The organism is Nocardioides faecalis, assembly GCF_018388425.1.
GTDB classification, from domain to species: domain Bacteria; phylum Actinomycetota; class Actinomycetes; order Propionibacteriales; family Nocardioidaceae; genus Nocardioides; species Nocardioides faecalis.
In genome coordinates this window covers 739039-795345 of record NZ_CP074406.1, presented here as the reverse complement: position 1 = coordinate 795345, position 56307 = coordinate 739039, and the positions used below count along the sequence as shown (strand labels likewise).

50 protein-coding genes, 1 tRNA gene and 1 riboswitch (2 of these 52 cut by a window edge) are annotated in these 56307 nt (G+C 72.2%); of the genes, 22 read left to right on the top strand and 29 right to left on the bottom strand.

Annotation, left to right across the window (positions count from 1 at the left end):
• From KG111_RS03680 to KG111_RS03650, 7 genes are all read left to right on the top strand, one after another.
• On the top strand, window positions 1-618 hold the 3' portion of the coding sequence (locus KG111_RS03680) for an RDD family protein (protein ID WP_205290704.1). The gene continues 207 nt to the left of window position 1, outside the view; 618 of the gene's 825 nt are visible here — the last part of the coding sequence; the start codon falls outside the window, past its left edge; the stop codon is at window positions 616-618.
• Between the two features lie 127 nt (window positions 619-745).
• The gene (locus KG111_RS03675) at window positions 746-1783 is read left to right on the top strand and encodes an AAA family ATPase (protein WP_205290705.1); all 1038 of its coding nucleotides are present in this window, start codon (window positions 746-748) and stop codon (window positions 1781-1783) included.
• 16 nt (window positions 1784-1799) lie between these two features.
• Entirely contained in the window at window positions 1800-2705 is a 906-nt protein-coding gene (locus KG111_RS03670; protein ID WP_205290706.1) for a DUF58 domain-containing protein, read from the top strand.
• Complete coding sequence (locus KG111_RS03665) at window positions 2689-3171, top strand: hypothetical protein (RefSeq protein WP_205290707.1); 483 nt, start codon at window positions 2689-2691, stop codon at window positions 3169-3171. Before KG111_RS03670 ends, KG111_RS03665 begins: the two co-directional genes overlap by 17 nt.
• Complete coding sequence (locus KG111_RS03660) at window positions 3162-4283, top strand: vWA domain-containing protein (RefSeq protein ID WP_205290708.1); 1122 nt, start codon at window positions 3162-3164, stop codon at window positions 4281-4283. The genes KG111_RS03665 and KG111_RS03660 overlap by 10 nt, the downstream gene beginning before the upstream one ends.
• Window positions 4280-5221 (top strand): vWA domain-containing protein, encoded by a 942-nt coding sequence (locus tag KG111_RS03655; RefSeq protein WP_205290709.1) that lies wholly within the window; start codon window positions 4280-4282, stop codon window positions 5219-5221. The genes KG111_RS03660 and KG111_RS03655 overlap by 4 nt, the downstream gene beginning before the upstream one ends.
• The gene (locus KG111_RS03650) at window positions 5218-5919 is read left to right on the top strand and encodes a hypothetical protein (protein WP_205290710.1); all 702 of its coding nucleotides are present in this window, start codon (window positions 5218-5220) and stop codon (window positions 5917-5919) included. The genes KG111_RS03655 and KG111_RS03650 overlap by 4 nt, the downstream gene beginning before the upstream one ends.
• Before the next feature lie 34 nt (window positions 5920-5953).
• Here KG111_RS03650 and KG111_RS03645 read toward each other — a convergent pair whose 3' ends face one another.
• The 16 genes from KG111_RS03645 to KG111_RS03570 form a co-directional block, all read right to left on the bottom strand.
• Window positions 5954-6823, bottom strand: a complete 870-nt coding sequence (locus KG111_RS03645) for an SRPBCC family protein (RefSeq protein WP_205290711.1) — start codon at window positions 6821-6823, stop codon at window positions 5954-5956.
• Between the two features lie 9 nt (window positions 6824-6832).
• Window positions 6833-7684, bottom strand: coding sequence for an FAD binding domain-containing protein (locus tag KG111_RS03640; protein WP_205290712.1), 852 nt, complete (start codon window positions 7682-7684; stop codon window positions 6833-6835).
• The gene (locus KG111_RS03635; RefSeq protein ID WP_205290713.1) at window positions 7681-10182 is read right to left on the bottom strand and encodes a xanthine dehydrogenase family protein molybdopterin-binding subunit; all 2502 of its coding nucleotides are present in this window, start codon (window positions 10180-10182) and stop codon (window positions 7681-7683) included. Before KG111_RS03635 ends, KG111_RS03640 begins: the two co-directional genes overlap by 4 nt.
• Window positions 10179-10673, bottom strand: coding sequence for a (2Fe-2S)-binding protein (locus KG111_RS03630; RefSeq protein ID WP_205290714.1), 495 nt, complete (start codon window positions 10671-10673; stop codon window positions 10179-10181). The genes KG111_RS03635 and KG111_RS03630 overlap by 4 nt, the downstream gene beginning before the upstream one ends.
• Window positions 10674-10755: 82 nt before the next feature.
• Window positions 10756-10938, bottom strand: coding sequence for a hypothetical protein (locus KG111_RS03625; protein WP_205290715.1), 183 nt, complete (start codon window positions 10936-10938; stop codon window positions 10756-10758).
• Between the two features lie 39 nt (window positions 10939-10977).
• On the bottom strand, window positions 10978-12234 hold the full coding sequence (locus tag KG111_RS03620; RefSeq protein ID WP_205290716.1) for a transcriptional regulator: 1257 nt from the start codon (window positions 12232-12234) through the stop codon (window positions 10978-10980).
• Window positions 12235-12303: 69 nt separating this feature from the next.
• Window positions 12304-13470, bottom strand: a complete 1167-nt coding sequence (locus tag KG111_RS03615) for an XdhC family protein (RefSeq protein WP_205290717.1) — start codon at window positions 13468-13470, stop codon at window positions 12304-12306.
• Complete coding sequence (locus KG111_RS03610; protein WP_205290718.1) at window positions 13463-14617, bottom strand: vWA domain-containing protein; 1155 nt, start codon at window positions 14615-14617, stop codon at window positions 13463-13465. The genes KG111_RS03615 and KG111_RS03610 overlap by 8 nt, the downstream gene beginning before the upstream one ends.
• Window positions 14614-15507, bottom strand: a complete 894-nt coding sequence (locus KG111_RS03605; protein ID WP_205290719.1) for an AAA family ATPase — start codon at window positions 15505-15507, stop codon at window positions 14614-14616. Before KG111_RS03605 ends, KG111_RS03610 begins: the two co-directional genes overlap by 4 nt.
• Window positions 15508-15516: 9 nt before the next feature.
• Window positions 15517-16128 (bottom strand): nucleotidyltransferase family protein, encoded by a 612-nt coding sequence (locus KG111_RS03600; RefSeq protein ID WP_205290720.1) that lies wholly within the window; start codon window positions 16126-16128, stop codon window positions 15517-15519.
• Between the two features lie 77 nt (window positions 16129-16205).
• Window positions 16206-18245: a carboxypeptidase regulatory-like domain-containing protein gene (locus KG111_RS03595; protein WP_205290721.1), complete on the bottom strand. Its 2040-nt coding sequence runs from the start codon at window positions 18243-18245 to the stop codon at window positions 16206-16208.
• A gap of 164 nt (window positions 18246-18409) precedes the next feature.
• Complete coding sequence (locus tag KG111_RS03590; RefSeq protein ID WP_205290722.1) at window positions 18410-18736, bottom strand: cupin domain-containing protein; 327 nt, start codon at window positions 18734-18736, stop codon at window positions 18410-18412.
• Window positions 18737-18771: 35 nt separating this feature from the next.
• Entirely contained in the window at window positions 18772-19500 is a 729-nt protein-coding gene (gene narI, locus KG111_RS03585; RefSeq protein ID WP_205290723.1) for a respiratory nitrate reductase subunit gamma, read from the bottom strand.
• Between the two features lie 3 nt (window positions 19501-19503).
• The gene (gene narJ, locus KG111_RS03580; RefSeq protein WP_205290724.1) at window positions 19504-20229 is read right to left on the bottom strand and encodes a nitrate reductase molybdenum cofactor assembly chaperone; all 726 of its coding nucleotides are present in this window, start codon (window positions 20227-20229) and stop codon (window positions 19504-19506) included.
• On the bottom strand, window positions 20229-21884 hold the full coding sequence (narH, locus tag KG111_RS03575) for a nitrate reductase subunit beta (protein WP_205290725.1): 1656 nt from the start codon (window positions 21882-21884) through the stop codon (window positions 20229-20231). Before narH ends, narJ begins: the two co-directional genes overlap by 1 nt.
• A complete protein-coding gene (locus tag KG111_RS03570; protein WP_205290726.1) occupies window positions 21884-25603 on the bottom strand; it encodes a nitrate reductase subunit alpha in 3720 nt (1239 codons plus the stop codon). The genes narH and KG111_RS03570 overlap by 1 nt, the downstream gene beginning before the upstream one ends.
• A 215-nt stretch (window positions 25604-25818) precedes the next feature.
• Between KG111_RS03570 and KG111_RS03565 the strand changes: the two genes are divergently transcribed.
• Entirely contained in the window at window positions 25819-27165 is a 1347-nt protein-coding gene (locus tag KG111_RS03565) for an MFS transporter (protein ID WP_205290727.1), read from the top strand.
• Window positions 27162-28556, top strand: a complete 1395-nt coding sequence (locus tag KG111_RS03560) for an MFS transporter (RefSeq protein ID WP_205290728.1) — start codon at window positions 27162-27164, stop codon at window positions 28554-28556. Before KG111_RS03565 ends, KG111_RS03560 begins: the two co-directional genes overlap by 4 nt.
• A gap of 101 nt (window positions 28557-28657) precedes the next feature.
• Here KG111_RS03560 and groL read toward each other — a convergent pair whose 3' ends face one another.
• Complete coding sequence (gene groL / locus KG111_RS03555) at window positions 28658-30289, bottom strand: chaperonin GroEL (protein ID WP_205290729.1); 1632 nt, start codon at window positions 30287-30289, stop codon at window positions 28658-28660.
• A 294-nt stretch (window positions 30290-30583) separates the two neighbouring features.
• Here groL and KG111_RS03550 point away from each other — a divergent pair, with 294 nt between their 5' ends.
• Window positions 30584-31510: an SDR family NAD(P)-dependent oxidoreductase gene (locus tag KG111_RS03550; RefSeq protein ID WP_205290730.1), complete on the top strand. Its 927-nt coding sequence runs from the start codon at window positions 30584-30586 to the stop codon at window positions 31508-31510.
• Window positions 31511-31543: 33 nt separating this feature from the next.
• Here the strand turns inward: KG111_RS03550 and KG111_RS03545 are convergent, their stop codons facing one another.
• On the bottom strand, window positions 31544-32020 hold the full coding sequence (locus KG111_RS03545) for an OsmC family protein (protein WP_205290731.1): 477 nt from the start codon (window positions 32018-32020) through the stop codon (window positions 31544-31546).
• Between the two features lie 113 nt (window positions 32021-32133).
• Between KG111_RS03545 and KG111_RS03540 the strand changes: the two genes are divergently transcribed.
• Entirely contained in the window at window positions 32134-33726 is a 1593-nt protein-coding gene (locus KG111_RS03540; protein WP_205290732.1) for an AMP-binding protein, read from the top strand.
• Window positions 33727-33794: 68 nt separating this feature from the next.
• Here the strand turns inward: KG111_RS03540 and KG111_RS03535 are convergent, their stop codons facing one another.
• The 7 genes from KG111_RS03535 to KG111_RS03505 form a co-directional block, all read right to left on the bottom strand.
• A complete protein-coding gene (locus tag KG111_RS03535; RefSeq protein ID WP_205290733.1) occupies window positions 33795-34073 on the bottom strand; it encodes a ubiquitin-like small modifier protein 1 in 279 nt (92 codons plus the stop codon).
• A gap of 28 nt (window positions 34074-34101) precedes the next feature.
• Window positions 34102-35376, bottom strand: coding sequence for a threonine synthase (gene thrC / locus KG111_RS03530; protein WP_249666280.1), 1275 nt, complete (start codon window positions 35374-35376; stop codon window positions 34102-34104).
• 11 nt (window positions 35377-35387) lie between these two features.
• Window positions 35388-35531, bottom strand: a riboswitch (SAM riboswitch).
• A gap of 64 nt (window positions 35532-35595) precedes the next feature.
• Entirely contained in the window at window positions 35596-36447 is an 852-nt protein-coding gene (gene otsB, locus KG111_RS03525; protein WP_205290735.1) for a trehalose-phosphatase, read from the bottom strand.
• Window positions 36448-36524: 77 nt separating this feature from the next.
• Window positions 36525-37133 carry a LytR C-terminal domain-containing protein gene (locus tag KG111_RS03520; RefSeq protein WP_205290736.1) on the bottom strand — a complete coding sequence of 203 codons (609 nt, stop codon included), beginning with the start codon at window positions 37131-37133 and terminating at the stop codon, window positions 36525-36527.
• Between the two features lie 17 nt (window positions 37134-37150).
• On the bottom strand, window positions 37151-37447 hold the full coding sequence (locus tag KG111_RS03515; RefSeq protein WP_205290737.1) for a DUF3263 domain-containing protein: 297 nt from the start codon (window positions 37445-37447) through the stop codon (window positions 37151-37153).
• A gap of 131 nt (window positions 37448-37578) precedes the next feature.
• Window positions 37579-38250 (bottom strand): response regulator, encoded by a 672-nt coding sequence (locus KG111_RS03510; RefSeq protein ID WP_205290738.1) that lies wholly within the window; start codon window positions 38248-38250, stop codon window positions 37579-37581.
• Between the two features lie 10 nt (window positions 38251-38260).
• Window positions 38261-39574, bottom strand: a complete 1314-nt coding sequence (locus KG111_RS03505) for a sensor histidine kinase (protein ID WP_205290739.1) — start codon at window positions 39572-39574, stop codon at window positions 38261-38263.
• Window positions 39575-39733: 159 nt separating this feature from the next.
• Between KG111_RS03505 and KG111_RS03500 the strand changes: the two genes are divergently transcribed.
• From KG111_RS03500 to KG111_RS03475, 6 genes are all read left to right on the top strand, one after another.
• Complete coding sequence (locus KG111_RS03500; RefSeq protein ID WP_372440132.1) at window positions 39734-41164, top strand: alpha,alpha-trehalose-phosphate synthase (UDP-forming); 1431 nt, start codon at window positions 39734-39736, stop codon at window positions 41162-41164.
• Window positions 41165-41218: 54 nt separating this feature from the next.
• The gene (locus tag KG111_RS03495) at window positions 41219-42403 is read left to right on the top strand and encodes an alpha/beta fold hydrolase (protein WP_205290741.1); all 1185 of its coding nucleotides are present in this window, start codon (window positions 41219-41221) and stop codon (window positions 42401-42403) included.
• 5 nt (window positions 42404-42408) lie between these two features.
• Window positions 42409-43743: an MFS transporter gene (locus KG111_RS03490; protein ID WP_205290742.1), complete on the top strand. Its 1335-nt coding sequence runs from the start codon at window positions 42409-42411 to the stop codon at window positions 43741-43743.
• On the top strand, window positions 43740-45239 hold the full coding sequence (locus tag KG111_RS03485; protein WP_205290743.1) for a pyridoxal phosphate-dependent decarboxylase family protein: 1500 nt from the start codon (window positions 43740-43742) through the stop codon (window positions 45237-45239). Before KG111_RS03490 ends, KG111_RS03485 begins: the two co-directional genes overlap by 4 nt.
• A 287-nt stretch (window positions 45240-45526) precedes the next feature.
• Window positions 45527-46189 (top strand): uracil-DNA glycosylase, encoded by a 663-nt coding sequence (locus KG111_RS03480; protein ID WP_205290816.1) that lies wholly within the window; start codon window positions 45527-45529, stop codon window positions 46187-46189.
• A gap of 69 nt (window positions 46190-46258) precedes the next feature.
• A complete protein-coding gene (locus tag KG111_RS03475; protein ID WP_240195442.1) occupies window positions 46259-47044 on the top strand; it encodes a dioxygenase family protein in 786 nt (261 codons plus the stop codon).
• A 25-nt stretch (window positions 47045-47069) separates the two neighbouring features.
• Here the strand turns inward: KG111_RS03475 and KG111_RS03470 are convergent, their stop codons facing one another.
• The gene (locus KG111_RS03470) at window positions 47070-47390 is read right to left on the bottom strand and encodes a MerR family transcriptional regulator (protein ID WP_205290744.1); all 321 of its coding nucleotides are present in this window, start codon (window positions 47388-47390) and stop codon (window positions 47070-47072) included.
• Between the two features lie 146 nt (window positions 47391-47536).
• Here KG111_RS03470 and KG111_RS03465 point away from each other — a divergent pair, with 146 nt between their 5' ends.
• Window positions 47537-47980, top strand: a complete 444-nt coding sequence (locus KG111_RS03465) for an Hsp20/alpha crystallin family protein (RefSeq protein WP_205290745.1) — start codon at window positions 47537-47539, stop codon at window positions 47978-47980.
• A gap of 110 nt (window positions 47981-48090) precedes the next feature.
• On the opposite strand, the gene KG111_RS03460 is transcribed toward KG111_RS03465, so the two are convergent.
• On the bottom strand, window positions 48091-49680 hold the full coding sequence (locus tag KG111_RS03460) for a succinic semialdehyde dehydrogenase (protein WP_249666278.1): 1590 nt from the start codon (window positions 49678-49680) through the stop codon (window positions 48091-48093).
• Window positions 49677-51344: a GMC family oxidoreductase gene (locus KG111_RS03455; protein ID WP_205290746.1), complete on the bottom strand. Its 1668-nt coding sequence runs from the start codon at window positions 51342-51344 to the stop codon at window positions 49677-49679. The genes KG111_RS03460 and KG111_RS03455 overlap by 4 nt, the downstream gene beginning before the upstream one ends.
• Window positions 51345-51498: 154 nt before the next feature.
• Here KG111_RS03455 and pdxY point away from each other — a divergent pair, with 154 nt between their 5' ends.
• Together pdxY and KG111_RS03445 are read left to right on the top strand one after the other, a co-directional pair.
• Window positions 51499-52362: a pyridoxal kinase PdxY gene (pdxY, locus tag KG111_RS03450; RefSeq protein WP_205290747.1), complete on the top strand. Its 864-nt coding sequence runs from the start codon at window positions 51499-51501 to the stop codon at window positions 52360-52362.
• Between the two features lie 30 nt (window positions 52363-52392).
• Window positions 52393-52468, top strand: a tRNA-Thr gene (locus tag KG111_RS03445).
• A 116-nt stretch (window positions 52469-52584) separates the two neighbouring features.
• On the opposite strand, the gene KG111_RS03440 is transcribed toward KG111_RS03445, so the two are convergent.
• Entirely contained in the window at window positions 52585-54774 is a 2190-nt protein-coding gene (locus tag KG111_RS03440; protein WP_205290748.1) for an ABC transporter permease, read from the bottom strand.
• A 155-nt stretch (window positions 54775-54929) separates the two neighbouring features.
• Here KG111_RS03440 and KG111_RS03435 point away from each other — a divergent pair, with 155 nt between their 5' ends.
• Both KG111_RS03435 and KG111_RS03430 read left to right on the top strand, forming a co-directional pair.
• A complete protein-coding gene (locus KG111_RS03435) occupies window positions 54930-55589 on the top strand; it encodes a TetR/AcrR family transcriptional regulator (protein WP_205290749.1) in 660 nt (219 codons plus the stop codon).
• Between the two features lie 10 nt (window positions 55590-55599).
• Window positions 55600-56307 carry the 5' portion of an ATP-dependent DNA ligase gene (locus tag KG111_RS03430; RefSeq protein ID WP_205290750.1) on the top strand. 423 nt of this gene lie beyond the right edge of the window, so 708 of the gene's 1131 nt are visible here — the first part of the coding sequence; the start codon lies at window positions 55600-55602; the stop codon falls past the right edge of the window.

Sequence of the window (56307 nt, the reverse complement as noted above, 5' to 3'; positions counted from 1 at the left end):
CTGACCGCCGCGGCGCTGGTGGCCTCCCTGGTCCTCACCTTCCTGGTGTGGCCGGCCACCCTGGAGACGCTGACCCGCGGGCGCTCCCTGGGCAAGCTCGCCTTCGGCCTGCGCACGGTCCGCGACGACGGTGGCCCGATCAGCTTCCACCACGCTCTGGTCCGGGCGCTGATCGGGTTCGTGGAGATCTACGCCTTCACCGGCGCCCCGGCGTTCTTCTCGGTGATGCTCAGCACCCGGGGCAAGCGGCTGGGCGACTACGCCGCCGGCACGTACGTCGTCCGCTCCCGCGTCACGCTGCGCCTGCCCGCTCCCGCGCCGATGCCGCCGGCGCTGGCGGCGTGGGCGCGTCGTACCGACCTCGGCTCGCTGCCGGTGGGCACCGCGCTCGCCGTACGGCAGTTCCTGGCCCGGCTGCCCACCCTGGACCCCGCCTCCCGGCACCGGGTGGCGACCGCGCTGCTGGGCGACGTGCTGCCCCACGTCTCCCCCGCCCCGCCGCCCGGCGCGCCGCCGGAGCTGATCCTGCTCGCGGTGGTCGCCGAGCGCCGTGACCGCGACCTGGTCCGGCTGCGGCGCGACGAGGCGCTGCGGTCCCGGCTGCTGTCGGGCCCCTGAGCCGCGGCACACCGCTCATGACATTCATGACCGAGAAGTAGGTTGTCCTCAGCGGCCGCGAGGCATGCTGAGCGCGTCGGCCCGAGGGTTCCGACGACATCACCCCGACCGTAGGAGTGCCGCCCCCATGACCGAGGTCTTCGAGTCGCCCACCAACCCGTCGCTGGGCAGCGCGGGCCCGCTCACCCCGGGCGAGCTGGAGCAGGCGACGGCCGTCCTGGGACGGATCTCCGAGGCGTTCTCCAGCCGGGTGGTGGGTCAGCACCGGGTCCGCACCGCGCTGCTGGTCACGCTGCTCGCCGAGGGCCACGTGCTGCTGGAGAGCGTGCCCGGCCTGGCCAAGACGCTGGCCTCCTCGACCCTGGCCCAGGCGGTCGACGCGCGGTTCTCCCGGATCCAGTGCACGCCGGACCTGCTGCCCAGCGACATCATCGGCACGCAGGTCTACGACCCGCGCCGCCACGAGTTCGAGACCCAGCTCGGCCCGGTGCACGCCAACTTCGTGCTGCTCGACGAGATCAACCGCGCCAGCGCGAAGACGCAGTCGGCGCTGCTGGAGGCGATGCAGGAGCGGCAGACCTCGATCGCGGGCACCATCCACCCGCTGCCGGACCCGTTCATGGTGCTCGCCACGCAGAACCCGATCGAGGAGGAGGGCACCTACGTCCTCCCGCACGCCCAGATGGACCGGTTCCTGCTCAAGGAGATCGTCGACTACCCGGGCGAGGACGACGAGCTGATGGTGCTCGAGCGCATCGGCGACGGCACCCTCGGCGCGCACATGGCCGACATCTCCGCGGTCGCCACCACCGCCGACGTCGCCCGCCTGCAGGCCCAGGTCGGCCGCGTGTACGTCGACCCGGCGATCAAGCGCTACATCGTCGCCCTCATCCGCGCCACCCGCGACGTCGGCCGGCTGCTCGGCCCCGAGCTCGGCTCCTACGTCGAGATCGGCGCCAGCCCGCGCGGCTCGATCGCGTTCTTCCAGGCCGCCCGGGCGATGGCGGTCGTCCAGGGCCGGCACTACGTGATCCCCGAGGACATCCGCGAGCTGCGGCACTCGGTGCTGCGCCACCGCATCCACCTCAGCTTCGAGGCCCTCGCCGACCGGGTGCGACCCGAGACGGTGATCGACGCCGTCTTCCGGGCCGTCCCCACCCCGTGACGGTGGCGAGGCGGCCGTGACCGCGCATCTCACCCGGGTCCGGACGCGGCTCTCGATCCACGCCCACCGCCGCGTCCGGGGGCTGCTGGAGGGCGACTACGCGGCGATCCACACCGGGCGCGGCATCGACTTCAACGACCTGCGCGAGTACGTGCGCGGCGACGACGTGAAGGACATCGACTGGAAGGCCTCCGCGCGCACCCGGACTCCGCTGATCAAGCGGTACGTCGCCGAGCGCAAGCACACCGTGCTGCTGTGCGTCTCCACGGGCCGCAGCATGGCCGCGCTCAACCGGCTCCAGCCCGGCGCAGCCGAGACCTCCAAGCGGGACCTGGCCGTCTTCGTCGCCGGGGTCATGGGCTACCTGGCCGTCCAGCACGGCGACCTCGTCGGCCTGGTGCACGGCGACGCCGCCGGCCAGCACGGCCGGCGCGCGGAGGGCGGCGAGCTGCACCTGGAGCGGCTGCTGGGCGCGGTGCACGACGCCACCACCCCTGAGGGCGCGCACAGCGACCTGGCCGCGCTGCTGCGCTACGTGGTGCGCACCGTGCGGCGCCGCACCATCCTCGTGGTGATCTGCGACGACACCACGATCACCGAGCCGGCCGCGGAGATGCTGCGCCGGCTGACCGCCCAGCACGAGGTGCTGTTCTTGACCATCGGCGACCTGGACCCCACCGGCGCCGCCGTCGGTGGGCGCCGGCTCGTCGACGTCGACACCTCCGCGCAGGTGCCCGGCTGGTTGCGCCGCGACCGCCGCCTGCACGAGGAGTACGCCGCCCTGCTGGCCACCGAGGAGCAGCAGCTGCGGCGCCGGCTCGAGCACCTGGGTGTGGTGCACGAGCGGGTGCACGACACCGACTCGGCGATCGGTGCGGTGCACCGGCTGCTGGAGAGGCACCGGCATGCGCGCCGCCGATGACATGCCGGCCGAGTTCACCGGCCCGGTCGCGCACTCCTCGCTGTGGCTGTGGCTCGCCGTGGCGCTGGCGGTGCTGGTCGTCGCCTACTACGTGCTGTCCTGGTGGCTGACCCGGCCGCCACGCCCGCCGAAGGTCGTGCGCGTCGACGTCGACACCCCCGGCCTGCGCGCCGTGCACCTCTCCCGGCTCGACGCGCTGGTGGCCCAGGTGCAGGCCGGTGAGCTCTCCGCCCGCGACGGCCACCAGGGGCTCAGCGAGGTGGTGCGCTCCTACGTCGCGAGCGTGACCACGCTGCCGGCGCGGAGCATGGCGCTCGCCGACTTCCGCAGCAGCGCCCCGCCGGAGCTCACCGAGGCGATCGAGCTGATGTACCCGCCCGAGTTCGCCCCCGACGACGCGATCGCCGCCGAGCGGTTCGCCGACGCCGTCGCCCACGCCCGCAGGCTGGTGAGCACATGGGGCTGAGCACATTGAGCACATCGGGGCTGAGCACGCTGGGCGCCCTCGCCGCGGGTGTGCCGGGCGCCCCGCACCCGATGGTCGGCGACGACACCGGGCTGCGCTGGCCCTGGCTGGTGCTGGCGCTGGCGGTGGTCGTGCTCGTGCTGCTGGTGCTCAGCGCGCTGTGGCCGGGCCGCACCCCGTCCTCGGCGGCGTACGTCGCCCACGCCGCCCGGCTGCAGGCCCTGCCCCGCTACCGCGCGCTGCTGCGGCGCCGCGTCGTGATCGGGGCCTGCGCCAGCCTCGCAGCCCTCGTCGCCGTCTCCGGCGCGATCGTGCTCGCCGGGCGGGTGCAGGAGCGGCAGGCCACGAGCGTCGACGACCGCAGCCGCGACATCATGCTGTGCCTGGACGCCTCCGGCTCGATGGCGGAGGTGGACGCCGCCGTGCTCCGCGAGTTCCGCACCATCGTCGACGGCCTGCAGGGCGAGCGGGTGGGGCTGACCATCTGGAGCGGTGTGGCGATCAACATCTTCCCGCTCACCGACGACTACGACTTCGTCGTGGAGCGGCTCACCGAGGCCGAGGCCGCGTTCGGCGCCGGCGGCATCTACAGCGACGAGTATGCGCTCTACACCGCCGGCACCGTCGTCGACTGGGGCGTGCAGTCCCAGCTCGGCGACGGCCTGGCGTCCTGCGTGCAGCGCTTCGACCGCCGTGAGGAGGAGCGCAGCCGGGCGATCGTGCTGGCCTCCGACAACGAGCCGATCGGCGAGGGCATCTACGACGTCACGTCGGCCGCCGGCCTCGCGGTGGAGCGCGACGTGGTGGTGCACGGCATCGCGGCTCCCGCGACGGCGGAGCGGCCGAGTGCGCTGCGCCAGTTCGAGGAGGCGGTGCGCAGCACCAGCGGCACCTTCTCGCTGCTCGGCGAGGACGGCTCCGCGGCCGCGGTGGTCGAGGCCATCGGCCAGCTCGAGGCGACGCCGATCGACCGGCCGCCGCTGGTGCAGGTGCGCGACCGGCCCGAGCTCGGCATCACGCTGGCCGGGATCGGGATCGGCGGCCTGCTCCTGGTGTGGCTGGTCGAAGGCGTGCTCGCCCTCCGTGCGCGCCGTCCGGGAGGTCAGCGGTGAACGGCCTGGGGACCCGCGACGTGCTGGTGGCGCTGCGCCGGATCGGGATCGTGCTGGCGTTCGTGGCGGTGCTGCTGCGCCCCGGGTTCGGGCAGGCCGACGTGGCCACGCAGGCCGCCGACATCGACGTGCTGGTGGTGGTGGACCGGACCCGGTCCATGGCCGCCCTCGACGCCGCCGACCGCAGCCCGCGGATCACCGCCGCGAAGGCGGACCTGACCGCGCTCGCCGAGGAGGTGCCCGGCGCCCGCTTCGGCATGCTGGCCTTCGGCGCCGAGGCCCGCCTCGTGCTGCCCTTCTCCACCGACGTCAACGCCTTCCGCGCCGCGGTCGACACCCTCTACCTGGAGGGCCCCAAGGACGGGGTCGGCTCTCGCGCGGACCGTCCGGTGCCCGAGCTGACCGAGGTGCTGGAGCGGGTCGCCGAGCAGCGGCCCGACCGGCGCCGGGTGGTGGTCTACGTCGGCGACGGCGAGGACACGGGCGGTGCCGCCGGCGGCGAGGACCACTCCTTCGCCGACGTCGCCGACCTCGTCGCGGGCGGCGTGGTGCTGGGCTACGGCACCGAGCAGGGCGCCCCGATGCCCGCCGCCGCCGACCTGAGCGACGCCGACGGCCTCGTGGACGACCCGGAGACCAACCAGAGCGCCATCTCCCGGGCCGACCCCGACAACCTGCGCGAGATCGCCGAGGAGCTCGACGTCGACTACGTCGACCGCGGCGACGCCGAGAGCGCCGAGGACCTCGACCGCGTCGTGGCCGACCTCTCCCCGTCGTACGACGACAGCGAGCGTGGCGCCGCGCAGGGCGCGGAGCACGACCTGACCTGGGTGTTCGGCCTGGTGCTGGGCGCGCTGCTGGCAGGTGAGCTGGTGGCGGCGTGGCGCGCGGTGTGGCGTTCGCGGCGCGCCATGGAGCCGAGAGGAGGCCGCGGATGATCAGGCTCGACCCCCGTCGACGCCGGCTGCTGATGCTCGCCGGCGTGCTGCCGGCGCTGCTGGTCGCGGCCTTCGCGGTGCACGTGGCGCTGATGCGGCACCACGACTCCGCCGGCCGCGCGGCCTACGACGACGCCGACTACGCCGCGGCCACCGACCACTTCCTGGCCAACCAGTCCCGCAACTGGCTGCAGCCGTGGATCGCGCACTTCGACGAGGGCACCAGCCTGCACACCGACGGCGCCTGGCCGGACGCGATCGCCGCCTACGAGACCGCGTTGGAGTCGGTGCCGCGCCGCGACGAGTGCACGGTGCGGATCAACCTGGCGCTGGTGCACGAGGCGGTCGGCGACCTGGCGCTGGAGAAGGGCGCCACCGGCGACGCGCTGGACGCCTGGCAGGCGGGGATCACCGCCCTGGCCGGCGGCGACTGCCCCACCGACTCCGGCCGGGGCGAGAAGCAGACCGAGGACGCCGCCGAGGTCGACGAGCGGCTGCGCAAGAAGATGGAGGAGGCCAAGCCGGAGCCGCAACAGCCGCCGCCCAACAACCCGGGCGAGGACCCCGAGGGCGACCAGAGCGGCCCGGACCCGCGCGAGGAGCGGCTGGAGCGCAACAACAAGCAGGGCCTCGAGCAGCGTCGCGACGACGAGGAGCTCTACCGCGACCGCGACTACTCCCGCCCCAACTCCTGGTGAGCCGGGAGCGTCGCGCCGTCCAGCCTTCCCGGTCCTACCAGTGGCGCCGGTTGCGTCGGTTGCGCCGGCGGCGCAGCACCACGCCGAGGGCGAGCAGCACCGCCAGCCCGAGCGCGACCCGCTTGCCGTAGCTCTTCACGAGCACCGGCAGCACCGCGGAGCCGAGGTCGAGGGCGTCGTCGGCGGTCGGAGCCCGCCCCACCGACTGGCCCGCCGGCTGGCCCGCCGACGGGCCCACGCCCACCGGCCGGCCCATCGAGGTGGGGCCGCCGCCGTCGGGGTCGGGCGGCGGGGCGGACGCGGGCCCGGCGTCCTGGTCCTCACCGGGAGCGTCCACCGCAGCGGCGCCGGTGGGCACCGACGCCGGACCACCGTCCTGGTCGGTCTCCAGACCGGTCCCCTGGCCGGCACCGACCTCGGCCGGTTGGGCCGGGGCCACCATCCGCTCCTCGAGCCGCGCGACGAACTGGCTGAGCAGCTTGTCGGAGACGTCCTGCATCACGCCGCGCCCGAACTGCGCGGGCTTGCCGGTGATGGCCAGGTCGGTGACCACCTCCACCCGGGTCTGCTCCCCCGACTCGTCGGGCTCCACGGCCTTCATCGTGACGGTGACCTTCGCGCCGGCGGTGCCGTTGCCGCGCTTGTCGCGGCCCTTGGCGTGCACCACGAACCGGTACTCCTTCTCGTCGCGCTCCACGAAGCGCCCCGCGCCGGCGTAGACCAGCGCGATCGGGCCGAGCTTGACCTTGCACGTGCCCTCGAAGGTGGGCGCGCCGTCGTCGTCGGTGTCGACGGAGGTGACCTGGGCGCCCGGGAAGCACTCGGCGAGGCCGGCGATGTCGCCGAAGGTCGTCCAGGTCTCGTCGAGGTCGGCCGGCACCTGGAAGGCGTGGGTGAGGTCCATGACGCGACCTCAGCCGGCCGCGGCGAGGACGGCGCGACGGGTGAGCACCTGGGCCAGGTGGCGCCGGTAGTCGGCGTCCCCGTTGAGGTCGCTCGGAGGGCTGGTGCCCTCGGTCGCCATCGCGGAGGCCTCCGCGACGGCCTCCTCGGTCACCGGCCTGCCGACCAGCGCCTCCTCGACGGCGCGGGCGCGCAGCGGGGTGGAGCCCATGTTGGTCAGCCCGATCCTGGCCTCGGCGATGGTGCCGCCCTCGGTGCGCACGGTCGCGGCGGCCGCCACGATCGACCACTGGTGGGAGATCCGCACGAACTTCTCGTACGACGCCCCCCAGCCGGTGTGCTTCGGCACGTGCACCTCGACCAGGATCTCGTCCTCGGAGATCGCGGTCTCGAACAGGTCGACGAAGAAGTCGGTGGCCGGCACCTGGCGGGTGCCGCCCGGGCCCTGCACCACGAACGTGGCGTCCAGCGCCAGCGCCGGGGCGCCGAGGTCGCCGGCCGGGTCGGCGTGCGAGAGCGCGCCACCGAACGTGCCCCGGTGCCGGACCTGGGCGTCGGCCAGGTGCGTGATCGCCTTGGACACGACCAGCGCGTGCTCGTGCACCAGCGGGTCGTTGCCGACGTCGTGGTGGGTGGTCATGGCGCCGATGACGAGGTGGTCGCCGCCGTCGCGGACCCCGCGCAGGCTCTCGATGCGGCCCAGGTCGATCACCCACTCCGGGGCGTTGAGCCGCATCCGCAGCACCGGCAGCAGGCTCTGGCCCCCGGCGATGATCTTGGCTTCGTCGCCGTGCTCGGCGAGCGCGGCGAGGGCCTCCTCGACCGAGGTGGGGGCGAGGTACTCGAACGCTGCGGGGATCACGAGGCCGCTCCTTCCGTGCCGGTGCCGGGTTGCGCGGCGTTGCCCGCCGCCCCCGGGTCGAAGTGCGGGGCCGCGGCCCCCGTGGTCTCGCCGCCGGCGCCGGCGCCCTGCACCGCGCGCCACACCCGCTCGGGCGTGCACGGCATCTGGATGTCGTCGACCCCGAGGTGGCGCACCGCGTCGACGACGGCGTTGACCACGGCGGGGGTGGAGGCGATGGTGCCGGCCTCGCCGACGCCCTTGGTGCCGAGCGAGTTCGTCGTGGACGGCGAGGTGGTGTGGTCGATCTCGAAGCTGATCGTGTCGGCCGCGGTGGGCAGCAGGTAGTCCACGAAGGAGCCGCTGACCAGGGTGCCCTGGTCGTCGTACACCGCCTCCTCCCACAGCGCCTGGGCGATGCCCTGCACCAGTCCGCCGTGCACCTGCCCGGCGACGATGAGCGGGTTGATCACCACCCCGATGTCGTCGACGCAGACGTACTTGCGCAGCGTGACCTGGCCGGTCTCGGTGTCCACCTCGGTCGCGCACAGGTGGGTGCCGTGCGGGTAGTTGAAGTTCACCGGGTCGAAGGTGGCCTCGGCGTCGATGGTGGCCTCCACCCCGTCGGGCAGGTCGTGCGCGGCGAACGCGGCGGTGGCGAGCTCGGTGATCGCCATGCCGGAGTCCGTGCCGCGCACGGTGAACCTGCCCTGGGTGAACTCGAGGTCGTCCTCGGCCGCCTCGAGCAGGTGCGCGGCGATCGCGCGGGCCTTCTCGATCACCTTGTCCGCGGCGCGGACGATGGCCTCGCCGCCGACGACGAGGCTGCGCGAGCCGTAGGTGTCCAGGCCTTTGTGCGAGACCTGGGTGTCGCCGTGCAGCACCTCGATGTCCTCGAAGGGCACCCCGAGGCGGTCGGCGACGATCTGGCTGAACGCCGTCTCGTGACCCTGGCCGTGGGCGGAGGTGCCGGTGACCACCTCGACCTTGCCGGTGGGCAGCATCCGGACCTCGGCGTGCTCCCAGCCGCCGGCGCCGTAGTTCAGCGAGCCGAGCACCCGCGAGGGCGCCAGGCCGCACATCTCGGTGAAGGTGGACACGCCGATCCCGAGCTGCACCCGGTCCCCGCGGGCCCGACGCTCGGCCTGCTCGCGGCGCAGCTCGTCGTAGCCGAACATCTCCTTGGCCTTCGCGGTGGCGGCCTCGTAGTTGCCGCTGTCGTACTCCAGCCCCGCGACCGTGGTGAACGGGAACTCCTCGTGCTTGATCCAGTTCTTCTCCCGGATCTCCAGCGGGTCGACGCCGACCACGGCGGCCAGCTCGGTCATCAGCCGCTCGATCGCGAACGTCGCCTCCGGCCGGCCCGCGCCGCGGTAGGCGTCGGTCCAGGCCTTGTTGGTGAGCACGTTGGTGGTCTGGAACTGGTAGGCGGGGAACTTGTAGATGGCGTTGAACATGAACGCCCCCAGCACCGGCACCCCGCCGCCGACGATGGCGACGTAGGCACCGAGGTCGGTGAGCAGGTCGACCTTCAGCCCGGTGACCGTGCCGTCCTTGGTGGCGGCCAGGGTGAGCCGCTGCCACTGGTCGCGTCCGTGGTGGGCGGCCACCAGCGACTCGCTGCGGGTCTCGGTGTACTTCACCGGCTTGCCCAGGCGCCGGGCCACCGCGAAGGTGATCATCTCCTCCGGCGTCTGCTGCAGCTTGCCGCCGAAGCCGCCGCCCACGTCGGGTGCGATCACCCGGATCTTCGACTCCGGCACCCCGGTGCTCGCCGCCATCGCGAACCGCAGGATGTGCGGCACCTGGGTGGCCGACCACACGGTGATCTGCTCCCCGGTCGGGTCGACCACGGTGCTGCGCGGCTCCATGAAGGCCGGGATCAACCGTTGCTGGCGGTACTCGCGCTCGATGACGATGCCGTCGGTGCGCGCCTGCGCGATGGCCGCCTCGACGTCGCCGCCGGTGCCGGCCTCGGCGGAGTCGAAGCGCCACACCGCGCTCACGTTGGCGCCCAGGTCGGGATGGGTCAGCGCGCCGCCGGACTCGTGCGCCGCGGCGGCCTCCTTCAGGTCCAGCGCGGCGGGCAGCTCCTCGTAGTCGACCTCGACCAGCTCGGCGGCGTCGCGCGCCTCGGCGGCGCTGCGGGCCACCACGACCGCGACGGTCTCGCCGGCGAAGGCCACCCGGTCGCTGGGCATGGGCACGTGCGGTGGGGTGAGCTGGTCGGTGGTGACCGGCCAGGCGTTGATGCAGGCGCCCTGGGTCTCCCCGAGGTCGGCGCCGGTGAGCACCGCGACCACGTTGGTGGACTCCTTGGCGGCGCTGGTGTCGATGCCGAGGATCCGGGCGTGCGCGAACGGGCTGCGCACCATCGCCAGGTGCAGCATCCCGGGCAGGGTGATGTTGTCGGTCCACCGGGTGCGTCCGGTGATCAGCCGCTGGTCCTCCTTGCGGCGCCGCTCCCGGCCGATCTCGGCGTCGCCGCCCGCGGTGGTCGGCTCCTTGGTGGCGGTCATGCCGTCACCTCCTCGCCGGTCGCGGCCGCCGAGGCTCCTGCCGCGTGCTGCACCGCCCGCACGATGTTGTGGTAGCCGGTGCAGCGGCACAGGTTGCCCTCCAGGCCGAGCCGGATGGCCTCCTCCGACGGGCTGGGGTTCTCGGCGAGCAGGGCGACCGACTGCATGATCATCCCGGGCGTGCAGAACCCGCACTGCAGGCCGTGGCACTCCCGGAAGGCCTCCTGCACCGGGTGCAGCGTGCCGTCGTCGGCGGCGAGGCCCTCGATCGTGGTGACCTCGCTGCCGTCGGCCTGCACGGCGAGCACGTTGCACGACTTCACGCTGGTGCCGTCGAGGTGCACGGTGCAGGCGCCGCAGCTGGAGGTGTCGCACCCGACGACCGTGCCGGTCTTGCCGAGCTGCTCGCGCAGGTAGTGCACGAGCAGGGTGCGGGGCTCGACGTCGTCGCTCACCTTGTGGCCGTCGACGGTGAGGCGGATCCGGGTCATGACTCTCCCATGGGTCGTCGTGATGTGACCCACCTCACGCTAAGCGGAGAAGGTTGGCTGCCGGTTGCAGCCGCCCGGCGCCTCAGGGACCGGGCGTCTGGGTGCTCTCCGCGCGCGTCCCCTCGGGATCCTCGATCCGCTCGTCGGACTCCTCCAGGATGGCCTCCGCCTGCGCCTCGGGGTCGGCGCTTCCGGCACGCTCCTCCTCGGGCAGCAGCTCGGCGCGGCTGTCGATGCGGTCGTCGTCGGGCGTCGCGTTGCTCATGGCCGAGCAGTACCCAGACCGGGCCCGTGCCAGACCGTCTCAGCCGCCGGCGACCGCCAGCCGGGCCTTGAGCAGCGGGGCCGCCGGGTGCCGGTCGCGCCCCTGGCGGGCGAGCTGGGCCAGGCAGGCCTCCAGCACCGCGGTGTCGTACGGCGCCCGCTCGACGTAGCCCAGCACCGCATCGGGCTGCGGGTCGGCCAGCAGCGCCTCGCGCAGCGCCACGGCGACGTACTCCCCCATCTCGACCAGCGCCGGGCTCTCGGTGCCGGGCAGCAGGTCGCCGCCGTACGCCTCGACGGCGGCGCCGACCCGGCCGCGGCGCACCAGCCCGAGCACGTCCTCCACGTCGGTGGCGACCGGCATCAGCAGCCGGTAGGGCCGGGAGGCGAGCTGACCGGACAGCGCCTGGCGCAGGTGGGAGACCTCGGCCTTGAGCGTGGAGAAGGTGACCGCGTGGTCGCCGTAGAGCATGGCGTGGAGCTGATCGAGGGAGAGCCCGTCGGGGTGCAGCGCGAGCAGCGCGAGGATCTCGGTCTGGCGCCGGTTGAGCAGCAGCCGGCGACCGTCCACGCAGGCTTCGGCGGTGCCGAGCAGGCCGAGCACCAGGCCGGGCCGGTCGGCCTCCTCGGTGTCGCTCGCGCCGCGTCGGGCCGCGTCGCGGTACAGGTCGGTGCGCGGCAGCGCCTGCTCGACGAGGCGGGCCAGGACGCGGGCGGTGGCCAGGCCGATGGGGTGGGTGCGGTCCCAGGTGGTCGACAGGTCGATGACGCCGAGCTGGGCGCCGCTGACCGGGTCGTGCAGCGGTGCGGCCCAGCAGACCCAGTTGTGCACGATCGGCGCGTAGTGCTCGGCACTGAAGACCATCGCGGGCCGGTCCAGGCGGTTGGCGAGGTCGAGCGCGTTAGTGCCCACCGAGGTGTCGTCCCAGCGGCCCCCGGCGACGAAGTTGACGCTCTCCGCACGCCGGCGCATCACCCGGCCGCCGTAGGTCCACAGCACCCGGGTCTCGGGGTCGGTGACGGCGAGCACCAGGTCGCCGTCCTCGGCGGTGCGGCGCAGCTCGTCCTCGACCCGGGCGACAGCGACCTGCAGCGGGGAGCCGCGCCACAGGCTGTCGGTCTCCGACTCATCGGCCAGGGGCGCGTGACCGACACCGGGATCGACGCTGGCACCCGCACGCGTCCAGCTGTCCAGGATCTCCGGTCGCACCGGAGCGGTGAGCGGGTCACCGGCCACGAACGTGGTCCAGGCCGCCAGCGTGGCCAGCCGGCGCTGGTCGAGCTCGAGCGCGGTCATGTCCGCACCCTAGCCTCGGAAGTGACGTCCGTCACACCTCATTCTCGGCGTTCTCGGCGTTCTCGCGGGTCAGCGGTGGATGCGTCCGTCCAGCTCGGCGAGCGGCTCACCGGAGCCGCCCCACCGGCTCGCCACGATCTCGGCGGCGATGCTGATCGCGGTCTCCTCCGGGGTGCGGGCGCCGAGGTCGAGCCCGATCGGGCTGGACAGCCGGGCCAGCTCGGCGTCACCCAGCCCCGCCTCCCGCAACCGCTCGGTGCGGTCCTCGTGCGTACGGCGCGAGCCCATCGCGCCGACGTACCCGACCTCGGGCAGCCGCAGGGCCACCTCCAGCAGCGGCACGTCGAACTTCGGGTCGTGGGTGAGCACGGTGATCACGGTGCGCGAGTCGATCCGCCCCGCCTGCGCCTCGGCGGCCAGGTAGCGGTGCGGCCACTCCACGACGACCTCGTCGGCGCCCGGGAAGCGGCTCGCGGTGGCGAAGACGGGTCGGGCGTCGCACACGCTGACCCGGTAGCCCAGGAACCCGCCGATCCGGGCGACAGCGGCGGCGAAGTCGATGGCACCGAAGACCAGCATCCGCGGCTTGGGCGCGAACGCCCACACGAACACCCGCATCCCCTCGCCGCGCCGCTCCCCGTCGGGGCCGTACGACAGCGTGCCGCTGTGCCCGGAGGCGAGCAGCCCTAACGCGTCGTCGCGCACCGCGTCGTCGATCCGGGCGCTGCCGAGCGATAGTCCCTGACGAGAAGCACCGGTTTCCGCCGTCTCCGGGTGCTTTTCGTCAGGGACTACCGCCTCGGGACGGATCACCGTGCGGCGGCCGACGTACGACGGGTCGGGGTGCTCGACGACGGTGGCCACCGCGACCGGCCGGCCCGCCGTGACGTCCGCGGCGACCTCGCCGAGCTCGGGGAAGGTGGTGCGGTCCACCTTCTCGACGTACACGTCGAGGATGCCGCCGCAGGTCAGCCCCACCGCGAAGGCGTCGTCGTCGGAGACGCCGTAGCGCTGCAGCACCGGCGCGCCCGAGGCCACCACCTCCTGGGCGAGGTCGTACACGGCGCCCTCGACGCAGCCGCCGGAGACCGAGCCGACGGCGGAGGCGTCCGGGCCGACGAGCATCGAGGCTCCGGGCGGACGGGGCGCGGAGCGGAACGTGGCCACCACCGTGCCCATCCCGACCGTCTCCCCGGCCTCCCACCACCGCAGCAGCGACTCCAGCACCTCACGCATCGGCGATCACCTCCACCAGCTCGGCGAACGTGGCCAGCGAGTGCCCGGCCACGAAGGAGTCCAGGTGCGGCAGCACCGCGACGATGCCGCCCTGGAGCGGCGCATAACCCATCTTGCCGCGGTGCGGGTTGACCCACACGACGCGGTGCGCCAGCCGGCGCAGCCGGGCGACCTGCTCCCCGAGCAGCGCGGTGCCGCCGCGCTCCCAGCCGTCGCTGAGCACCACCACGACCGCGCCGCGCGCCAGGCCGCGGCGGCCCCACCTCTCGACGAACGCCTGCAGGGTCTCCCCCAGCCGGGTGCCGCCGGACCAGTCGGGAACCGCCTCACCGGCCGCGACCAGCGCCCGCTCGGGGTCGCGGATGCGCAGGGCGTCGGTGATCCGGGTGAGCCGGGTGCCGACGGTGAAGACCTCGATCCCGCCCGCGGCGCCGCGGCCCCGCACGCCGGTGACCATCCGGTGCGCCAGGCGCAGCAGGGCGTCCGCGTACGGCGCCATCGACCCCGAGACGTCCACCAGCAGCACCACCCGGCGGGTGCGTACCCCGGGGCGGCGACGGTGCAGCGCCGCGGGCTCCCCCATCCGGCGCAGGCTGGCCCGCAACGTGCGGGAGGCGTCCAGGCTCCCGCGCCGGTGTGGCGTACGACGCCGGGTGGGCCGCACCGGCAGCCGGACGTCCAGGCGACCCAGCAGCGCGGCGAGCCGGAGTCGCTCGGCGGCGTCGAGCGTGGCGACGTCGCGGTGGCGCAGCACCTCGGTGGCGCTGGCCGCGGCCCGGACCGGGTCGTCGTCGCCCTCGCCGTCGCCGGCACCGCCGGTTTCGGTGTCGGGCAGCACCGAGAGTCCCGGCGGGTGCTGCGCGCCGCGGCGCGACGGCGTGGGTGCGCGCAGGCCGGGGTCGAACCAGGCCTCGAAGACCCGGTCGTGGACGGCCAGGTCGTCCGGGGAGGCGCACAGCGTGGCCCGGCCCGCGGCGCGGGTGCCGGCGCGGTCGCCCAGCCCGACCAGCGCGACGGCCTCGAGGTAGGCGCGGGAGCGGTCGGCGGTGACGGCGACGCCGGCGGCCCGCAGCGCGGTGGTGAAGCCGAGCAGCACCTCGTCCGGGGCGCGGGTGCTCGTCGGGCCGGCATCCGGTCCGGTGCTCATCGGGCCAGCATCCGGTCCAGGGCGGCGCCGACCCGGTCGGCGTCCTCGCGGTGCTTGACCAGGGCGCCGAGGGTGACCGCGGCGCTGGCCACGTCGAGCTCGACGGTGCCGAGGTGGTGCAGGGCGCGAGCCCAGTCCAGGGTCTCGGCGACCCCGGGCGGCTTGAGCAGCGCCACCCCGTCCACGCCGCCGCGCAGCTGTTGCACGACCTCGGCGACCTGCCGGGCGAGCGTGGCGCCGACCTCGGGTGCCCGCGAGCGCAGGATGGCGACCTCCCGCTCCAGCCCGGGGTGGTCGATCCAGTGGTAGAGGCAGCGGCGCTTGAGCGCGTCATGCAGCTCGCGGGTGCGGTTGGAGGTGAGCACGACCGTCGGCGGGATCGCCGCACGGACGGTGCCGAGCTCGGGGATGGTGACGGCGAACGTGGAGAGCACCTCGAGCAGGAACGCCTCGAACTCGTCGTCGGCGCGGTCGATCTCGTCGATGAGCAGCACCGCCGGGGCCCGGCGCAGCGCGTCCAGCACCGGCCGGGCCAGCAGGAACCGCTCGTCGTAGAGGTTGCGTTCGGCCTCCAGCACGTCGTGGGGTCGCTCGGCGTCCGTGGCGAGCGCCTCCAGGGCACGCAGGTGCAGGATCTGGCGCGGGAAGTCCCAGTCGTAGAGCGCCTGGGTGGCGTCGATCCCCTCGTAGCACTGCAGCCGCACCAGCGGCTGGCCCAGGCTGGCCGCGAGCGACTCCGCGAGCGCGGTCTTGCCGGTGCCGGGCTCGCCCTCCAGCAGCAGCGGGCGCCCCATCCGCAGCGACAGGTACGCGACGGTGGCCAGCTCCTCGTCGCACAGGTAGCCGGTGCGCTCCAGGCTCTCGGCCAGCTCGGCGACCAACGGGTGCATGGGGCGAGGCTACGGAGTGGTGCGTTGGTCGCCGGTTGGCGCCGCGCCACCCTCGGGCCGGTCGACATCGGCCCCGCCGGCCAGGTCGCCGCACTCCACCAGCGCGCAGCCGTGGGCGGCCAGGTAGTCGCGCGCCCCGCGGTCGCCGAGGGCCGTCGCCGCGACACCCGGCCAGTGGTCGCGGCCCAGCAGCACGGGGTGGCCCGGTGAGCCGTCGTACGACGCCCGCGCGAGCGCGGCGGCACCGCCGGTCCCGCCCTCGGCGAGGACCCGGGCGACGACCTCGGCGCCGACGTCGGGCAGGTCGACCAGGTGCACCAGCGCCATCTCGGCGCCGGTGCCGGCCAGCCGCGCGAGGCCGGTGCGCAGCGAGGCGCCCATGCCGCGCTCCCAGTCGTGGGCGACGACGACGTCGACGGCGCCGAGGTCACCGGGGACCAGGGAGCGTGCCTGATCGGCGGCGGCACCGAGCACGACGACCACGTCGTCGCAGCCGCCCGCCCGCAGCACCCGTGCCGCGTTCTCCAGCCAGGGCACTCCGGCGGCGTCGCGCACCAGCGCCTTGGGCCTCCCCATCCGGGTGCCGGCCCCGGCCGCCAGCAGCACACCGGTCGCCGTCATGTCCCCAGCCTGCCGCAGAAGAGGTCCAGCCGCAGCGGCACCCGCTGCGGCTGCACCCGTCCTGATCGGCGAAGGACCTACTTCTTCTTCGCCTTCTTGGCCTTCTTCTTCGTCTTCTTCTTGGCCTTCTTCTTGACCTTCTTCTTCGGCGGCTTGGCCACCTTGACGGCCTTGCTCACCGCGGCGCCGGTGACGTAGCTGCCCCGACGGTCGGTGGCCGTGACCGTGACGGTCAGGCTGGCGCCCTGGTCGGCCTTGGCCACCTTGTAGGCGGCGCCGGTGCCGACGACCTTGCCGCCGCGCTTCCACTGGTAGGTGAACACCACGTCCTTGGCCCGGGTCCACGTGCCGGCCCTCGCGGTGAGCACCTTGCCCAGCGTCGGGCTGCCCGTGATGCTCGGCGCCGTGACCGCGCTGAGCCGGTTGCTCAGCGTGAAGTTGATCCGCGCCGTGGTGGCACCGGGGCGCACCACGACCGGGGTCGCGGAGGACAGGGTGTACCGACCTGCCCAGTACTGCGGGATGTAGGGCAGCTCGACGTCGTGGTCGAACAGCGAGGAGCGCGAGCCCTCGGCACGCACGTAGTAGGTGCCCGGCGCCAGCTCGTCAGCGGTGTAGCTGCCGTTGCTGTCGGTGCTCCACGAGGAGTACTCCTCCCCGTCGGCGTCGTAGACGACGACCCTGGACGAGGCCAGGTCACCGGCGGCGTTGGCCGTCAGGGCCACCGTGCCGCCGATCGCGCCGTAGCGCTGCAGCCTGAGCGCGCCGATGTTCGCCACACCGACCACCGGGACCGTCACCAGCGGAGCCTTCGCCTGGACGGGGGCACCGCCGTTCCAGGAACCGACCACGCCGTCGCCCTCGGCCCACAGCCGGTACCCGCCCGGCGCCAGCTGGTCGGCGGGCACGCTGAAGGTGCCGTCGCGTCGCGTGCTCACGGAGAAGGTGTGGCTGCCGCGCGCGTCGTAGATCTCGACATAGCCGGCGACCCCGGAGCCCGCGTCGTTGACGAGCCGGCCGGACAGGCCGGAGGTCGCGGGCGGGACGGGCGCCTTGGCGAGGCTGGCGTTGGCCGTGACCGCACCCGTCGCCGGAACCGTGACGGTGCCGGCCCCGGCCGGGATCAGGTACGAATCGTCTTCCCAGGTGGCCGGGTCGTCGACGGACAGGGGTACGTCGTTGTGGAACTCGCCGACATACTCGCCGCGGGAGTCGTCGAAGCGCAGGCGGTAGCTGCCGGCCGGCACATCGTCGTCGCGGAAGGAGTAGACGCCCAGGCTGTCGGTGGAGGTGGACGAGACGTAGTCCCAGATGTCCGTGGCGTCGGGACCGTAGAGGTAGACACGGACGCCGACGATGCCGGCACCGCCGGCACCGATGACCTTTCCGGTCACGCGGCTGCTCGCCGCGGGTGCACCGGTGACGATGTCCAGGTCCGGGACGACCTTGGTCTGGTTGGCCGCCACCGTGATCACCGTGGCGGAGTCCGCGGTGGCGCCACCCACCCACGCGCAGCCGGAGCGGTTGTAGTCGGCGTCCTCGCTGCAGGCGCGGACCTTGTAGCTGCCCGCCGCCAGCACCCGGCCCCAGAGCCCGTTGCGCTGTCCGCTGGCGTAGACGTAGTCGACCTCCCAGTTGTCGACCTGCTGCTGGGTGGCCGTGCCGGGGTAGAGGTAGATCGTGGGGTAGCGGCCCTCGGTGCCGTCGACGGTGACCTTGCCGCGGAGCTTGGCGGTCTGCACCGGCGTGATCGGGTCGAGATAGACGTACTCGTAGGTGTACTCGGAGCCGTCGCCGATGGTCGCGACGCGGGTGTACTCCTCGAAGTAGCCCGTGCCGGACACCTTCGCGGTGTACCGGCCGTCGGAGAGACCGGCGATGGTGGCCTGTCCGTCACCGTCGGTGGTCGCGGCGGCCTGGACCGCCGCACCGGTGCTGGCGCTGTAGAGCTGGACCTTGGCGCCGCTCAACGCGTCGCCCGACTCGGTGCTGCGGACGAGGACGTTGAAGCTGCCCTCGGTCGTCGCGTGTGCCACCGGTGTCATCACCGGGGCCGCGGAGAGGCCGACGGCCATCGCCGTCACCGCCCCCGCCAGCAGGAACTTCCGTGCGCGCATGTGTTTCCCTTCGTGCGCGGCCCGAGTGCCGCCGGTGTCCCGAGAGCTGAGCGCACGCTACTGGCTGGCGCAACGGCACATGGCGGGTTCGGCGAAACTGCCCCGGCGGCGGGGAACGACGCTGAAGAAGGGCGCTGAAGAGCGGCGCTGGCTACCGGGAAGCGTCAGGTGGCCACGGTGAGCAGCACCGCCGCGTCACTGAGCGCCTCGAGGTCGTGGCGTTGGGGCGGGATCACCAGGTGGTCCCCCGCACCTCCGCGCCAGGTGTCGGTGCCGGCGTGGAGCGCCACCTCTCCCTGCAGGACCTGGAGCGTCGCCTCCTCCGGGGCGTCGTGCTCGCCGAGCCGCTCGCCCTCGCGCAACGCGATCAGGGTCTGGCGCAGCCGGTGCTCCTGCCCGCCGTACACCGTGACCGAGGCACGGCCGCTGGACGCCTCACGTGCCTTCTCGAGCTGCGCGGCCGCGAGCGTGGTCAACGACGTGCTGTCCATCTGCGTCTCCTGTCCGTTCGCCGCCGGTCGGCGGCTCATCGCCCGACCCGCTCCCAACCGCGGCGCGGGGGCCGGGTGCCCATGCCGTCTTCGCGGCTGCGGTAGACGATATAGGGCCGTGTCACGTAGCCGAGCGGTGCGCTGAAGACGTGCACCAGACGGGTGAAGGGCCACAGCGCGAAGAGCGCGAAGGCGACCAGGGCGTGCAGCTGGAACCCGATCGGGGCGCGGCCCATCAGGCTCGCGTCGGGCTGGAAGGCGAGGAAGGAGCGGTACCAGACCGACACCCCCTCGCGGTAGTTGTAGTCCCCGCCGAGGGTGAAGATCGATCCCGCGATGGTGTTCCACATCCCCAGCAGGATCGCGGCGGCGAGGAAGGCGTACATCACCTTGTCCATCGTGGTGGTGGCGGAGAAGACCGGTCCGACCGTGCGCCGGCGGTAGATCAGGATGACCATCCCCACGACCGTCGCGATGCCGGCCAGCAGGCCGCCCACCACGGCGATGTAGTGGTAGGCGTGGTCGTTGATGCCGATGGCCTCGGTCCACGACCGCGGGACGAGCAGCCCGATGATGTGGCCCCCGACCACGCCCAGCATCCCGAAGTGGAACAGCGGGGAGCCCAGCCGCAGCAGCCGGTCCTCGTAGAGCTGGGAGGAGCGGGTGGTCCAGCCGAACTTGTCGTAGCGGTAGCGCCAGACGTGGCCGAGCACGAAGACGGCGAGACAGATGTACGGGACGATGATCCACAAGAACGTGTCCACGTCTCAGCTCCTCACAGGGATGGTGGCGGGAGCGATCAACGCCGGCCCGGTCGATGGGCCCGCGGCGGTGCCGCCGGTGCCGGTGAGTGCGGGGTCGGCGCCGTAGCCGGCCAGGCCGACCTCCTCGGCCGGCGGCCCCTGCTCGACGAGGCGTCGTACGGCGTCCGCCTCATCGCCGTGCAGGTCGGGCAGGGTGTCGCACAGCGCGACCAGGGCGCCGGACCACGGGGAGCCGGTGCTGCCGTCGTCGTTGCGCCAGCCGGCGAGCGCGAGCCGCAGCATCTCCACGCCGGCGCGGTGCTCGGCGAGCAGCCCGGCAGCGAGCGCGGTGTCCACGGTGGCGCCGAACTGCAGCACCGCGCACAGGTGGTCCGGCAGCTCGCCGGTGGCCTCGTCCCACTCCACCCCGCCGGCCCGGTAGGTCTCCTTGAACCGCACCAGCGCCGCGCCGCGCCGGCGCGTGTCGCCGTAGGCGAAGTAGGTGAGGTAGAGCGCGCACTTGCGGGTGTGGTCGAAGGTGGCGACGTACTCCTCCTGCACGGCGCGCAGCGGGTGGGCACGCAGGTGCGCGGCCAGCGCGGCGAGGTCGCTGTTGCCGGGCACGAGCCGCTCGAGGTCGTCGAGGCCGGCGAGCAGCTCGGGGGTCGGGTAGTCCAGCAGGGCGGAGCAGACCGCCCAGACCGCGCGCACGTCCCGTTCCCGGGATGCCTTGCGGTTGCGGCCGAGCATCACTGGTCCCCGTCGTCGCGCCGGGCCGGGAAGAGCCCGTCAGGCAGCCCCTTGCCGTCCCAGCTGAGCAGGTTGACCCGGCTGCTCTTGTCCGCCGGGCTGGCCAGCGTGTCGCTGGTCTGGCGTTCCTGGAGCATCCGGAAGTTCTCCACGGAGACCGGGGTCGGGTAGCCCGACCCCTCACCGAAGAGGTCGTTCTGCCCGCCGCCGTAGTCGGAGACCGGGCAGTCGGTGGCCAGCTCCTCCAACGCGTGCGCCTGCTCGACGTGCGCCGTCGGGATGACGTAGCGCTCGTCGTACTTGGCGATGGCCAGCAGGCGGAACATCTCGTACATCTCCTCCCCGCTCATGCCGACCGCAGCGGGAATGGACTCGTCGGCGTCGCGGCCGAGGTTGAGGTCGCGCATGTAGGAGCGCATCGCCGCAAGCTTGCGCAGCACCGCATCGACCGGCGCGGTGTCCCCGGCCGTGAACAGGTTGGCGAGGTACTCCACGGGGATGCGCAGGGTGTCGATGGCCGCGAAGAGGTTGCCCCGGTCCTCGGCGTCCTCGCCGGTGTCGCGCACCGCGTCGACCACCGGCGACAGCGGCGGGATGTACCAGACCATCGGCATGGTGCGGTACTCCGGGTGCAGGGGCAGCGCGACCTCGTAGTCGTGGATCAGCCGCCACACCGGGGACGACTTGGCCGCCTCCACCCAGTCCGTCGGGATGCCCGCCTCGGCGGCGGCGCGCTGCACCGCCGGGTCGTGCGGGTCGAGGAAGCAGGAGCGCTGGGCCTGGTAGAGCTCGTGCTCGTCCTCGACGCTGGCGGCCTCGAGGACCCGGTCGGCGTCGTAGAGCACCAGGCCGATGTAGCGCAGCCGGCCCACGCAGGTCTCCGAACAGACGGTCGGGATCCCGACCTCGACCCGGGGGTAGCAGAAGGTGCACTTCTCGGCCTTGCCGGTCTTGTGGTTGAAGTAGACCTTCTTGTAGGGACAGCCCGAGACGCACATCCGCCAGCCGCGGCAGCGGTCCTGGTCGACCAGCACGATGCCGTCCTCGGACCGCTTGTAGATCGCGCCGGAGGGGCACGAGGCCGCGCAGGACGGGTTGAGACAGTGCTCGCAGATGCGGGGCAGGTAGAACATGAAGGTCTGCTCGAACTCCAGCCTCACCTTCTCCTCGATGCCCGCCAGCATCGGGTCGCGGGCCGCATTCTCGTGGGAGCCGCCGAGGTCGTCGTCCCAGTTCGCCGACCACTCGACGTTCATGTTCTCGCCCGTGAGCAGGCTCTTCGGCCGCGCCACCGGGAAGGTGTCGGACTGCGGCGAGCCGACCAGGGTGTCGTAGTCGTAGGTCCAGGGCTCGTAGTAGTCCTCGATGGAGGGCAGCTTGGGGTTGGAGAAGATCGTCAGCAGCTTCTTGAACCGCCCGCCGGCCCGCAGCGCGATCCTGCCGTCGCGCCGGCGCACCCAGCCGCCCCGCCACTCCTCCTGGTCCTCGTACGTGCGGGGGTAGCCCAGCCCGGGCCGGGTCTCGACGTTGTTGAACCACACGTACTCCATGCCGGTGCGGTTGGTCCACGCCTGCTTGCAGGTCACCGAGCAGGTGTGGCACCCGATGCACTTGTCGAGGTTCATCACCATCGCCATCTGGCCCATGACGCGCATCAGTACGTCACCTCCGTCCGGCGCTTGCGGATCATCGTGACCTCGTCGCGGTTGTCGCCGATGGGGCCGATGTAGTTGAACGCGTAGGCCAGCTGGGCGTACCCGCCGACGATGTGGTTGGGCTTCATCAGGATCCTCGTGAGGCTGTTGTGGATGCCGCCGCGCTTGCCGTCGCGCTCGGTCCGCGGCACGTCGATGAGCCGGTCCTGCGCGTGGTGCATGTAGACCGTGCCCTCCGGCATCCGGTGGCTGACGATCGCGCGGGCCGCGACGACGCCGTTGCGGTTGACCATCTCGATCCAGTCGTTGTCGCGGATGCCGACCTTGGCCGCGTCGCGGTCGGACATCCACACCGCCTGCCCGCCGCGCGAGAGCGAGAGCATGAAGAGGTTGTCCTGGTACTCGCTGTGGATCGACCACTTGTTGTGCGGCGTCAGGTAGCGCACCGAGACGCCGAGCTCGTTCTGCTCCCCGACCGGCGCCTCCCCGAAGAGGGCGGTCATGTCGAGCGGGGGCCGGTAGACGGGCAGCGACTCCCCCATGCCGATGAACCAGTCGTGGTCGACGTAGAACTGCTGACGCCCGGTGAGGGTGTGGAAGGGCTTGCGGCGCTCGATGTTGATCGTGAACGGGCTGTAGCGGCGCCCACCGGACTCCGAGCCCGACCACTCCGGCGAGGTGATCACGGGCACGGGTGCCACCTGGGTGTCGGCGAAGGTGATCTGCTTGCCCTCGTGCTCGGCCGAGAGGTCGTGCAGCTGCACGCCGGTGCGCTTCTCGAGGAACCGGAAGCCCTGGGTGGCGAGGTGGCCGTTGCTCACCCCGGCCAGGTGCAGCATGGCGTCGGCCATCTGCACGTCGGTCTCGACCTTCGGCTGGCCGTCGCCCGCCCCGCCGCGGGTCACGCCGTTGCGGTGGCGGAGGATCTCGACCTCCCGGCGCGCCTGGAAGGCGACGCCCTTGGTGGCCATGCCGGCCGACTCCAGCAGCGGCCCGATCGAGGTCATCTTCTCGTGGACCTGGGTGTAGTCGCGCTCGGCGACGGCGATGACCGGCATCGTGCGGCCCGGCACCGGGTCGCAGCCCTGCGGGTGGTCGCGCCCCAGGCGCCAGTCCTTCACGACGCCGTGCTCGCTGGACATGGCCTCGGGGGTGTCGTGCCACAACGGCTTGGCGACGACGTCGCGGCGCACCCCGAGGTGGTCGACGGCGAGCTCGCTGAACCTCTTCGCGATCGCCTTCCACGCGTCCCAGTCGGACTTGGTCTCCCACGGCGGTGCGATGGCGGGGTTGAAGGAGTGCACGAACGGGTGCATGTCGGTGGTCGAGAGGTCGTGCTTCTCGTACCAGGTGGCAGCGGGCAGGACGACGTCGCTGAACATCGTGCTGCTGGTCATCCGGAAGTCGATCGTCATCAGCAGGTCGAGCTTGCCCTGGGGGGCCTCCTCGGCCCAGCGGACCGACGTGGGGCGCTTGTCCGGCGGAGCCTCCTTCGCCCGCGCCGCGCTGTCGGTGCCGAGCAGGTGACGCAGGAAGTACTCGTTGCCCTTCGCCGAGCTGCCCAACAGGTTGGAGCGCCACAGGTTGAGGATCCGAGGGTGGTTGTCCTCGTGCTCGGGGTCCTCCACGGCGAACTTGAGGGCGCCCTCCTTGAGCTGCTGCGCAACGTAGGCGGGGGCCTCCATCCCCGCCGCGGCGGCGTCGTCGGCGAGGTTGAGGCTGCTGCGGTCGAACGTCGGGTACGACGGCGTCCAGCCCAGGCGCACGGACTGGGCGAGCAGGTCCATCACGCTGCGCCCGGCGAAGATGCCGGTGCCGGCGTCGAGGTCGTCGGCGGAGAAGGTGTCGTAGCGGTACTGGCTGGTGTTGACGTACCAGTACGCCGTCTGGTTCATGTGCCGCGGCGGCCGGTGCCAGTCGAGCGCGAACGCCATGTGCTGGAAGCCCGTGAGCGGGCGGACCTTCTCCTGACCGACGTAGTGCGCCCAGCCGCCGCCGTTGCGTCCCTGCGTGCCGGTGATCGTGGTGAGCAGCAGGATCGCGCGGTAGATCTGGTCGGAGTGGAACCAGTGGTTCACCCCGGCACCGAGCAGGATCATGCCCCGGCCCTCGGTGTCGATCGCGTTCTGCGCCCACTCCCGCCCCAGGCGGGTCACCTGGGCGGCGGGCACGCCGGTGTGCTGCTCCTGCCACGCGGGGGTGGCGGGCACGCTCGGGTCGTCGTACCCCTGCGGCCACTGGCCGGGCAGCCCGGGCCGGGACACGCCGTACTGCGCCAGCAGCAGGTCGAGCACGGTGGTGACGAGCCGGTCGCCGACCCTGGCCACCGGGACGCCGCGGCGATCGAAGCGGACCTTGCCGCCGGCGTCGTCGAAGCGGGGCAGCGCGACCTCGACCGCCTCGAGGAGACTGTCCGCGCCCGCAGCGGGATAGAGCGTCAGCAACGGGTCGATGTCGCCGCGCTCGAGGTTCCACTGGCCGAGGCCCTCCTCGCCGTAGCGGTGTCCCACCGAGCCCTTCGGGATGCGGACCCGGCCGGTGGCGGCGTCCATCACCGCCGGCTTCCACATGGTGTTCTCGGTGCCGCCCTCGGGGTGCTCCAGGTCGCCGGCGACGAGGAACTTGCCCGGCCGGTAGGCGCCGTCCGTGCCCGCGTCGAGGGTGATCAGGTAGGGCAGGTCGGTGTAGCTCTTGTTGTAGTCGGTGAAGAAGGGCACCTGGCGCTCGACGAAGTACTCGCGCAGCACCACGTGGCCCATGCCCATCGCGAGCGCGCCGTCGGTGCCGGGCGCAGGGCTCACCCACTCGTCGGCGAACTTGACGTTGTCGGCGTAGTCCGGCGCGACCGCCAGGACCTTCTGGCCCCGGTAGCGGGCCTCGGTCATCCAGTGGGCGTCCGGCGTGCGGGTCAGCGGGACGTTCGACCCCCACATGACCAGGTAGGCCGCATCCCACCAGTCCCCCGACTCGGGGACGTCTGTCTGGTCACCGAACATCTGGGGCGAGGCGTTGGGCAGGTCGGCGTACCAGTCGTAGAAGGAGAGCATCGGTGCGCCGATCAGCTCCAGGAACCGTGAGCCGGAGGCGAAGGACACCGGTGACATCGCCGGGATGGGCGAGAAGCCGGCGATGCGGTCCGGGCCCCAGCGCTTGACGGTGTAGACGTGGGCGGCGGCGACCATCTCCGCGGCCTCCGCCCAGGTGGCACGGACGAGCCCGCCCTTGCCCCGGGCCGCCTTGTAGGCGCGGGTCTTCTCGGGGTCCTGCACGATCGAGGCCCACGCCACGACCGGGTCGCCGTGCTCGGCCACCGCGGCGCGGAACATCTCCAGCAGCACGCCCCGCACATAGGGGTAGCGAACGCGGGTGGGGCTGTAGGTGTACCAGGAGAAGGCCGCGCCCCGCGGACAGCCGCGGGGCTCGTACTCGGGTCGGTCGGCGCCGGTGCTGGGATAGTCGGTCTGCTGCGCCTCCCAGGTGATGATCCCGTCCTTGACGTAGACCTTCCACGAGCACGACCCGGTGCAGTTGACCCCGTGCGTGCTGCGCACGACCTTGTCGTGGCTCCACCGGTCCCGGTAGAAGACGTCGCCCTCGCGGCCTCCCTCGGCCGTCAGGGTGCGGAGATCACCGCTGACCTGGTTGCGGGTGAAGAACCTTCGGCTCGCGACCAGCGCGTCGCTCAGCCCTCCGTCGAAACCCAGCTTGGTGTCGCTCACAGGTCTTCCCCCTAGCCACCACGTGCAGTCGGTTGAGCTGTGTCCCGCATCACTATTCTCCCGGATCACCTAGCCCGCAAGGGCCACGGATCGTGGCTCGGAGTCGCCAGACCCCCCTCCTCAGACCGAGGACCTTTGGCCTCTGGACGGGGACCTACGTCCTACGTAACGTGCATCGCACGACCGTCCGATTCCGCGCCTGCCCAGGAGGGCCCATGGCGTCACAGACCGCGGCAGAAGCGTCGTCCGCACCGCCCCGACCGGGCCGCAACCGAGTGCTCTGGCTCTCGACCATCGCCTTCACCCTGATGTTCGCGGTGTGGCTGATGTTCGGCATCCTGGGCGACCCGATCCGCGAGGAGTTCGGCCTCAGCGACGTGCAGCTGTCGTGGATCGTGGCGGCCGCCACCCTCAACGGCTCGCTGTGGCGCCTGCCCGCCGGCATGCTCGCCGACCGCTTCGGCGGACGCATCGTGTTCACGGTGCTGCTGCTCGTCTCCGCGGTGCCCACCTACCTGGTCTCGCAGGTGAACTCCTACACCGCCCTGCTGGGGCTCTCCTTCCTGATCGGCCTGGCGGGGAACTCGTTCTCCGTCGGCATCGCCTGGAACTCCGCGTGGCAGCCGCGCAACCGTCAGGGCTACGCCCTCGGGCTCTTCGGCGCGGGCAACGTCGGCGCCTCGGTGACCAAGTTCATCGGGCCTCCGATCATCACCGGCACCGCCGGCGCGACCTACTTCGGCTTCATCGACGGCGGCTGGCGCCTGGTCCCCGTCGTCTACGCGGTGCTCCTGGTCGTGATGGCCGCGGTGCTCTGGTTCGGAACCCCCCGCCACGACCTGAAGCCCGGGACCGAGGTGCCGTTGACGGAGCAGCTCGCCCCGCTCAAGCAGATGCGGGTGTGGCGCTTCAGCCTCTACTACGTCGCGGTCTTCGGGGCCTACGTCGCCCTCTCGGCCTGGCTGCCGATCTACTACATGGACAACTTCGACGTCTCCCTGCAGACCGCGGCCCTGCTGACCGCCACCTACATCTTCCCGGCGTCACTGCTGCGCCCGGTGGGTGGCGCGCTGTCGGACCGGTACGGCGCTCGTCGCGCGATGTACTGGACCTTCGGCGCGATGCTGGTGACCAGCGGCATCCTGATGATGCCCAACGGCTTCGTGGTGGTGCAGCTGCCCGACGGCAGCGAGGACGAGCACCTCGCCTACCACCTGGACCTGGTGCCCTTCGTGCTGCTGGTCTTCGTGCTCGGGTGCGCGATGGGCGTGGGCAAGGCGGCGGTCTACAAGCACATCCCGGAGTACTTCCCCGAGAGCGTCGGCGCCGTCGGCGGACTCGTCGGGATGCTCGGCGGCCTCGGCGGCTTCGCCCTGCCGCCGCTCTTCGCCTACACGAAGGAGTGGTCCGGCTTCCCGACCAGCACCTTCGGCGTGCTGTTCGTCCTGACGGTCATCTGCAGCGTGTGGATGCACTGGACGGTGGTGCACATGCTCCATCACGAGTCGCCCCACCTGGCACACAAGCTGGACAACCCCACCGATGAGGAGACACCGGCATGAGCAAGTCGACCACCTCCCGGTCCGGCGAATGGCTGGAGTCCTGGGACCCGGAGAACGAGCAGACCTGGAACAAGCCCCTGGCGTGGCGCACCCTGTGGATCACCACGTTCGCACTCTTCCTCGCGTTCGCGGCCTGGTTCCTGCCGAGCGCGCTGATTCCGAAGCTCAACTCGCTCGGCTACGACTTCTCCAGCAACGAGCTCTACTGGATGGCAGCCATGCCGGGCCTGTCCGCAGGCATCTTCCGGCTGGTGTGGATGGTGCTCCCGCCCATCATGGGCACCCGCAAGATGGTGGCGCTCACCTCGCTGCTGCTGGTCTTCTCGACCGCCGGGTGGGGGGTGCGGGTCCAGGAGCCGAGCGCTCCCTACTGGGAGCTGATGCTGCTGGCGTTCCTGGCCGGCATCGGCGGTGGCGCGTTCTCGGGCTTCATGCCCAGCACCTCGTACTTCTTCCCTCGCTCCAAGCAGGGCACCGCGCTGGGGATCCAGGCCGGCATCGGCAACTTCGGCGTCTCGGCCGTGCAGCTGCTGACGCCCTATCTGATCGCCCTCTCGTGGCTGGCCTTCATCGGGGGCTCGCAGACCATCTCGCAGCCGGGCAAGGAGCCCGAGGAGGTCTGGTACCAGAACGCCGCCTTCGTCTGGATCCCCCTGATGGTCCTCGCGGCGATCCTGGCCTGGACGATGCTCAAGTCGGTGCCGATCAAGGCCAGCATCCGCCAGCAGTTCGACATCTTCGGCAACGTCGACACCTGGCTGATGACCCTGCTCTACATCATGACCTTCGGCACCTTCGCCGGCCTCTCGGCGCAGTTCGGGCTGCTGATGGGCGAGCTCTACGGCAGCGCGAACCCCGACATCGTCCAGGGATCCGGCGCCGACGCCACCGTGCTGGTCGAGGGATACGCCGTGCCCGACGCCGCGAAGTACGTCTTCCTCGGCCCCCTGGTCGGCGCCGGCGCCCGGGTGCTGTTCTCACCGCTCACCGACCGCATGGGCGGCGCCATCTGGACACTGGTCTCCGGCGTGGGACTGGTGGCCTCGATCGCCTTCACCATCACGACCTTGAGCCCCGACACCACCTCTGCCGCCACCTTGGAGAGCGGGTTCGACCAGTTCCTCTGGGGGATGCTCGCGATCTTCCTCTTCGCCGGGATCGGCAACGCCTCGACGTTCAAACAGATGCCGATGATCTTCGAGAAACGTCAGGCCGGTGGCGTGATCGGCTGGACCGCCGCGATCGCGGCGTTCGGTCCCTTCTTCTTCGGCGTCGGCGTGACGTCGATGGGCCCGGTGGCCTTCTTCGCCATCGGCATCGCCTGGGCGGTGATGTGCGTGGTCGTCACCTGGGTGCGCTATGCCCGCAAGGGCGCTCCGAAGCCCGGCTGAGGCTGCTGCTCGGGCTGGGAAAACGACGGGACCCCGCCGTACCTTCAGGTACGACGGGGTCCTGTCGATCTTCGCTGGACGCCGGAGCGTCCGTGCTCGGATCAGAAGTCCATGCCACCCATGCCACCGGTCGGGTCGCCGCCCATGGGCGCCGCCTTCTCCGGCTTGTCGGCCACGACGGCCTCGGTGGTGAGGAACAGTGCGGCGATCGACGCGGCGTTCTGCAGCGCCGAGCGGGTCACCTTGGCCGGGTCGATGATGCCCGCGGCCAGCAGGTCGACGTACTCGCCGGTGGCGGCGTTGAGGCCCTCGCCGGCGGGGAGGTTCGCGACCTTCTCCGCCACGACGCCGCCCTCGAGGCCGGCGTTGATGGCGATCTGCTTCAGCGGCGCCGACAGCGCGACCTTGACGATGTTGGCACCAGTGGCCTCGTCGCCGGTCAGCTCGAGCGTGTCGAACGCAGTGGCACCGGCCTGGACCAGGGCGACACCACCACCGGGCAGGATGCCCTCCTCGACGGCCGCCTTCGCGTTGCGCACGGCGTCCTCGATGCGGTGCTTGCGCTCCTTGAGCTCGACCTCGGTGGCCGCGCCGACCTTGATGACGGCCACGCCGCCGGCCAGCTTGGCGAGGCGCTCCTGGAGCTTCTCGCGGTCGTAGTCGGAGTCCGACTTCTCGATCTCGGCGCGGATCTGGTTGACCCGACCCTCGATCTGGGCGGCGTCGCCGGCGCCCTCGACGATGGTGGTCTCGTCCTTGGTGATGACGACCTTGCGGGCCTGGCCGAGCAGCTCGAGACCGGCGGTCTCCAGCTTGAGGCCGACCTCCTCGGAGATGACCTGGCCGCCGGTGAGGATCGCGATGTCCTGCAGCATGGCCTTGCGGCGGTCGCCGAAGCCGGGGGCCTTGACCGCGACCGACTTGAAGGTGCCGCGGATCTTGTTGACGACCAGGGTCGACAGCGCCTCGCCGTCGACGTCCTCGGCGAGGATGACGAGCGGCTTGCCCGACTGCATGACCTTCTCCAGCAGCGGCAGCAGGTCCTTGACGTTGCTGATCTTGGAGTTGGCGATCAGCACGTAGGCGTCCTCGAGGACGGTCTCCATGCGCTCGGGGTCGGTGACGAAGTAGGCCGAGATGTAGCCCTTGTCGAACCGCATGCCCTCGGTGAGCTCCAGGTCGATGCCGAAGGTGTTCGACTCCTCGACCGTGATCACGCCCTCCTTGCCGACCTTGTCCATCGCCTCGGCGATGGCGTCGCCGACGGTGGTGTCGCCACCGGCGGAGATGGTCGCGGTCGCGGCGATCTGCTCGCGAGTCTCGACCTCCTTGGCCTGGCTGAGGAGCTGCTCGGTGACAGCGCTCACGGCAGCCTCGATGCCCCGCTTGAGGCCCATCGGGTTGGCCCCGGCGGCCACGTTGCGCAGACCCTCCTTGACGAGGGCCTGGGCGAGGACGGTCGCGGTCGTCGTGCCGTCACCGGCGACGTCGTCGGTCTTCTTCGCGACCTCCTTGACCAGCTCGGCGCCGATCTTCTCGTAGGGGTCCTCGAGCTCGATCTCCTTGGCGATGGAGACACCGTCGTTGGTGATGGTGGGGGCGCCCCACTTCTTCTCCAGGACGACGTTGCGGCCCTTGGGGCCCAGGGTGACCTTGACGGCGTCGGCGAGCGTGTTCATGCCACGCTCGAGGCCGCGCCGGGCCTCCTCGTTGAAAGCAATCAGCTTCGACATATCTCCTGCGATCCTCTGTGTGTATCGGGTGGATCTTGTGGGTGCGATCAGTACGCGGTGCGGCCGGGGAGGCGGGTCGGGGTCCGTGCTCGGACGACCTCTCCCCACCGGGGCTTTTTGTCACTCTCAATGCGAGAGTGCCAGTGCCCATGTTTAGCACTCGCCCATGGCGAGTGCAAGCGAGGGGCGGGTGTGGCAGGTGGGTCCATTGCGCTGCGCGCGACCCCCGGCGCGCTCTAGCCTTTGCCCACCGGCACCCCGTGCCGACCCGACCCAGGGAGGACCCCCTTGCTCATGCTCCACCCGACCCCTGAGAACGAGTCGAGGCGCTCCCCGGAGCACGCGCCGGAGGAGACGGGCGCGCAGGTGGGTGCCGAGCGGCCGCTGGCTGGCCGCGTCGCCGTCGTCACCGGCGCCAGCAGCGGGCTCGGTCTCGCGTTCGCACGGCTGCTGGGCCGCGCCGGCGCACAGGTCATGGTGGCGGCACTGCCCGGCAGCGGCGTGGACGACGCGGTGGGCTCCCTTCGCGCCGACGGCCTGCAGGCCCACGGTCACGAGCTCGACGTCGCCGACCTCCCGGCGGTCGAGGCGCTCGCCGCACGCGCCCGCGACCTGGGCCCGCTGGGCGTGTGGGTCAACAACGCCGGCGCCCCCGGGGTCTACGGCCCCGCCCACCTCGTGCCCTCGGCGGTGTTCGAGCGGGTGCTGGACGCCAACGTGCGTGGCGTCTTCCACGGCACCCGTACGGCGGTCGCCGCCATGCTCGCCGAGGCCAGCACCGACCCCACGCGCGCTGTCGGCCACGTGGTCAACGTGTGGGGCAAGGGCGCCACGAAGCCGGTGCCGATGCAGAGCGCCTACGCCAGCTCCAAGGCCTGGAACCGCGCCTTCACCCGCACCGTGCGCGCCGAGCTCGCCGGCACCGGCGTGCGCGTGCACGGCTTCGACCCCGGCCTCGTCCGCACCGAGATGCTCTCCCGGGTCACGGTCGCGCCGGGCATGGAGCGCCGGGTGCGGGCCCTGCCGTACGTCGCCGCCCTGTGGGGCCAGAGCCCCGAGGACGCCGCCGCCCCGCTGCTGCCGCTGCTGCTCGAGGGCCGCGACGACCACCGCGACCTCACGCTGGGCACCGTGCTCGGCCGCGGGGTGCGCTCCGTGGCCCGCGGCGAGCTGCGCTCGAGTCGCCGGATGAAGCTCGACGTGCGGGTGCTCGAGGACTGAGGGCCGGGCTCCCCCGCCACCGCGCTGCGGCCCTCAGGCTCCGGGCGCCGCCGTGATGATCGTCGGCTCGTGGCGCACGGGGAACGCCACGGAGGCGGCGATGAAACAGTTCGCACTCGCCTCGGCGTGGATCTCGCGCGCCAGCACCACCTGCGCCGGGTCGGTGATGCACACCCGCGGACGGAGGGTGACCGAGGTGAACCGCCCGCCCTGGCCGACCTGCGCCAAGGCGCCGACCGGCGCGTCGTCGTACGCCGTCACCACGATGCCGTGCCGCACCGCCGAGTGCAGGTAGGACAGCAGGTGGCACTGCGAGAGCGCCGCGAGCAGCAGCTCCTCGGGGTTCCAGCGCCCCGGGTCGCCGCGGAAGGCTGCGTCGGCGGAGGCGAGCAGGTCGGGCTTGCCCTCGGCGCGCACCAGCACGTCGCGCCCGTAGTCGCGGTAGCCGCTGGTGCCGGTGCCGCGATCGCCCTGCCAGGCGAGGAAGAGGCGGTAGTGGTGGTCGGCCATGTCCCCATCCTGCCGCCCCCCGCCGCGCTCCGCGGAGGGACGATGGTCCCAACAGGGGAACGAAAGTCCCGGACCCCTTGGCGAGAACACGTTCTACTTGGCATGGTTTGCCTGTGACCCAGACCACAACCGCCCCGTCCCGCCCCTTCACCCTCGCCGACGTGCTCGAGGTGATGGCCGACACCATCCCGGACCGGACCGCGATCTTCACGATGGAGCGGACCTACACCTTCGCCGAGCTGGACGAGCGGGCCAACCGGGTGGCCAACCACCTGCTCGAGGCGGGCATCCAGCCCGGGGACCACGTGGCGGTGCACTCGGCGAACCGCATCGAGTGGATCGATGCGTTCTACGGCTGCTTCAAGGCACGCGCCGTGCCGATCAACATCAACTACAAGTACAAGCACGACGAGCTCGCCTACCTCTACGACAACGCCGACTGCGTCGCGGCGTTCGTGGCCCCCGAGCACGTCGAGGCGCTCGGCGAGCTCGACACCCCGCAGCTGCGGCACTGCCTCGTGCTGGGCGAGGAGTACGACGCCGCGATGGCCGCCGCCTCCCCCGAGCGGCCGGCGGTCCAGCGCTCCAGCGACGACCACTACGTCATCTACACCGGCGGCACCACCGGGCTGCCCAAGGGCGTGACCTGGCGTCAGGAGGACCTGATGCGCGCCGCCCTCAACGCCAGCCGCTTCGGCGCACCGATGGAGTCGATCGAGCAGCTGGCGGGTGAGGCGGCGGCCAACGAGAACCCGATGGTGCTGCTGGCCTGCGGCCCGATGATGCACGGCGGCAGCCAGTGGATCCTCGGCAACGGCCACGTCGCGGGCTTCACGGTGGCACTGTTCACCGAGCCCCACTTCGACCCCGAGAAGATCCTCGACCTGGTCGACGCCGCGGGCGTGGTGTCGCTGACCTTCCTCGGCGACGCGATGGGCCGCCCGGTGGCGGAGACCATCCTGGCCCACCCCGACCGCTGGGACCTGTCCAGCCTGATGGCGGTCTCCAACGGCGCCGCCCCGTTGTCCGAGGGGGTGCGCGAGGAGATCCGTCGCGCGCTGCCCGGCCGCTTCATCCTCGACACCTACGGCTCCTCGGAGTCCGGCGCCGGCGGCTCCCGGATGGACGACGGCACCGGCGATGCCGCGGGCGCGCCGAAGTTCACCTTCGACGCCAACGCGGAGGTCTTCGGGCCCGACGACAAGCCGGTCCCGGTCGGCGAGGTGGGCATCCTCGCGCGCCGCGGGGCGATCCCGCTGGGCTACCACAAGGACCCGGTGAAGACCGCAGCCACCTTCAAGGAGATCGACGGCGTGCGCTGGTCGATCACCGGCGACATGGCGCGGCGCGAGGAGGACGGCGCGATCACCGTGCTCGGGCGCGGCTCGGTGTGCATCAACACCGGCGGGGAGAAGGTGAACCCCGAGGAGGTGGAGTCGGTGCTGCTGCGCCACGACGACGTCTTCGACGCCGCCGTCGTGGGCACCCCGCACGAGCGCTGGGGCCAGCAGGTCACCGCTCTGGTGCAGCGTCGCGAGGGCGCCACCCTGAGCGAGGACGCGCTCCGCGAGCACTGCCGGGCCCTGATCTCGAACTACAAGGTGCCCAAGTCCGTGCTCTTCGTGGACCAGGTGCCGCGCACGCCGGTGAGCAAGGTCGACTATCGGGCGACCGCGGAGCTGGCTTCCCAGCTGCTCGACGCCTGAACGCGACCGAGCGCGGGCCCGGGGTGTCGTCCCCGGGCCCGCGCTCGTCGTACGGGCTCGCGGAAGGCTCAGCAGCCGCCGGCGACGGCGGGGATCACGGAGACCTCGGCGCCGTCCGGGGTCGGGGTGGCCAGGTCCTGCTCGAAGCGCACGTCGTCGTTGTTGACGTAGACGTTGACGAAGCGGCGCAGCTTGCCGTCCTCGTCGACGATGCGGCCCTTCACGCCGGGGAACCGGCTGTCCAGGTCGTCCAGGATCTCGGCGACGGTGGCGCCGGTGGCGCTGACCTCGGAGTCGCCACCGGTGTAGGTGCGCAGGATGGTCGGGATCCGGACGCTGACTGCCATGGTTGTTCCTTCGCTTCGGTGGTGGTGCTCAGACGAGGCCGATGGCCTTGAAGGCGGCGTACGTCGGCGCGATGGTCGCCGCGGCGCCGACGGCGCCGGAGACGGCGTCGAGGGTCTTGAGGCCGTGCCCGGTGTTGATCACGACGGTCTCGAGCTCGGGGTCGAGCTGGCCGGTCTCCACGAGCTTGCGGGTCACCGCGACGGTGGTGCCGCCGGCGGTCTCGGTGAAGATGCCCTCGGTGCGGGCCAGCTGCACGATGCCGGCGCGGATCTGCTCGTCGGTGACCTCCTCGACGGCGCCACCGGTGCGGCGTGCGATGTCGAGGACGTAGATGCCGTCGGCGGGGTTGCCGATCGCCAGGGACTTGGCGATCGTGTCGGGCTTGACCGGACGGATCGCGTCCACGCCGGCCTTGAAGGCGGTGGCCACGGGGCCGCAGCCCTCGGCCTGGGCGCCGAAGATCCGGTACGGCTTGTCCTCGACGAGGCCGAGCTTGATCAGCTCGGCGAACGCCTTGTCGACCTTGGTCAGCTGCGAGCCGGAGGCGACCGGGATGACGACCTGGTCGGGCAGGCGCCAGCCGAGCTGCTCGGCGATCTCGTAGCCCAGGGTCTTGGAGCCCTCGGCGTAGTAGGGCCGCACGTTGACGTTGACGAACGCCCAGCCCTCCTCCTCGCCGGCGATCTCGGAGGCGAGCTTGTTGACGTCGTCGTAGTTGCCGTCGACGGCGACCAGGTTCTCGGTGAAGATCGCGGAGTTGACCTGCTTGGGCTGCTCGAGGTTGCTCGGGATGAAGACGACCGTCTTGATGCCCGCGCGGGCACCGGCGGCGGCGACCGCGTTGGCCAGGTTGCCGGTGGAGGGGCAGGCGAAGACCTTGGCGTCGAGCTCGCGGGCGGCGCTCAGCGCGCAGGCGACGACGCGGTCCTTGAACGAGTTGGTGGGGTTGGTCGAGTCGTCCTTGACCCACAGGTTCGTGATGCCCAGCTCGCGGCCGAGGTTCTCGGCGCGCAGCAGCCGCGTGAAGCCGGGCTCGGTGTTGGGGCTGGACTCGATGTCGGCGGGGACCGGGAGCAGCGCCTTGTAGCGCCAGATGTTGCGCGGGCCGGCCTCGATCTCCTCGCGGGTCACGGCCGGGAAGTCGTAGGTGATCTCGAGGGGACCGAAACACTCCGGACAGGCGTAGAACGGACCCAGTGCCACCTGGTGGCCGCACTCGCGGCACGAGAGCGCGGTGGCGTGGCCGAACGCCCCTTCGCGCAGCCCAGGGGTGGTGGGGGCCTCAGTCACGACAGCGCTCACAGCAGTCCTCCTTCTCATCTGCCCAGCGCGACTCTCGCGCCGGTCGGATTTGGCACCACTTCCACGACTCCGGACGCACCGTGGTGCGCCTGCGGGGGTTCGCGGCGGTTGCCGGGACTTCTCAGGGCCGTTCCCTCAGTCCCTCTGGATGAGCAAGCAACACCTTAGGCGTGCCCTGCCGGGACACCGAATCGGGGGCCCGAATAGCAAGACGCGCGTTCAGGATGTGAGACGGTCGGCGCGCGCGTCGGCCGTCAGCCGCGCCAGCAGCGCCAGCACTCCCTCGGGCCCGCGGACCACGACGTCCGACATCTCGGCGAGCGCGCTCTGCTCGTCGGAGGCCGAGCAGACCTTGAGCACGTCCACCCCGGCGGTGGCGAGCTCGTCGAGCGCCTCGAAGGCCTCGACGTCGCCCAGGTCGTCACCGGCGAAGAGGAAGCCGTCGGCGTCCAGCACCGTGGCCAGCCGCTGTACGACCAGGCCCTTGTGCGAGCCGGCGGAGCGCACCTCGATCACTGCGCGCCCGGGCTCCAGCACCAGGCCGTTGCGCTCGGCGAGCTCCCGCATCGGGGGCAGCAGGCGCTCGAACGCGCCGTCGGGGTCCGGCAGCCGGCGGGTGTGCACCGCGACCGCCAGTCCCTTGTCCTCGATGAACGCCTCGGCGGCGTCCGCGCGGCGCAGCAACCGGGGCAGGTCACGCTCGAACGTGGCCAGGCCACGGGGCGGCCGGGCGCCGACGATGCGCCGCCGGGTGGAGGTCCACCGCTCGTTGCCGTACTGGCCGAAGACGTAGAGCTCCTTGCCGGCCGCCTGCAGCGCGTCCCCGACCTCCTCCAGACCGCCGAGGTCGAGCGCCTGGCGGGCCGGACGGCCGGTGATCACCGCGATCGCGGCGACCTCCTCGGCGAGCTCGACCAGGACGTCGCGGGCGTCGGGATGGATGTGCGCGGCAGTGGGGTCGGCGACGATCGGCGAGAGCGTGCCGTCGAAGTCGAGCCCGACGACGGTGCGCGCCGCCGCCTGCACCAGGGCGTCGTACCGCTTCTCGCCGTCGCTTGAGGAGAACCTCACCACGTCATCTCACCATGCGCCCGGTGACGAGGACGGTCCAGTGGGTGAAATCGCGCGCCGCGGGCGTGACCGGCGCCTCAGAGGTCGCCGGTGAGGATCAGCGTGAGGCTGGTCGAGCTCATGTCGCTGCTCGGGTCGGAAGGCTTGATCCGGGCCACGCCGAGGTCGAGCGCGAGCTGGCGCGCGGCGGCCTTCTTGCCCTTGGGGTAGTAGACCGTCGTCGCGGGCACCGTGCCGTACCAGTTGTCGGCGGCGACGACCTTCCAGCCGGCCTCGGTCACCTTGGTCGAGACGCGCTTGGCCAGGCCCGTGATCCGGGTGTTGTTGAAGACCACGACGGACTGCTTGCTGCGCACGACCGGCTTCGGCTTGGGCTTGGCGCTCTGCGTCGGCTCCGCGGTGGCGGTCTCGGTCTGCGTCGGGGTCGGCGTGGCGGCCGCGGTCGTCGCCGAGATGTCGCGCTCGGTGGGCTCGGGGTCGCGGGTCAGCACGAACGCGACCGCGGCCAGGGCGACGGCCACGACGGTCAGGATCACCACTGGCGAGGGCAGCACCGCGCCGCGCTGCGAGCGCGATCGGGCGTGGCCCGCCGCGCCGGTCGAGCCGGTCGAGCCGGTCGAGCCGGTCGAGCCGGCCGAGCCGGCAGGGTCGACGGAGGATTCTGCGGGCGGGATGGGGAAGCTCATGGCCGCCTCTCTGCGGGTCAGATCTCGAAGCCGAGGCGCCGGGCGGAGCGCTGCCGCTGACGCTGGGAGCGCAGCCGGCGCAGCCGGCGCACCAGCAGCGGGTCCTCGGCCAGGGCCTCGGGCCGGTCGATCAGGGCGTTGAGCACCTGGTAGTAGCGGGTGGCGCTCATGTCGAACTGCTCGCGCACCGCGCTCTCCTTGGCGCCGGCGTACTTCCACCACTGCCGCTCGAACTCGAGGATCGCCCGGTCCCGGTCGCTGATGCCGGACGCAACGGCCGCATCGGCGTCCTGGTGGCTGCGCTCGGCGCTCATGGGAGTCTCCTCGACGCTCGGGGCGGGATGCCCCGTCGGGCGGAACAGGTGGAAGGAGCCCACTGTAACCCGCGAATCACAAAGGTGTCATTCGCATCGCCGAGTCGTGCGCCGGCCGTGAGGCACGGCGCTCAGCGCGGTGCCCCGGTCGCGGGATCGGCCCCGCTGCGCAGGTAGCGGAGCACCGCCAGCACCCGGCGGTGCGCCTGGTCGTCGTCTGGCGCCAGACCGAGCTTGGCGAAGATCCGCTGGGTGTGCTTCTCCACGGCCGCCAGGGAGACCACCAGCGCGTCCGCGACGGCTGCGTTGGAGCGTCCCTGCGCCATCAGCGCCAGCACCTCCCGCTCGCGCGGGGTGAGCGCCAGCAGCGGGTCGCGGCGCCGGCCCATCAGGTCGCGCACCACCATCGGGTCCAGCACGGTGCCACCGGCCTGCACCGTCGCCAGTGCGTCGAGGAACTCGGCGACCTCGCTGACCCGGTCCTTGAGCAGGTAGCCCACGCCGCCCTCGCCGGTGGCCAGCAGCTCGTCGGCGTACGACGCCACGACGTACTGCGAGAGCACCAGCACGCGGGCCGCCGGCCACTCCCGGCGCACCCGCACCGCGGCCCGCAGCCCCTCGTCGGTGTGGCTCGGCGGCATCCGCACGTCGACGACCGCCAGGTCCGGGCGGTGCTCCAGGGCCGCGGCGACCAGGCCGGGCCCGTCACCCACCGCGGCGACGACCTCGTGGCCGGCCTCGGCCAGCAGCAGCTGGAGGCCCTCGCGCAGCAGCACCGAGTCGTCGGCGACCACGATCCTCACGACACGATCCTCACCCGAGCGGCACCCGCGCCCGCACCCGCGTCGGCCCTCCCTCGGGCGAGAGGACCTCCAGGTCGCCGTCCACGCCGCGCAGCCGCTCGGCGAGCCCGTGCAGGCCGTGGCCCGGCGTCGGCGTCGCCCCGCCGCGGCCGTCGTCGCTCACGGTGACCTCGAGCCGGCCGTCGACCACGACCACCGCCACGTCGGCGCGGGTGGCACGGGCGTGCCTGACCACGTTGGTCAGCGCCTCGGCCACCACGAAGTAGGCGGCCGTCTCCGCGGCGGCCGGCAGGTCGCCGGGCAGCTCGGTGTGGACCCCGACCGGGATCGGTTGCCCGGCGGCCATCTCCCCCACCGCGGCGGCCAGGCCGCGGTCGACCAGCAGCGGCGGCGCGATCCCCCGCGACAGTGCCCGCAGCTCCTCGACCGCCGCCCGGGCCTGCGCCACGGCCTCGTCCAGCGTGCGCGCGGCCCTCGTAGGGTCCTGGGCGAGCTGCACCCGCGCGCGGCCCAGGTCCATGCCGAGCCGGATCAGCCGCTGCTGCGGCCCGTCGTGGATGTCGCGCTCCAGCCGGCGCAGCGACTCCGCCTCGGCGCGGTGCGCGGAGTCGCGGCTCTGCTCGACCTGCGTCACCCGGCCCTGCAGGTCGGCGCGGCTGCTGAGCAGCGCCCAGGCCAGGCCGGCGTGCAGGTTGCTCACCGCGCGCACCGCCCAGGGCAGCGTCACGAGCGCGACCACTCCGAGCCCCAGCTGCAGCAGGCTCTCGGCCACCGCGCCCTCGCCGAGGCCGATCAGCTGGGCCAGCCCCTCGCCGTCCTCGGGCAACCACTGCTGCCAGAACCAGTAGGTCAGGCCGCCCAGGACGACGCCCCACCAGGTCACGGTGACGGTGAACGCCAGCGTGCCGGTCACCACGCCGGCCAGCGCCCAGGCGACGTCGAGCCACGACTGAGCATCGCGCAGCGGGGTCAGCATCCGGCGCCAGAAGCCGGCGCCGGGCTCCGCGCACACATAACGCGGGGTGGCGGCGCGCCGCCCGAGCATCCCCTGCACCCGCAGCCGCTCGAAGCGGGCGAAGCCGCGGGCCACCATCACCCCGACGCTGAGGAGCAGCACCCCGACCACCAGCACGGCGAGGCTCGCGCCGAGGGAGAGGTCGATCACGACCAGCACGAAGGCGACCAGGGCGATCGGGAACGCCGACAGCGCGTAACCGCTCTCCAGCAGCACGCGTCGTACCCCGCGCTGCGGGCCCCGGTCGCGGTCGTCGTACGACGTGGCGGCGGGCGCCGGGACGGCGGCGGAGGTCAGCACCTGGCTCATGCCTCCATGCTCGCGGGACCGACGCACGGACACGATCCTGCCAGCAGGACACTCGATGTCGGGCCAACCCGACACCCGTCCCGCGGCCCGCGAGGCCGGCCGCGACGCGCGAACCCCGCACCCTGCTCGCGCGACCAGGCGGCCACTAGGGTGGGCGCCGTGGCTCATGACCTCGTCATCGTTGCGAATCGACTGCCCGTGGACCGGGTCACCGAGAAGAACGGACGGGCCGCCTGGCGCCGCTCCCCCGGTGGCCTGGTGTCCGCGATCGAGCCCGTGATGCGCGCTCACGACGGCGTGTGGATCGGCTGGTCGGGTGGCAACGAGGCACGGTTGAAGCCGTTCACCGTCGACGGCCTGCACCTGGTGCCGATGGCGATGAGCGAGACGGAGATCTCCGAGCACTACGAGGGCTTCTCCAACGGCACCCTGTGGCCGCTCTACCACGACCTGATCGCCAAGCCGGAGTTCCACCGCGAGTGGTGGGACACCTACGTCAAGGTCAACCGCCGCTTCGCCGAGAAGGCCGCGGACCTGGCCGCCGACGGCGCGACGGTGTGGGTGCACGACTACCAGCTGCAGCTGGTGCCGCAGATGCTGCGCGAGCTGCGCCCGGACCTGCGGATCGGCTTCTACCTGCACATCCCGTTCCCGCCCACCGAGCTGTTCCAGCAGCTGCCGTGGCGCCGGCAGATCCTCGAAGGGCTGCTGGGCGCCGACCTGGTCGGCTTCCAGCTGCCGGGCGCCGCGCAGAACTTCGTCCGGCTGGTGCGCCAGCGGGTCGGGCACAAGACCCACCGCGACCTGGTCTACCTGCCCGACGGACGCACGGTGCGGGCGGCGGCGTTCCCGATCTCGATCGACGCCTCCGGCTTCGAGGAGCTCGCCCGCTCCGAGGCGGTCACCGCCCGCGCGGCGGAGATCCGCGAGGCGCTGGGCAACCCCCGCAAGATCTTCCTCGGCATCGACCGCCTCGACTACACCAAGGGCATCTACGCCCGGCTGCGCGCCTTCGGCGAGCTGGTCAGCGAAGGCGCGCTCGACGTCGACGACGCCGTCTTCGTCCAGGTCGCCGTGCCCTCGCGCGAGCGGGTCGAGCACTACCGCAACCTGCGCGACGACATCGACCGCCTGGTGGGCCGGCTCAACGGCGACCTGGGCCGGATCGGCACGCCGGCGATCAGCTACATGCACACCTCCTACCCGCGCGAGGAGATGGCGGCGCTCTACCGCGCCGCCGACATCATGGTGGTCACGCCGTACCGCGACGGGATGAACCTGGTCGCCAAGGAGTACGTCGCCTGCCGGATCGAGGACGACGGCGCGCTGGTGCTCTCGGAGTTCGCGGGGGCCGCCGAGGAGCTGCGCCAGGCCTGGCTGGTCAATCCCTATGACATGAACGGGATGAAGGCGGCGCTGCTCGAGGCGTTCCAGGCCCAGCCCAAGGAGGTCACCCGGCGGATGCGGGCGATGCGCAAGCAGATCGCGCAGCACGACGTGAAGGCCTGGGCGGACAGCTTCATGACCGAGCTGGAGCTGGCCGAGGACGTCCAGCACACCAAGACCCTGCGGCCGGCCACCCGCTCCTGACCCTCCCCGCGGAACGGACCTCCGAGGGCGGGTCCGGCGGGGTAGCGTGCCGCCATGGAACTGCCGTCGGTGCGCTCCCTGCCCGGTTTCGGTCTCGTCCCCGGTCCTGACCGGGTCCTGGCCGCCGCCAGCAACGTCGCCCACAAGATGCTCTACGGCGGCGTCGCCGACCTGCGTCCGATGCCGCGCACGCTGATCGACGAGGGCACGCTGCGCGAGGTCTACCACTACCGCGCCCTGCCCGACGGCGTCGAGGACGGCGACCCCGTCCTGCTCGTCACCCCGTTGGCGGCGCCCTCGCTGTGCTACGACCTGCGCCGTGGCTGCTCGCTGGTCGAGCACCTGGTCACCGAGGGCCGGCCCACCTATCTCGTCGAGTACGGCCAGGTCTCCTTCGCCGACCGCAACCTCGGCATGGAGCACTGGGTCGACGACGTGCTGCCGTCCGCGATCCGTGCCGTCTCCGAGCACGCCGGCGGCCGGCCCGTGCACGTGGTCGGCTGGAGCCTGGGTGGCATCTTCGCGATGCTCGCGCTCGCCGACCCCCGCTCCGGCACGCTTCCGGTGGCCTCGCTGAGCATCATCGGCTCCCCGGCCGACGTCAGCCAGGTGCCGCTGCTGGCACCGATCCGGCCGCTGCTGAACCTGACGGCCGGCAACGGGCTCGTCACCCGCAGCTACAAGATGCTCGGCGGGGCGCCGCAGCCGCTGGTGCGTTGGGCGTTCCAGCTGACCGCGGTGCAGAAGCTCGTCACCAAGCCGATCGCGCTGGCCACCCACGTCGACGACCGGGAGTTCCTCGCCCAGGTCGAGGCCGTCGACCGGTTCACCGCCAACATGATCGCCTACCCCGGGCGCGCCTTCGGCCAGCTCTACCACCGCTTCGCGAAGGGCAACCAGCTCGCCGAGGGGCACTTCGAGCTCGACGACCGCACCATCGAGCTGTCCGCGATCGACGTGCCGGTGCTCGTCTTCGGCGGCTCGACCGACGGCATCGCCCCGGTCCGGGCGGTGCGCGCCGTCGTACCGCACCTGTCGGGGTCGCCGGAGGTGCGCTTCGAGGTGGTGCCGGGTGGGCACCTCGGCATGCTGACCGGCCGGGCGGCACGGCAGAGCACCTGGGTGGTGCTCGACGAGTGGTTCGACCAGTGGTCGGGCTCGGCCGCCCCCGCCGCCCCGATCGGCACCAGCCCCAAGCGGCGGCACTCCTCGTCGGCCTCGCGCGCGCTGTCGAAGTAGCCCGGGTGGGCACTGTGGGGACGCTGCCGCGCGGCGTCCGGATCGGCTACGGCGCCGGGTCGGTGGCCACGGGCGCCTTCGGCACCGTGCCGGGCCTGATGCTGCTGCCGTACCTGACCGACACCCTGGCCGTGCCCGCGCTGCTGGCCGGCGTCATCGTCTTCGCCCCCAAGGCATGGGACGTGCTGCTCAACCCCGTGGCGGGGCGGATCAGCGACCGCAGCGTGGATCCACGGGGCCCGCGGCGGCCGTGGCTGTTGCGCGCGGGGATCGCGCTCGCGGCCTGCTTCGCGCTCCTCTTCGCCGGCCCGGACCTGGGCTCGCGGACCGTGGAGGTGCTCTGGGTGCTCGTCGCGTTCCTCGCCTGCGCGACGGCGTACGCGTTCTTCCAGGTGCCCTACGTCGCGATGCCCGCCGAGCTCACCGGCTCCTACGCCGAGCGCACCCGGCTGATGACCTGGCGGGTGGTGATCCTGGCGTTCACCATCCTGCTCGCGGGCGCCAGCGCGCCGGCGATCCGCGACGCGGTCGGCGGGCGTGACGGCTACCGGGTGATGGGCGTGGCGATGGCGGTGCTGATCCTCGTCGGCGCCGTGCTCGCCTACCGGGGCACCGCGTCGGCTCCCGTCGGCGCGGTGGCGCCAGGGCCGGGCACGTTGCGCGACCAGCTGCGGCTGGTCGCCGGGGCCCGCGACTTCCGGCTGCTGCTGACCACCTTCGTGCTGCAGGCTCTGGCATGCGGCTGCATGCTCGCCGGCGTCGACTACCTGGCCGGCGACGTGCTTGAGCGCGACGGAGCGGCGACCTTGCTGTTCGTGTGCTTCGTCGGCCCCGCACTGCTGCTGACCCCCGCCTGGGCCGCCGTGGGCCGGCGGCTGGGCAAGAAGCAGGGGTACGTCGCCTCCTCGCTCGTGCTCGCCGTCGGCGCCGGGCTCGCGGCGCTCGCCCAGAGCGCCCCGGCAGCGGTGGTGTTCGCCGCGGTGGCGCTCGTCGGGGTGGGCTACGCCGGGGTGCAGGTGTTCCCGCTGGCGATGCTGCCCGACGCCGCGGCCGTCGACGCCCGGCGCACCGGCAGCACCCGGGTCGGGGTCTACACCGGGGTGTGGACCGCCGGCGAGACGCTCGGCCTGGCGCTGGGGCCGGGGGTCTTCGCCGTGGTGCTCGCGCTGGGCGGCTACCGCTCCAGCGCCACCGGCGGTGTCGCGCAGCCGGAATCGGCGATCACCGCGATCACGCTGGGCTTCTCCGTGCTGCCCGCGGTGCTGGTGCTCCTCAGCCTGGCGTGGCTGCGCGGCTACCGGTTGGACGAGGAGGAGGTCGAGGAATGGGCACACGCATGAGTCCGCACACGGGTCCCCTGGGTGCACACGAGGTGCGCGCCCGGCTCGCGGCGCTGCGCCAGGGCGACCTGCCCGTGCACGGCGGGCGCACCCTCGCCTACGTGTACGACGCCGGGCTGGCCGAGGTCGACGCGCTGGCCCGCGAGGCGGTGGCCGCGTTCGCCGGCAGCAACGGCCTCGACCCGACCGCCTTCCCGAGCCTGCTGGCGATGGAGAACGATCTGGTCGCCTTCGCCGCCGAGCTCCTCGACGCTCCCGAGACCATGGTCGGCACGCTGACCTCCGGCGGCACCGAGTCCTGCCTGCTCGCGGTCCAGGGCGCCCGCGACGCCCGCCCGGACGTGACCCGGCCGAGCATGGTGCTGCCCGACACCGCGCACGCCGCGTTCCACAAGGCGGCGCACTACTTCGGGGTGCGGGCGGTGGTGGTGCCGACCACGGCCGACCATCGTGCGGACCCGGCCGCGATGGCGGCCGCCATCGACGAGACCACGGTGCTCGTCGTGGCCAGCGCGCCGTCGTACGCGCACGGGGTCGTCGACCCGGTGGCCGAGGTCGCGGCCGCGGCGGCCGCCGCGGGTGTGCGCTGCCACGTGGACGCCTGCATCGGCGGCTGGGTGCTGCCCTATGCCGCCCGGCTGGGCCGGCAGGTGTCGCCGTGGACGTTCGCGGTGCCCGGCGTCACCTCGATCTCCACCGACCTGCACAAGTACGCCTACGCCCCCAAGGGAGCATCGCTCCTGCTGCACCGCACCCCGGCCCTGCGCCGGCCGCAGTACTTCGCCGACGCCGGCTGGCCCGGCTACACGATGCTCAACGCGACGCTGCAGTCCACCCGCTCGGGCGGGCCGGTCGCCGGTGCCTGGGCGACCGTGCGCGCGATCGGGCACGACGGCTACCTGGAGCTGACCCGGCGCGCGTTGGCAGCCACCGACGCGATCGCCGACGGCATCGCCGGCCTGGACGGGCTGCGGCTCGTCGCGCAACCCGACTCCACGCTCGTCGGTGCCACCGCCGAGGGGGCGCTCGACGTGTTCACCGTCTGCGACGAGATGGCGGCCCGCGGCTGGTTCGTGCAACCGCAGATGTCCTTCGGTGACCTGCCCGCCTCCCTGCACCTGGCGGTGAGCGCCACCACCGACCCCGACGCGTTCTCAGCCGCGCTCACCGACGCGGTGGCCGCGGCGCGCGCCGCGGGCCCCGTCGTCGCGGACCCCGAGGTGGTCGCGCTGCTCGCCGCGCTGGATCCCGCCACGCTGGGCGAGGAGGAGCTCGACGCCCTCCTGGCTGCGGGCGGGCTGACCGAGACCGGCGACGCGACCGGCGACGCGGCCGGAGGTGGGGGCGGCCCCGTGCTGCCGGAGCGGATGGCCGGCGTCAACGCGCTGCTCGACGCCGCTCCCGCGCGGTTGCGCGAGGCCGTGCTGGTCGCGTTCCTCGACCGGTTGGCGCGTCCCGCGCCCCTGCCCGCCGGTCCGGTCGGTTCCGCGGAGTAGTCCCGAAGGACTAGTGCACTCGGGCCGGGCTCGCGATCCGCGAGCGGCCGGGCTCGCCTAGATTCTTCCTTGCCGACGCGGAGCCCGAGCCCGCCGGAGGGAGCCCCCCCACGCACGCGCACCGTCACCGGAGCGCCGCACGGGGGTCCGGTGAGCCGGGCGACGCGAAGGCGCTGACGCACGCGCGGCGGCGCGTCCCTTGGAGGGAGAGGGACGCCTCGCTGCCTGCGGTGCGCGTAGATTCTGCGGCCGTGAGCGCACTGTCGAAGCTGGTGGATCGAGGCCTGATGGCCCCCGACTGGGCCGAGGCGCTGACGCCGGTCGAGGACCGCATCGATGCCCTCGGCGCGTTCCTGCGCGCGGAGGTGGCAGCCGGACGCGACTACCAGCCGACGGGCGACCACGTGTTCCGCGCGTTCCGGGCGCCGCTGGCCGACGTGCGCGCGCTCGTCGTCGGACAGGACCCGTACCCGAACCCGGCGCACCCGATCGGCCTGGCCTTCGCCGTCGAGCGGCACGTGCGGCCGCTGCCGCCGAGCCTGCGCAACATCTACCGCGAGCTCGCCGACGACGTGGGCGTCGTACCGCCCGAGCACGGCGACCTGTCCGCGTGGACCAGCCAGGGCGTGATGTTGCTGAACCGGGTGCTGACGGTGCAGCCCGGCGTCTCGAACTCGCACCGCAACCAGGGGTGGGAGCACGTCACCGCCTGCGCCATCGCCGCCCTGGTACGACGTGCAGAGGCCGGCGCTCCGCTGGCCGCGATCCTGTGGGGCAACGCCGCGCGCTCCCTGCGAGGGCACCTGGGGCCGATCCCGGCGGTCGAGTCGCCGCACCCCTCCCCGCTCTCGGCGTCCCGCGGGTTCTTCGGCTCGCGCCCGTTCAGCCGGGTGAACCAGCTGCTCCTCGACGCCGGCGCCGAGCCGGTGGACTGGTCGCTGCCCGCCTGATCCGGCCAGGATGGAGTGACGAAGCACGCCTCCGGGAATATAGTTGAGCATTCAACCTTTGAGGTGGACATGGACGCTCGCAGCACCGACCCGATGCCGGCCCTCTACATCGGCCACGGCGCGCCGCCGCTGCTCGACGACCCGGTGTGGTCCGGCCAGCTGGCCGCCTGGGCTCGCGACCTGCCGCGCCCCAAGGCGATCCTCATCGTCAGCGCGCACTGGGAGTCGGCCCCACTGTCGCTCTCGGCCAACCACGCACCGCTGGTCTACGACTTCGGCGGGTTCGCGCCGAAGTACTTCCAGATGACCTACGAGACACCGGACTCCTCCGCGCTCGCCGCCCGCATCACGGCGATGATGCCGCGCACCGAGCCCGTGCACCAGCACACCTCCCGCGGCCTGGACCACGGCGCCTGGGTGCCGCTGAAGATCATGTACCCCCACGGCGACATCCCGGTGCTGCAGATGTCGATGCCGACCCACGACCCGGGCCGGCTGATGGAGATCGGCCGCCGGTTGCGCCCGCTGCGCGAGGAGGGCGTGCTGATCATCGGCTCCGGCTTCCTCACCCACGGGCTGCCGTTCCTCAAGGAGTTCCGCATCGACGCCGCCGCACCCGGCTGGTCGCAGGACTTCGACGCCTGGGCCGGCGCAGCGCTGGCCCGCGGCGACGTCGACGAGCTCGCCTCGTTCCGCGACAAGGCGCCCGGCATGCCCTACGCCCACCCCACCGTGGAGCACTACAGCCCGCTGTTCGTCACCCTCGGCGCCGCGACCGACGCGAGCGTCCCGGGCGAGCAGGTCGTCGACGGCTTCTGGATGGGGCTGTCCAAGCGCTCCCTGCAGGTGGCCTGACCCCACCCGGCCCCGAGCGGGCCACTCAGCCCTCGGCCCGCTCGAGCCGGGCCCGCAGCCGGGCCACCTCCGCCTCGAGCGCGAGCACCCGGGCGATCCCGGCGATGTTGAGCCCGTCGGCGAGCAGGTCGCGGATGCGGTGCAACGTGTCGATGTCGGCCCGGCTGTAGAGCCGGGTGCCGCCTTCGCTGCGCTGGGGCGCGAGCAGACCGCGGCGTTCGTAGACGCGCAGGTTCTGCACCTGCAGCGACGTCATCTCGGCGGCAACCGAGATCGCGAAGACCCCATGGGTGCGCTCCGGACCCGCCTCACGCCGCGCCGTCCGCCCCGTCGTCGGCTTCGCCATCTCCACCCCGATCCACCCCGATCCACCCCGTTGCGATCTGCCCCGTGGCTTGATCTGCGGGAACAGATTATCTATAACAAGCGTTACACATCTACGAACGGCCGCAACCCCGGCCGAAACCCCACCCACCGAAGGAGGAAGTCCAGATGTTGCTGCGCACCACCGACCCGTTCCGCGACCTCGACCGGCTCGCCGGCCAGCTCCTCGGTTCGGCCACCGGCACCACCAACCGCCCCGCCGTGATGGCGATGGACGCCTGGCGCGAGGGCGAGAGGTTCGTGCTCGAGTTCGACCTGCCCGGCGTCGCGCCGGAGAGCATCGACATCGACGTCGAGCGCAACGTGCTGACCGTCCGCGCCGAGCGGATGACCCGCAACGGGGACTGGCAGCGCCTGGCCTCGGAGCGCACCCACGGCCAGTTCTCCCGCCAGCTCGTCCTCGGCGACAACCTCGACCTGGACCGGATCGAGGCCGGCTACGAGGGTGGCGTGCTGCGGCTGACGATCCCGGTCGCCGAGAAGGCCAAGCCGCGCAAGATCCACCTGGCCGGCGTCACCCCGGCCGAGCAGCCGGAGGCCATCGAGGCCTGAGCCGGTGCCGGTGGAGCGCCGGTCACGCACCGGCGCACACCACTGCACATGACGAGCGGCCGGCGGGGACTCCCCCGCCGGCCGCTCGTCATGTTCCGCCTCCGCCGTCGTCAGCGACCGAGCTTGCGCATCAGCTTCAGCGACTTGAGCATCTGGTCGACGTACGCGCCGTAGTCCTGGCCCGGCCGGGCACCCATGACCTGCTTCTTGAGCACCGCGACGTTCTTGGCGTCGGTGTACTTCAGCAGGCCCTGGTCGCCGTGGCGCGCACCCACACCGGACTGCTTGACGCCGCCCGAGGGCGAGCCCTTGGAGGCGTACGCCGTGGCGAGGGCGTCGTTGATGTTGACGTTGCCGGACTCGATACGGGCCGCGACCGCCTCGGCGCGGGCGATGTCGCCGCTCCACACCGACGCGTTCAGGCCGTAGTCGGTGTCGTTGGCGAGCTTGATCGCCTCGTCCACGGTGCGGTAGCGGTGCAGCGCCACCACCGGGCCGAACGTCTCGGTCACCCCGCACACCATGTCCGTGGTCACGCCCTCCAGCACGGTCGGCTCGAAGAACGCCGGACCGATGTCGGGCCGGGCCCGACCGCCGGTGAGCACCGTGGCGCCCTTGGCGACGGCGTCCTCGACGTGCGCGGCGACCCGCTCGCAGTGGTCGGGCGAGACCAGCGAGCCGATCTCCGGGCCGAAGTCGTAGGCCGCGCCGATCTTGAGGTTGGCGGCGCGCTCCACGAAGGCCGCCTTCAGCTCGTCGTACCGGCTCTCGGGCAGGTAGATCCGCTCGATGTGCATGCAGATCTGGCCCGTGTTGCCGAAGACTCCGAAGGAGGCGCTCTCCACCCACTCCTCGACCGGCACGTCGTCGAGCACGATCATCGGGTTCTTGCCACCGAGCTCGAGGCAGGCGCCGATCAGGTTGCGCCCGGCCCGCTCGCCGATCACCCGTCCGGTGGCGGTGGAGCCGGTGAACATCACGTAGTCGGCGTTGTCGATCAGCGTGGGACCGACGTCCGGGCCCTCACCGCACACGACCTGGAACAGCCCCTTGGGCAGCCCGGCCTCCTCCAGCAGCGAGATGCCGAACAGCGGTGAGAGCGCGGTCTTGTTGTCCGGCTTCACCACGACCGCGTTGCCGGCGATGAGCGCCGGGATCGCGTCCGAGAGCCCGGTGGCGAACGGGAAGTTCCAGGGAGCGATGATCCCGACGACGCCCTTGGGCACCCGGACCTCGGTGGCCCCGGAGACCACCGGCACCGGCCCGGCATGCTTCTTCGGCTTGAGCAGCTTCTCCGCGCGGCGGATGTAATAGCTCATCACCATCGGCGGGTCGCAGGTCTCCTCGATCGCCATCCGCCGGTTCTTGCCGGACTCGACCTGGATCAGGTCGGCGACCTTCAGGGCGTTGTCGACCAGCAGGGTGTGCGCCCGCTTGAAGACCTCCACCCGCTTCGCCACCGGCCACCGCGCCCACAGCTCCTGCGCGGCGCGGGCCTCGGCGAACGCGGCCTCGATGTCGGCGGGGGTGGACTGCGGCAGCTCGACCAGCGTCTCGCCGGTGTAGACCTCGGTCAGCTCCCAGGTCGAGCCGCTGCCCCGGACCCGGGAGACCAGGCGCTGCAGCAGCTCGTCGGTGACCGAGTCGGGGCGTCGTACGTCGGCGCCGATGCCCAGGACGCGGGGGTCGGTGGCCGTCACCAGTTCACCCCGCCCAGGATCAGCTCGGCTGCCTTCTCGCCGATCATGTAGCACGGTGCGTTGGTGTTGCCGCCGGTGATCGACGGCATGATCGAGGCGTCGGCTACCCGCAGGCCCTCGATGCCGCGGACCTTGAGGTCGGGAGTGACCACGGCGCGCTCATCGATGCCCATCCGACAGGTGCCGACGCCGTGATAGACCGATGTCGATCGGTTGCGCAGCGCGACGCGCAGCTCCGGTCCGTTGGGGATGTCGGCGCCCGGGTGGATCTCGGACTTGACGCCGCCGCCGAACGCCGCGGACGCCATGATCTCGCGGATCATCTCGGTGCCTTCCGCGAGCACCTCGACGTCGGCGGGGTCGGTGAAGAAGCCGTAGTCGATGAGCGGCGCGGCCATCGGGTCGGCCGAGGCCAGCCGCAGGGTGCCCCGGCTCTTCGGGTAGATCAGCGTGGAGAAGACCGTCAAGCCGGGCCGCGGGTCGGGCATGTGCCGCACCGGCTCGTCCTGGTTCGGGCTCGGGTAGGTCCACGGCAGCGCGTGCAGCTGCAGGTTGGGCACGTCGGTGGCGCTGGAGGTGCGCACGAAGCCGACGGACTCGAACACGGAGTTGTTGAGGAAGGAGTCGCCCTTCATCACGTCGCGGGCCACGCCCTTGGCGAACGTCCAGGGGTTGCCCTTGAACAGGACGCTCGGCACGTGGAACGACATCGGGTGGAACAGGTGGTCGTGCAGGTTGTCACCCACCGGCAGGTCCGCGACGCAGTCGATGCCGACGCTGGCCAGGTGGTCGGCGTGGCCGATGCCCGAGAGCATGAGCAGCTGCGGGGTGTTGGCGAAGCCGGCGGAGACGATGACCTCCTTGGCGGCCCGGATGAACCGGTGGGTGCCGCCGCGGCGGCCGGTGTCGACGACCTCGACGCCGGTGGCGCGACCGTCCTTGATCACGATCTTGGTCGCGTGCACCTGGGTCTGGAACTCCAGTGTCGGCGGGTTCAGGTGGTGCACGTAGCCGCGGGTGGAGGAGTAGCGCAGGCCGTCGGCAGCGTTCTGCTGCATCCGGCCGATGCCCTCCTGCTCGGCGGCGTTGTAGTCGTCGAGGACCTTGACGCCGAGGGTGTCGGCGGTGGCCTGGATGAACTGCAGCGTGGCTTCCTGGGGCGTCTTGTTGCGGGTGATCTTGATCGGCCCGCCGGCGCCGCGGTACTCGTTCTCGCCGTCCTCGAAGTCCTCGTAGCGCTTGAACGCGGCGTTGACGGAGTCGGCGTCCCAGCCGGTGTTGCCCTCGGCTGCCCAGGAGTCGTAGTTGGCGCGGTTGCCGCGCACGTAGACCATGCCGTTGACCGAGGACGAGCCACCGCCGATCTTGCCGCGGGGGGCGGGCATGCGGCGGCCGTCGAGGCCCGGCTGCGGCACGGAGCGGTAGCCCCAGTCGAAGAGGCGCTCGAGCTTGGGCTCGGAGTGCATCGGCCCGATCATGCCGGGCTTCTTGGCGAAGTAGCCATGGAAGCCCTTGTCGTCGGAGGGGCCGGCCTCCAGGAGGATCACGCTCGCCCCGGACTGGGCCAGCCGGCCCGCCACGATGGCCCCGGAGCTGCCGGAGCCGATCACCACGTAGTCGGCCTCGTTGCTGGGTGATTTCTTGCCAGAGCCACGCTTCGCCATCGCGCTTCCCATCCTCGTCGCTGATCGTCCCGGGGCAGGGTGACCCGGCACACATGCACTGTAACGCGTTCTAGTTTCTTCACGAAAGTGTTTCATGTTGGTGATCTGTGCCAGGCGGTCGGCACGCGGCGGCCGGGCCTGGGAGGATGGAGGAATGCGGATCCTCTCCATCCAGTCCTCAGTCGCCTACGGCCACGTCGGCAACTCCGCCGCCGTGTTCCCGCTGCAGCGCCTGGGCCACGAGGTCTGGCCGGTCTTCACCGTGCACTTCTCCAACCACACCGGGTACGGCGACTGGCGTGGTCCGCTGCTCGATCCCGAGGACGTGCGCGCGGTGATCACCGGGATCGAGGACCGCGGCGTGCTGCCCAGCTGCGACGCGGTGCTCTCGGGCTACCAGGGCTCCCCCGAGGTCGCGGAGGTCATCGTGGACGCGGTGAAGCGGGTCAAGGCGGCCAACCCGGCGGCGACGTACACCTGCGACCCGGTGATGGGCAACGCCAAGTCGGGCTGCTTCGTCAACCCCGCGATCCCGCCGGTGATCCGCGAGCACGTGGTCCCGGTCGCCGACATCCTCACCCCGAACCAGTTCGAGCTCGGCTTCCTCACCGGACGCGACGCGCTCAGCGAGCCGGCGCCGGTCGAGGACGTGCTGAGTGCTGCCGACGAGGTGCGGCAGATGGGCCCCAGCACGGTGCTGGTCACCTCGGTCGAGCGGGCCGGCGCGCCCGAGGACGTGATCGAGATGGTCGCCGTGACCGCGGACGGCGCCTGGATCGTGCAGACCCCGCGGCTGCCGATGAAGGCCAACGGCTCCGGCGACATCACCGCGGCGCTGTTCACCGCGCACCTGCACGAGACGGGCTCGGCCGAGACCGCGCTCTCGCGCACCACCGCCTCGGTGTTCGACGTCCTCGACACGACCCTGCGCTCCGGCGAGCGGGAGCTGCGGCTGATCGAGGCCCAGGAGGCCATCGCCCACCCGGTGGAGCGGTTCGAGGTCCGTCGGCTGCGCTGACTAGGATCGCCCGCGTGCCTCCGGGCGCGCGCCGGTGTAGCTCAGTTGGTAGAGCGTCTTACTTGTAATAAGAGGGTCGCGGGTTCGATTCCTGTCACCGGCTCCACATGATGTCTCAGGGCATCGGCACGACTCGCCGTAGGACGCAGGCGCGCGGCCCCGCAGCCTGCGGGACCGCGCGCCTGTGCGTCGCTCGGCGTGGCTTGGAACGACCGGCGTCCCTCAGACGGCGAGCTCCGGCTCCGGCGCCGGCTCGTCCTTGGCTCCCCGGTCGGGCACGTGCCGCGGACCCATCGGCGCGTGCGGCTTCGCGCTCGGCCGATTCACCCAGCGGTCGACCAGGAGCAGGTTGACCAGCAGGCCGATGACACCCCAGACCGCGAGCACCAGCAGGTCCCGACCGATTCCGGTCCCGTCGAAGTAGACGATGGAGCGGGCGATGTCGACGGCCGCAGGCAGCGGCAGCCAGGAGCCGATGGCGCGGAACAGCTCGGGGACCATGTAGATCGACAGCCCACCACCGGACGCAGGCACCCCGGCCAGCATGACCACGACCATGACGGGGACCAGGGCGCCGAGCCCGAAGACCCGGGTGAAGACCCCGGTCACCCAGCCGACCGCGAAGACCGTCAGCGCGCCGTAGCCGATCAGCTCCAGGGCATGGCCGTTCACGGCGCCGATCAGCACGTCGAACAGGAACCACAACCACACCGAGATCCCCACCGACCAGCCGGCCACGAGCGGGAGCAGCTCGCGGGTGCGGGTCAGGTCGGGGGCGCCGCCGCGCAGCACGGTGAGGAACAGGAAGCCGGCCATGATCCAGGACATCCCGACGTACATGCTGTTGCTGCCGCCGGTGTCATCCTCGGTCAGCGGGGCGACGTCGCGCACCTGCAGGCCGACGCCGCTCTCGGCGGCCACCGCACGGAACATCTGGGTGACGGCGTTCTGCTGCGCGGCGCCGGCGCCGCCGGCGGTCAGCAGCCGCGCCTCGCCGCCCTGCTCGACGGGCAGCACGTAGGCCGCCACCAGGTCCTGCTCGTCAAGCCGCTCCTCGGCCTCCTCGACGGAGCCGAGGACCTCGAGCTCGGTGGTGTCGCCCAGACCGGGGCCCATTGCGTCGACGAAACCCTGCGCCTGCGCCGCGTCGCCCACGACGGCGACAGGCATGCCCACGACCGTCGGCTCGTGCATCGAGAAGCTCATCAGGGTCACCACGCTGAGCATGATCGCGAGCGGGAAGCCCGCCACGGCCAACAACCGCTTGCGATAGCTCGCCACCGGACCGCCGGACAGTGCCGGCAGCGGTGCGTCGGGGTCGATGTAGAGGGGGCCACCGACCACCAGCAGCCCGGAGCGGCGCTCCTTGAGCACGGCCAGCAGCGTCGCGCCGACCAGCCACGCCGCCAGGACGCCCACGTGACGCCAGGCGGCACCGGCCTCGAAGTAGATGACGGCGCGCAGCGCCTCGCCGGCAGCCGGCAACGGCAGCACGTCGTGCAGCCAGCCGAAGAAGCCGGGCATGCTGTGCACCGGCATCGCCAGGTTCGAGGAGGGCATGCCGAAGATGACCCACAGGAGCATGCCCAGCAGCACCGCGAACGGGCCGAGCACCTTGGTGAACAGCATCTGGGCCACACCGACCGCCGTCACCGCGAGGGTGCCGAGCCCCAGGAAGAGCGGGTAGTGGCCGTCCACCGCACCGACCACGGGCCCGAGGATCAACCAGACGAGTGAGCTGGTCAGCGCACCCCAGCCCAGGGCGAGCGGGAGGAACTTGCGCACCCGCAGCAGGTTCGGTGCGGCCATCAGGATCGTGCTCAGCGGCACGTAGCCGGCGAGCATCAGGCCCATCGCGGCGAAGAGCACCATCGTGCCCGAGGAGTCACCGTCGGGCAGCGGCGCGAGGTCGACGTCGGCCACCGTCCAACCGGCGGCGAGCGCGGCGGGGCCGAGCAGGTTCTGCACGGTCCCGGCCGCGGACGCGCCGCCCGCGGACGCGCGGTAGACGGTCGCCTCCCCACCCGGGGCACCGTCGGCGGGCAGCAGGATCGCGCCGGTGACCTCCTGGTCCGCGATCAGCTCCTTCGCGGTCGCGTCGTCGGCGACGACCCGTACGTCGAGCGCGCCGTCGGCGCCGTCCTCGAGCTGCTCGGCGAACTGCTCGGCGGCCGCACCGGTCCCGACGACGGCGACAGGCAGGTCCTGCAACGTCGGCTCGTGCATGGTCGCCACGTAGGTGGCGTACATCATCGTGACGATCAGGAAGGGCATCACGAAGAGCGCGATCAGCCGGCCCTTGCGCTCCGCGGGCGTCTCGGGGGGCGGCGGCGGGTACTTCTCCCTCGCGCTGCTGCCCACGCCCGCGGCACCCCGCTCGCCGTCGGGGTCGGACTGGTAGGTCGTGCTCACGCTGTCTCCCTCGCGCGGTCCGCCCGGACCGCTGCTCCCTGCCGTCGGTGGCGACGGCACCCGAGGAGCGTAAGTCACATGACTTACGCTGTCGAAATCGGCTGTCGGAGCCGGCACGGGCTACGGTTCCCGCGACACCGACGTCAGGAGGGGCCATGGGGAGCAACGCCCGAGAGAGCCTGCTCGACGCCGCCGAACGGCTCTTCGCCGAGGACGGCATCGCGCACGTCTCGGACCGTCGCGTCGCCGAGGCAGCGGGCAACACGAACCACTCCGCGGTCCGCTACTACTTCGGCGGCCGCGAGGGCCTGCTTCGTGCCCTGCTGGACCGTCAGCTCGACAGCGTGGAGCCCGAACGGGCCCGGCTGCTGGCCGCCTCCGACTCCCTGCTGGGCGACATCCAGGCCCTGATCCTCCCGGTCACCGATGACCTCGCCGCGCTGCCCACCCCGAGCTGGCGCGCGCGGTTCCTGAACCAGGTGCAGCACGACCCCGTCGCCGCGGCACTGCTGCGCGCCAGCGGGGACCGGGCCCCCGCCGCGACCCGGATCGTGCGTTCGATCATCGAACGGATGCAGCACCTGGACCGGGCGATCGCCGAGGGTCGGGCGAGCCTGATGCTGCACGTCGTCACCACCGCGTGCGCGCAGATCGAGGAGCGGGCGCACCGCTCCGGCGAGCCGGCACAGTGGCCGGGAGCCGGGCACTTCCTGTGCGACGCCATCGCCGGCATGCTCCAGGCCCCGGTCACCCCTTTCCCCCCGGGCGCCCCGGCCCCGTCCGGGTCGGGCGATGAATCGGGGGCCACCGCCTAGTCTCGGCATCGTGGACCTCCCCGTGATGCCGCCGCTGCAGCCGATGCTCGCCAAGGCGGTCTCCGGCGTTCCGGACCCCGCTCAGATGTTGCGGTACGACGCCGAGGGACTGAGCTTCGAGCCGAAGTGGGACGGGTTCCGCTGCATCGTCTTCCGCGACGGCGACGAGGTCGAGCTCGCCAGCCGCAACACCAAGCCGCTGACCCGCTACTTCCCCGAGCTCGTCGCGGCGATCAAGGCCGAGCTGCCGCAGCGCTGCGTGCTGGACGGGGAGATCTTCGTGGCCCAGGACTCCGCCGACGGCGTACGGCGCCTGCAGTTCGAGGTGCTCCAGGAGCGGATCCACCCGGCCGCCTCGCGGGTGAGGCTGCTGGCGGAGGAGACGCCGGCGGAGCTCGTCGCCTTCGACCTGCTCGCCCTCGACGACGTCTCCTACCTGGACCGGCCGTTCGCCGAGCGGCGCGCGGCGTTGGAGCAGGCACTCGCGCACCTCGCCGACGACGAGGGCGGGCGCTGCCACCTGACCCGGACCAGCACCGACCCGGCCGTCGCGCAGGAGTGGTTCGAGATCTTCGAGGGTGCCGGGCTCGACGGCGTCGTCGCCAAGCCGCTGAGCGCGCCGTACTCCCCCAACGCGCGCACGATGTTGAAGATCAAGCACGAGCGGACCGCGGACGTGGTGCTCGCCGGCTACCGCGAGCACAAGACGAGCACGCCG

What these genes read in the sequence shown, in the direction of transcription:
- KG111_RS03675 (WP_205290705.1), top strand. Translation starts at nt 746, where the DNA reads ATGACCGAGGTCTTCGAGTCGCCCACCAACCCGTCGCTGGGCAGCGCG.
- KG111_RS03665 (WP_205290707.1), top strand. Translation starts at nt 2,689, where the DNA reads ATGCGCGCCGCCGATGACATGCCGGCCGAGTTCACCGGCCCGGTCGCG.
- KG111_RS03660 (WP_205290708.1), top strand. Translation starts at nt 3,162, where the DNA reads ATGGGGCTGAGCACATTGAGCACATCGGGGCTGAGCACGCTGGGCGCC.
- KG111_RS03650 (WP_205290710.1), top strand. Translation starts at nt 5,218, where the DNA reads ATGATCAGGCTCGACCCCCGTCGACGCCGGCTGCTGATGCTCGCCGGC.
- KG111_RS03645 (WP_205290711.1), bottom strand. Translation starts at nt 6,823, where the DNA reads ATGGACCTCACCCACGCCTTCCAGGTGCCGGCCGACCTCGACGAGACC.
- KG111_RS03635 (WP_205290713.1), bottom strand. Translation starts at nt 10,182, where the DNA reads ATGACCGCCACCAAGGAGCCGACCACCGCGGGCGGCGACGCCGAGATC.
- KG111_RS03630 (WP_205290714.1), bottom strand. Translation starts at nt 10,673, where the DNA reads ATGACCCGGATCCGCCTCACCGTCGACGGCCACAAGGTGAGCGACGAC.
- KG111_RS03625 (WP_205290715.1), bottom strand. Translation starts at nt 10,938, where the DNA reads ATGAGCAACGCGACGCCCGACGACGACCGCATCGACAGCCGCGCCGAG.
- KG111_RS03620 (WP_205290716.1), bottom strand. Translation starts at nt 12,234, where the DNA reads ATGACCGCGCTCGAGCTCGACCAGCGCCGGCTGGCCACGCTGGCGGCC.
- KG111_RS03615 (WP_205290717.1), bottom strand. Translation starts at nt 13,470, where the DNA reads ATGCGTGAGGTGCTGGAGTCGCTGCTGCGGTGGTGGGAGGCCGGGGAG.
- KG111_RS03610 (WP_205290718.1), bottom strand. Translation starts at nt 14,617, where the DNA reads ATGAGCACCGGACCGGATGCCGGCCCGACGAGCACCCGCGCCCCGGAC.
- KG111_RS03605 (WP_205290719.1), bottom strand. Translation starts at nt 15,507, where the DNA reads ATGCACCCGTTGGTCGCCGAGCTGGCCGAGAGCCTGGAGCGCACCGGC.
- KG111_RS03600 (WP_205290720.1), bottom strand. Translation starts at nt 16,128, where the DNA reads ATGACGGCGACCGGTGTGCTGCTGGCGGCCGGGGCCGGCACCCGGATG.
- KG111_RS03595 (WP_205290721.1), bottom strand. Translation starts at nt 18,245, where the DNA reads ATGCGCGCACGGAAGTTCCTGCTGGCGGGGGCGGTGACGGCGATGGCC.
- KG111_RS03590 (WP_205290722.1), bottom strand. Translation starts at nt 18,736, where the DNA reads ATGGACAGCACGTCGTTGACCACGCTCGCGGCCGCGCAGCTCGAGAAG.
- narJ (WP_205290724.1), bottom strand. Translation starts at nt 20,229, where the DNA reads ATGCTCGGCCGCAACCGCAAGGCATCCCGGGAACGGGACGTGCGCGCG.
- narH (WP_205290725.1), bottom strand. Translation starts at nt 21,884, where the DNA reads ATGCGCGTCATGGGCCAGATGGCGATGGTGATGAACCTCGACAAGTGC.
- KG111_RS03565 (WP_205290727.1), top strand. Translation starts at nt 25,819, where the DNA reads ATGGCGTCACAGACCGCGGCAGAAGCGTCGTCCGCACCGCCCCGACCG.
- KG111_RS03560 (WP_205290728.1), top strand. Translation starts at nt 27,162, where the DNA reads ATGAGCAAGTCGACCACCTCCCGGTCCGGCGAATGGCTGGAGTCCTGG.
- groL (WP_205290729.1), bottom strand. Translation starts at nt 30,289, where the DNA reads ATGTCGAAGCTGATTGCTTTCAACGAGGAGGCCCGGCGCGGCCTCGAG.
- KG111_RS03550 (WP_205290730.1), top strand. Translation starts at nt 30,584, where the DNA reads ATGCTCCACCCGACCCCTGAGAACGAGTCGAGGCGCTCCCCGGAGCAC.
- KG111_RS03545 (WP_205290731.1), bottom strand. Translation starts at nt 32,020, where the DNA reads ATGGCCGACCACCACTACCGCCTCTTCCTCGCCTGGCAGGGCGATCGC.
- KG111_RS03535 (WP_205290733.1), bottom strand. Translation starts at nt 34,073, where the DNA reads ATGGCAGTCAGCGTCCGGATCCCGACCATCCTGCGCACCTACACCGGT.
- KG111_RS03520 (WP_205290736.1), bottom strand. Translation starts at nt 37,133, where the DNA reads ATGAGCTTCCCCATCCCGCCCGCAGAATCCTCCGTCGACCCTGCCGGC.
- KG111_RS03515 (WP_205290737.1), bottom strand. Translation starts at nt 37,447, where the DNA reads ATGAGCGCCGAGCGCAGCCACCAGGACGCCGATGCGGCCGTTGCGTCC.
- KG111_RS03505 (WP_205290739.1), bottom strand. Translation starts at nt 39,574, where the DNA reads ATGAGCCAGGTGCTGACCTCCGCCGCCGTCCCGGCGCCCGCCGCCACG.
- KG111_RS03495 (WP_205290741.1), top strand. Translation starts at nt 41,219, where the DNA reads ATGGAACTGCCGTCGGTGCGCTCCCTGCCCGGTTTCGGTCTCGTCCCC.
- KG111_RS03485 (WP_205290743.1), top strand. Translation starts at nt 43,740, where the DNA reads ATGAGTCCGCACACGGGTCCCCTGGGTGCACACGAGGTGCGCGCCCGG.
- KG111_RS03480 (WP_205290816.1), top strand. Translation starts at nt 45,527, where the DNA reads ATGGCCCCCGACTGGGCCGAGGCGCTGACGCCGGTCGAGGACCGCATC.
- KG111_RS03475 (WP_240195442.1), top strand. Translation starts at nt 46,259, where the DNA reads ATGGACGCTCGCAGCACCGACCCGATGCCGGCCCTCTACATCGGCCAC.
- KG111_RS03470 (WP_205290744.1), bottom strand. Translation starts at nt 47,390, where the DNA reads ATGGCGAAGCCGACGACGGGGCGGACGGCGCGGCGTGAGGCGGGTCCG.
- KG111_RS03465 (WP_205290745.1), top strand. Translation starts at nt 47,537, where the DNA reads ATGTTGCTGCGCACCACCGACCCGTTCCGCGACCTCGACCGGCTCGCC.
- KG111_RS03455 (WP_205290746.1), bottom strand. Translation starts at nt 51,344, where the DNA reads ATGGCGAAGCGTGGCTCTGGCAAGAAATCACCCAGCAACGAGGCCGAC.
- pdxY (WP_205290747.1), top strand. Translation starts at nt 51,499, where the DNA reads ATGCGGATCCTCTCCATCCAGTCCTCAGTCGCCTACGGCCACGTCGGC.
- KG111_RS03435 (WP_205290749.1), top strand. Translation starts at nt 54,930, where the DNA reads ATGGGGAGCAACGCCCGAGAGAGCCTGCTCGACGCCGCCGAACGGCTC.